This window comes from Streptomyces sp. NPDC096193 (genome assembly GCF_040302905.1).
Taxonomy (GTDB): Bacteria; Actinomycetota; Actinomycetes; order Streptomycetales; family Streptomycetaceae; genus Streptomyces.
This window is the reverse complement of sequence record NZ_JBEOSJ010000009.1, coordinates 201,072-250,046: the sequence shown is the minus strand read 5'-3', so window position 1 is coordinate 250,046 and position 48,975 is coordinate 201,072. Positions and strand designations below refer to the sequence as shown.

Sequence of the window (48,975 nt, the reverse complement as noted above, 5' to 3'; positions counted from 1 at the left end):
TCGTTGTAGCGCGGCTCTCGCATCCGGGAGCCACCTGGGTCGGGCCGCGCAAGGACCAGGAGACTTTCGCCAGGCCGTGCGTACATCGCGTACGGTCCCTCCCCGTGCGCCCGCCCTCTCGCCCCTTTCCCTGGCTGCTACGGGCCGGTGTTCCGTTAGGTCCTAGCCGGCCGGCCAGGGCACCTGCGGCGAGCGGTAGTAGTCGATCCCGAGCGCCGTGAACCGCGGCCCCTGCGCCGCGAGGCGCACCTTGTACGTCTCCCAGTCGTGCGTGGACGCCGGTGACCACCCGAGTTCGGCGACGCCGGGCAGCCGCGGGAACGCCATGTACTCGAGGTGGTCGCTGGTGGAGAGCGTCTCCGTCCAGAGCGGCGCCTCGACACCGAGCAGCGCCTGCTGCGGCACTCCGTCCAGGTACGTGGCCGGGTCCCAGTCGTAGGAGCGCCGTACCTCCACGAGTCCCGCCCAGGCCAGGCCGAGCGGCGTGTCCTTGGTGTACTTCATGTCGAGGTAGACCCGGTCCGCGGGCGACAGGATCAGCCGGGTGCCGTTCTTCGCCGCGTCCGCGACCTGCTTGCGTTCGGCGGCGCCCGTCGCGTCGTAGCCCCAGTACTGCGCGACGGCCCCGGCGACCGGCTTCGCTCCGGTCAGCTGGTGCCAGCCGACCACGGTCTTGCCGTACCTCCCCACCACGGCCTGGGCCTTGTCCATGAACGTCACATAGTCCGCGTGGCTCGTGGAGTGCGCCTCGTCACCGCCGATGTGAAGGTAGCGGCCGGGGGTGAGCGCGGCCAGCTCGCGCACCACGTCGTCGACGAAGTCGTACGTCACCGCCTTCGGCGCGCACAGCGAGCTGAAGCCGACGGCCGTGCCGGTGTAGAGCGGGGGCGCGACGCCGTCGCAGTTGAGTTCGGCGTACGAGGCGAGCGCGGAGTTCGTGTGCCCGGGCATGTCGATCTCGGGGACGACCTCGAGGTGGCGGGAGGCGGCGTACGCGACGATCTCGCGGTACTGCGCCTTCGTGTAGTACCCGCCCGGTCCGCCGCCGACCTCGGTGGATCCGCCGTAGGTGGCGAGGCGGGGCCAGGAGTCGACGGCGATGCGCCAGCCCTGGTCGTCCGAGAGGTGCAGATGCAGCTTGTTGATCTTGTAGAGCGCCATCCGGTCGATATAGAGCTTGACCTCATCGACGCTGAAGAAGTGCCGGGCGACATCGAGCATCGCGCCCCGGTAGGCGAATCGCGGGGTGTCGGTGACGGTGCCGCCGGCGACCCGCCAGGGCCCCCGCTGGCGGGTGTCCTTCTCCACGGCGGCGGGCAGGAGCTGACGCAGCGTCTGGACGGCGTGGAAGAGGCCCGCGGGCCTGCGGGCGGTCAGGGTGATCCCGCCGCGCGCGGACTCCAGCCGGTAGCCCTCGTCGCCGAGCGCCCGCTCCGAGGCGCGCAGCCGCAGCCGGATGCCGCCGGGGAGGTTGTCGCGGGTGACGGGCAGCGCGTAGCCGGTCGACGGGCGCAGCAGCCCGGCGAGGTAGTCCCCGATCAGGCGGGCGTCACGGGAGCCGTCGACACGGATGCGGGTGAGGGGGGTGAGCGTGTACGGCGCCCCCGCGGGCCGCACCGACGCGGGCGCCGGGACGATCTGGCCGAGCGGGCGGGCGTCGGGTGCGTGGCCGGCGTGAGCCGGTGCGGGACGGGCGCCGATGCAGCCGAGGCCGGCCGCGCCGACGAGGAGCAGTGCACCGAACAGGCGGGGTAACGTTCCGGGCAGTCTCACGGGCTGGATCCCTTCTCCGGGCGTCGCAACTGTGGTGCCGCACCTCAACTGCACCGAGGTGTAGACCACTTACTACCCGTCGTCGCGGTGACTTCACCCCGCACCGCCGAGGCCGGATGGAACAATCCGGGTATGAGCATGGCGGAAATCATCCAGAAGGACGGCACCTGGACCTTCGACGGGGACACGGTGCGGATCGTGCCCGGCTCCGACAAGAGTGTGAGCCTGCTGCGCAAGACCCTCGGAGAGATCGCCGTCCCGCTGGAGGCGCTCGCCGGGATCTCCTTCGAACCGGGCAAGAAGTCCGGCCGGCTGCGACTGCGGCTGCGGGACGGGGCGGACCCGCTGCTCCAGATCACCCGCGGCACGCTGGACGACGGGTCCGACCCCTACCGGCTGACCGTGGAGAGCGACCGCGGCGGCGTCGCCGAGTACTTCGTGGACGAGGTGCGCAACGCCCTGCTGCTGGACCAGGTCGCCTCCGGGCCGGTGCGGCGCTATCTGCTCGCCGGCCCCGCGCTGCCGCTCACCGTCGGCGCGGGCGACGGCACCGCCACCTTCGACGGTGAGGCGGTCCGCCTCACATGGAACTGGAAGACGGAGGAGTCGAAGTCCTCAGGCGGCACCCGGACCATCCCGCTGGACGACGTCGAGTCGGTGGAGTGGCTGCCGTCCGCCGGGCTGGAGAACGGCTACCTCCGCTTCTCCGTGGCGAAGGCTCCGACCAAGGCCCCGCCGAAGTACGACCCGCACGCCGTCGAGCTGTGGGGCTTTCGCAAGGATCCGCTGATGGCCCTGGTCGCCGCGGCCGTGGTGGCTCGTCTGCCACACCCCTACGCCCCCGCACCCGCCCGTCCGGCGCTCGTGGAGGCCGCCCCCGCTCCCGGCGGCGACGATCATGACGCGCTGCTGAGGCGACTGCGGGAGCTGGCCGATCTGCATCAGGCCGGAATACTGACGGATGACGAGTTCACGACCGCCAAACAGGCCGTTCTGAAGCGTCTGTAACCCTCACCTGCCCGGAATCGGGCAGGATTCTTGCAATAACGGGGAGCGACCCCCCAATATCTACGGGTGCTCGAACCTCGCCAGCCCGGCCGTCTGTCCCACGACGACCTCATCGACCACCTGGTGCGCAGCACCGCGCTCCAGCGCGGTGAGGCGGCCCGGGTGATCCTCGACGTGCTGGCGTACTTCGACGAGAAGACGGAGGAGTTCGTCCGCCGCCGCCACCGTGAGCTGCAGTCGGGTGGCATGGCGAACACGGAGATCTTCGAGCGGATCGCGGCCGAACTGCCGCACCGCGCCGTGGCGCCGCCGGAGCTCTCGCTCCGCCAGCTGCGCCGCATCGTCTATGGCTGACCGCCGGGCACACGGATCTATGGAGGGGCAAGAAGTCTATGTGCGGAATTGTCGGATACATCGGCAAGCGTGATGTGGCACCACTGCTGCTGGAAGGCCTGCAGCGGCTGGAGTACCGGGGTTACGACTCCGCGGGCATCGTGATCACGAGCCCCAAGGCGACCGGCCTGAAGATGGTCAAGGCCAAGGGCCGGGTCCGCGACCTGGAGGCCCGCGTCCCCAAGCGCTTCGCCGGCACCACCGGCATCGCCCACACCCGCTGGGCGACCCACGGCGCCCCCAGCGACATCAACTCGCACCCGCACCTGGACCCCGAGAACAAGGTCGCGGTCGTCCACAACGGCATCGTCGACAACGCCGCCGAGCTGCGCGCGAAGCTGGAGGCTGACGGTGTCGTCTTCGCCTCCGAGACCGACACCGAGGTGCTCACCCACCTGATCGCCCGCTCCCAGGCCGAGACGCTGGAGGAGAAGGTCCGCGAGGCGCTCAAGGTCGTCGAGGGCACATACGGCATCGCCGTCATGCACGCCGACTTCAACGACCGCATCGTGGTGGCCCGCAACGGCTCGCCGGTCGTCCTCGGCATCGGCGAGAAGGAGATGTTCGTCGCCTCCGACGTCGCCGCGCTGATCTCCCACACCCGCCAGATCGTCACCCTCGACGACGGCGAGATGGCCACGCTCAAGGCCGACGACTTCCGCACCTACACGACCTCGGGCACCCGCACGACCGCCACCCCCGAGACCGTCGAGTGGGAGGCCGCCTCCTACGACATGGGCGGCCACGACACGTACATGCACAAGGAGATCTCGGAGCAGTCCGACGCGGTGGACCGTGTCCTGCGCGGCCGCATCGACGAGAAGTTCTCCACCGTGCACCTCGGCGGACTGAACCTGGACGCCCGCGAGGCCCGCGGCATCCGCCGGGTGAAGATCCTCGGCTGCGGCACCTCGTACCACGCGGGCATGATCGGCGCCTCGCTGATCGAGGGCCTCGCCCGGATCCCCGCGGACGCCGAGCCGGCCTCCGAGTTCCGCTACCGCAACCCGGTCGTGGACCCCGACACCCTCTACATCGCCGTCTCCCAGTCCGGCGAGACGTACGACGTGCTGGCGGCCGTGCAGGAGCTCAAGCGCAAGGGCGCCCGCGTCCTCGGCGTGGTCAACGTGGTCGGCTCCGCGATCGCCCGCGAGGCCGACGGCGGCGTGTACGTGCACGCGGGCCCCGAGGTCTGCGTCGTCTCCACCAAGTGCTTCACCAACACCGTGGTCGCCTTCGGGCTGCTCGCCCTGCACCTGGGCCGCATCCGCGACCTGTCCGTCTCCGAGGGCAAGCGGATCATCGAGGGCCTGCGCCGGCTGCCCGAGCAGATCAGCGAGATCCTGGAGAGCGAGGCGGAGATCAAGAAGCTCGCCGAGGAGTACGCGGGCGCCCAGTCGATGATGTTCATCGGCCGGGTGCGCGGCTACCCGGTGGCGCTCGAGGCCTCGCTGAAGCTCAAGGAGATCTCCTACATCCACGCCGAGGCCTACCCGGCCTCCGAGCTCAAGCACGGCCCGCTGGCGCTCATCGAGCCCGCGCTGCCGACGGTCGCGATCGTCCCCGACGACGAACTGCTGGAGAAGAACCGCGCGGCCCTGGAGGAGATCAAGGCCCGCAGCGGCAGGATCCTCGCCGTGGCCCACCGCGAGCAGGAGAAGGCCGACCACACGATCATCGTGCCGAAGAACGAAAACGAGCTGGACCCGATCCTGATGGGCATCCCGCTCCAGCTCTTCGCGTACCACACGGCGCTGGCCATGGGCCGGGACATCGACAAGCCGCGCAACCTGGCGAAGTCCGTCACGGTCGAGTAGTCGGGCAGTCGGGAGCGGCCCCGCCCGGCTCCCCCTGCCCCGGCGCCGTCCGGCCCCGGACACAGGCGGTCCCCCCGCGCAGTCACTGCGCGGGGGGACCGCTCTTTCGTCAGCCGGCGCTGCCCTGACGCCGGCCTGCGCGGCCTCAGCCGGTGGCCGTCACTCCCCGGCCGGCAGCGCGTCCCGAGAAGGCCGGCCACTTGGCGAGCGCGGCCGTCGCGCCGTACCAGGCCGCGAGGCCCGCCACCGCGCCGACCCAGCCGCCCGCCTTGGCGAGCCCGCCGCTCTCGGCAAACGACGCGATGCCGAGCAGCAGCAGCGTGACCGTGAGCAGCCCGTAGACACCCTGGACGAGGAGTCCGCTGCTCGCGGACGCGACGGTGAGGGTCAGCGCCAACAGCGCCCACAACAGCAGGAACAGGCCCGCCGCCTGCGCCGACACCTCGGTGCCGACGCCGGTGCCCCAGGTGAACCAGAAGGCGCCGAGTCCGGCGAACGCGGTGCCGGTACCGGCGCTCCCCGCGCGGAACTCCAGCAGTCCGGCGATGAAGAGGGCGACACCGCCCACCCAGGTCGCGACGGCCGAGGCGTCGGCCGCCGTCACATTGTCGATCACGCCGGTGTGGCCGACGCCGAAAGCCAACAGGGTCAGTCCGAGGGCGAGATGACCGAGAGTCGAGGTCGAGGTCGAGGAGGTGGCAGTGCTTCCCGCGGGAACGACGTTGTCCACGGCGGGCTCCCTTCGTGTCCATGTGCAGTTGTGCTGCTACCCAGCGACCGAGAGATACCCTTCACAAGCGCACAATCCACCTCTACGCACGGGTAGTTTCCGTACAGGCAGGGCGAATTGACCCGGCGTCACCGGTAGAAGGAAGGCGCGGGGCGGACGTTCGTTACGGGATGACGATGACGGGGCGCTGCGCACGCCGTGCGAGCCGTCCGGCCACCGAACCGAAGATGCGGCCGACGATCCCGTGGGTGGAACCGACGACGATGGCGTCGGCCGAGTACTCCCGGCCGACCTCCTCCAGTTCATGGCAGATGTCGCCGCCGCGCTCGACGAGGATCCACGGAACCTCGGTGAGGTAGTCGGCGCAGGCCAGCTCCAGACCGAGGACCTCGGTGCGGTGATCGGGGACGTCCACGAAGACCGGGGGCTCGCAGCCGGCCCAGACGGTGGTCGGCAGGCGGTTCGCCACATGGACGATGATCAGCCCGGAGCCCGAGCGCCGGGCCATGCCGATCGCATAGGCGAGCGCGCGCTCACTGGAGGTCGATCCGTCGAAGCCGACGACGACTCCGTGCCGGAAGGCCGGATCGCAGGCATGGCGTGACTGTTCCGCCGCTTGCAGATCCGACGAGGGGTCGGCTACCTGCTTGCGGTCCGCGGGTTCGGGGATTTCGTGACCGGCCATCGGTGTCTCGGCGAAGAAGGTCCTCATCGGGAGGGAACGACATGGCAACGGAGCTGTGTCCGGGAATCATCTTCCCTGGCCCATACCCCCAAGGGTACGGCGACACTCCTCTCCTGCCCAGGCCCTGCCGCCCCAATCGGGCGTTCCAGGGAGCATGCCCGAGGCCGCCGCGTATGGCAATGCCGCTTGGTGTCTACAGCCGTCCGGACGGGCCGGCGCCGCCGGGCGGTCAAACAGGTCCGCCGACAGGTCCCCGGTGCCGGATCCGGGGCCGCGGTCGCCGCTCGGCCGACGGCCGGGCACCGGGTGCCACAGTGACCGGAATGGTTCGTTCCTCGTTGGCACCGCGGTCACCCCCCGCAGCCTCGAGGGAGCTTCCGTGCCCACACGCCCGTCCGCCCCGTCCGCCCGCGCTCCGCACCCCTCGTCCGAGTCGGCGAGCGACGTGGTCCGCTGGGCCGCCTTCAGCTGCCTTATCGTCCCCGTCGTCCTCGTCGTCTACGGAACGTCCGTCGGCGGGGCCGCCGCGGCCGCCCTCGGCCTCGCCGCCGTCACCGCGGCCTGCCGGATCCTCCTGCGGCACTCCGAGCGGAGCGCGGCACGGGCCCGCGCCGAGAGCCCGGCGCCGGCCCCTCCGCGGCGCGGCCGGCCGGCTGCGGGGGCGCACCGGGGCGCTCGTCACGGCGGAGGTTGTGCGCCCGAAGACTGACCCGTTCGCACGCTCACACCCGTATGATTTCAGCCAACTTCACGCCAGTGGCCCTTCCTTGGGGAAATGGCCTGCCAACCCCCTTGCCACCAGGCAAGAAAGGACCATTCGCGGCGCTTGCACCCTACGGGGACGGGCCATGCGCGTGAGGCGCACTTCCCTGGACGGCCGTCGAGTGGAACGCTTCGTGATCGAATGCTTCGCGCCAAGTTGCCATGTCGACATAGCGGGGCATGGGGAACTTGTCACGTCGGCGCCACGGGACACAGTAGATTCGATCATGAGTATCGAAGGCTCGGGACTCGTGCAAAACCGAGGGGAAACGTGCAGGAGCGAAAGGCCCGAAAAGAACGGGGAGACGCGAACACCGAGGGGGGCTTAGCGTCATGAGTCAGGACTCCGCCGCGCCGGAGGCAGCACGAAAGCTCTCCGGGCGCCGGCGCCGGGAGGTCGTCGCGGTACTGCTGTTCAGCGGTGGCCCCATCTTTGAAAGTTCCATCCCACTCTCGGTGTTCGGAATTGACCGTCAGGACGCCGGAGTTCCTCGCTATCGACTGCTCGTCTGCGCAGGCGAGGAGGGCCCGCTGCGGACCACCGGCGGGCTCGAACTGACCGCACCGTACGGCTTGGAAGCCATCGGCAGAGCAGGAACCGTCGTCGTACCGGCCTGGCGGTCGATCACCTCACCGCCGCCGCCGGAGGCGCTCGACGCGCTGCGCCGCGCGCATGAGGAGGGAGCCCGCATCGTCGGACTGTGCACCGGTGCGTTCGTCCTGGCCGCGGCCGGTCTGCTCGACGGCCGTCCGGCGACCACGCACTGGATGTACGCGCCGACGCTGGCGAAACGGTATCCGTCCGTCCATGTGGATCCGCGCGAGCTCTTCGTCGACGACGGCGATGTGCTCACCTCCGCGGGCACGGCGGCCGGAATCGATCTCTGCCTGCACATCGTGCGCACCGACCACGGCACCGAGGCGGCCGGAGCCCTGGCCCGCCGCCTGGTGGTGCCACCACGGCGCAGCGGCGGGCAGGAACGCTATCTGGACAGGTCTTTACCTGAGGAAATCGGGTCGGACCCGCTGGCCGAGGTCGTCTCGTGGGCGCTGGAGCATCTCCATGAGCAGTTCGACGTGGAGACACTGGCAGCCCGGGCGTACATGAGCAGGCGCACGTTCGACCGGCGATTCCGTTCACTGACCGGCAGCGCGCCGCTGCAGTGGCTGATCACCCAGCGGGTGCTCCAGGCGCAGCGGCTGCTGGAGACGTCCGACTACTCGGTCGACGAGGTGGCGGGCCGCTGCGGCTTCCGCTCCCCCGTCGCACTGCGCGGCCACTTCCGGCGGCAGCTGGGTTCGTCCCCGGCCGCGTACCGGGCCGCCTACCGGGTGCGCCGGCCGCAGAGCGAGCCCCCGCCACCGCCGTCGATGGTGGAGTCGGTCGTTCCCGCCCAGGCCAGGCGTGCGGCAGCGGCGACGGGGCCCTCCGGTCCCAGCGCCACCTCGCCCGCGCCCCCGGAGCTGGGCAAGCCGCCGTCGGAGGCGTACGCGGGGGGCCACGGCCGCCCGAGCCTGCCCGGCCAGCGGAGCGCGCCATAAGGTAGGACGCATGAACGATCGCATGGTGTGGATCGACTGCGAGATGACCGGGCTCTCGTTGACGGATGACGCACTCATCGAGGTGGCCGCACTGGTCACCGACTCGGAACTGAACGTGCTCGGCGACGGGGTGGACATCGTGATCCGCCCTCCGGACGCCGCGCTGGAGACGATGCCCGAGGTGGTGCGCCAGATGCACACCGCCTCGGGTCTCCTCGACGAGCTCGCGGGCGGCACCACGCTCGCAGACGCCGAGGAGCAGGTCCTGGCGTATGTCCGGGGGCATGTGAAGGAGCCCGGCAAGGCCCCTCTGTGCGGCAACTCGGTCGGTACGGACCGCGGCTTCCTGCTGCGCGACATGCCGGCGGTGGAGCAGTACCTGCACTACCGGATCGTCGATGTGTCCTCGGTCAAGGAGCTGGCGCGCCGCTGGTACCCGAGGGCGTACTTCAACAGTCCGGAGAAGAACGGCAACCACCGGGCACTGGCCGACATCCGTGAATCCATCGCGGAGCTGCGCTACTACCGGGAGGCGGTCTTCGTGCCGCAGCCCGGACCGGACTCCGACACGGCGAAGACGATCGCCGCGAAGTACGTCCTGCCTGCGGAGTAGAAGGGAAGCGAGCCCCGGGTGAGCGCCGCCACACGGCGCAACAACCCGGGCGCGAGCACCCTGCCGGACCCTGTACACTTTTTCTCGGCCGGTCGGAAAGACCGGTCGTGGTGGGTATAGCTCAGATGGTAGAGCACCTGGTTGTGGTCCAGGATGTCGCGGGTTCGAGTCCCGTTACTCACCCTTCTCGATCAAGGCCCCGGTCCTCGGACCGGGGCCTTGATCGTTTCCGCGTCCACCGCCGGGTCCCCGGCCGCTCCCGGACCGCGCCTACGACGAGTCGCGCACGATCAGCTCCGTGGGAAGCACGACCTGCGGACACTGGCCCGTCCTGCCGGTGATCTCCTGGAGCAGCAGCTCGGCCATCGTGCGGCCCATCTCCTCGATCGGCTGGCGCACGCTGGTCAGCGGCGGGTCCATGTGGCGCGCCACGGCCGAGTCGTCGAAGCCCACCAGCGCCACGTCGTCGGGTACGCGGCGGCCCGCCTCCCGCAGCACCTGCCGAGCGCCCGCCGCCATCACGTCGGAGGCCGCGAAGACCGCGTCCAGGCCGGGGCAGCGCCGCAGCAGCTCCGCCATGGCACGGCGGCCGCCCTCCTCGGTGAAGTCGGCCGGTGCCGTCAGACCCGGATCCGGCGCCAGGCCGGCCGCCTCCAGTGCCGCGCGGTAGCCCGCCTGGCGGCACTGGGCTCCGTACACGTCCAGGCGGCCGGTGATCGTCGCGATCCGGCGGCGGCCGCGGCCGGCCAGATGCGTCACGGCGGTGTGGGCGCCGCCGAAGTTGTCGGAGTCCACCGCGGCCAGCGTCTCCTCGGCCGACCGCCGGCCGCTGATCACGGCCGGCATGGAGAGCTGCGCCAGCATGTCGGGGATCGGGTCGTCGGCGTGCACGGAGACCAGCAGGACGCCGTCGACCCGGTGGGCGGCCAGATACTGCGCGAGCCGGCGGCGTTCGCGGTCGCCCGCGGCGAGCGTCAGCAGCAGCTGCATCTCGGTCTCGGCGAGCGCCGCCCCCACCCCGCGCACCATGTCGGAGAAGTACGGCTCGGCGAAGAACCGGGCCTCGGGCTCGGGGACGACCAGGGCGATGGAGTCGGTGCGATTGGCGGCCAGGGCGCGGGCCGCGCGGTTGGGCACATAGCCCAGCTCGGCGACGGCGGCCTCGACGGCGGCCCGGGTGGTCTCGCTGACCCGGGGCGAACCGTTGATCACCCGGGAGACCGTGCCCCGTCCCACTCCGGCACGAGCCGCGACCTCTTCGAGCGTGGGCCGGCCGGTGCCCCGCCCGCCGTTCCGCGTACGGATCATCCGAGACACCATGTCCGCCTCCCCAGGGCTTCCTGGTCCGAAAACATAACGGGTCGGGTGTCTTGACACCCCCTCAGGGAGCCGCGACCCTTCAACACATCACGCATGGGAGCGCTCCCACCGTACCGGACTCATACACAACCCGCACCTTCCCCGCCCGGGCCGCTCGGCATCAACGGGTCTGCTTCGCAGGCCCGTTGGCCGGCGGGCCCGGCGCCTCGGGGCACAAGGAGGACGCAATGCGCAGGGCAGTCATCCTCGCGGTCGTCGCCGCGCTCGGGGCCGGTCTGTTGGCCGGCTGTGCCGAGGACAGCGACGATCCCGCCGGCAGCTCGTCCGACGACGGCGGTGGGGGCAAGGGCAGGACGACACTGACGGTCGGGGTCTTCGGCGCCTTCGGTCTCAAGGAGGCCGGGCTCTACGACGAGTACATGAAGCTCAACAAGAACATCGTCATCAAGCAGACGTCGATCGAGCGGAACGAGAACTACTACCCACAGCTGCTCACCCACCTCGGCAGCGGCAGCGGACTGGCCGACATCCAGGCGGTCGAGGTCAACAACATCGCCGAGATCACCGCGACGCAGTCCGGCAAGCTGGTCGACCTGGGCAAGACGGCGGGCGTGCAGAAGGACGCCTTCCTGCCCTGGAAGTGGGAGCAGGCGACCAAGGACGGCAAGACGATCGGCCTCGGCACCGACATAGGCCCGCAGGGCATCTGCTACCGCAAGGACCTCTTCGCCAAGGCCGGACTGCCCAGCGACCGTGAGGCGGTCGGCAAGCTGTGGGCGGGCGACTGGAACAAGTACCTGGCCGCAGGCAAGCAGTTCAAAGCCAAGGCGCCCAAGGGCACCTCCTTCGTCGACTCCGCCTCCGGGGTGATGGCGGCGATCACCGGCAGCAACGAGAACCGTTTCTACGACCAGGACGGCAAGATCGTCTACAAGACGAACCCGGCCGTGAAGGAGGCCTGGGACATCGCGGCGGAGTTCGCCTCCGCCGGACTGACCGGCAAACTCCAGCAGTTCACCCCCGCCTGGGACCAGGGCTACGCGAACGGCACCTTCGCGACCGTGTCCTGCCCGGCCTGGATGCTCGGCTACATCCAGGACAAGGCGGGAGCCGCGGGCAAGGACAAGTGGGACGTGGCCGCGGCGCCGAGGCCCAGCAACTGGGGCGGCTCCTTCCTCACCGTCCCCTCGGCGGGGAAGAACACCGAGGAGGCCGCCGAGCTCGCGGCCTGGCTGACCGCCCCGGCGCAGCAGGCGAAGCTGTTCGCCAAGCGCGGCAGCTTCCCGAGCGCCCAGGCGGCGTACTCCCTGCCGGAGGTCGCGGGCGCCGAGCACGCCTACTTCGGCAACGCGCCCATCGGGCAGATCTTCTCGAAGGCCGCCAAGGGTGTGCCGGTCCAGATCCTCGGACCGAAGGACCTGATCATCGCGCAGAACCTGGCCGACATCGGGATGCTCCAGGTCGACCAGAAGGGCCGTTCCTCGCAGCAGGGCTGGGACGCGGCCGTCAAGGCGATCGACAACGCGCTGGACCAGTGACCGGTATGGCAAGTGACGCACCGGCCGCCGCGCCCTCCCTGGGGGAGGAGGGCGCGGCCCGGCGCCCGCCCGGGAAGGCGGGGCACGACGAGCGACGGCGGGCACGGCGCAGCCGCCGTTACCGGCAGGACGTGCGGTGGAGCCCGTACGCCTTCGTCGCGCCGTTCTTCCTCTTCTTCCTGGCCTTCGGGCTCTTCCCGCTCCTCTACACCGGCTGGGCCTCGCTGCACCGGGTCGAGCTGACGGCGCCCACCGACATGGAGTGGGTGGGGCTGCGGAACTTCTCGCGGCTGCTGGAGGACGAGTTCTTCTGGAACGCGCTCCAGAACACCGTCACGATCGGGCTGATCTCCACGGTTCCCCAGCTGCTGATCGCTCTCGGCATCGCGCATCTGCTCAACTACCGGCTGCGCGGATCGATGTTCTTCCGGGTGGCGGCGCTGACGCCGTACGCGACCTCGGTCGCCGCGGCCACCCTCGTCTTCGTGCTGCTCTTCGGGCGCGACTACGGAATGATCAACTGGGCGCTGGGGATGGTGGGTTTCGACCACATCGACTGGCAGAACGGCCGGTGGACCTCGCAGCTCGCCGTGTCCACCATCGTGATCTGGCGCTGGACCGGGTACAACGCACTGATCTATCTGGCCGCGATGCAGGCCATCCCGAACGACCTGTACGAGTCGGCGGCACTGGACGGGGCCTCGCGCTGGCAGCAGTTCCTCCATGTCACGGTCCCCTCGCTGCGGCCGACGATCCTGTTCACCTGTGTGGTCTCGACGATCGGCGCGACGCAGCTGTTCGGCGAGCCGTTGCTGTTCAACGGCGGTGCGGGCGCGACCGGCGGCGCCGACCACCAGTTCCAGACCCTCGGCCTGTATCTGTACGAGCAGGGCTGGGTGAACCTTCATCTGGGCCGCGCCTCGGCGATCGCCTGGGCGATGTTCCTGATCCTGCTGGTGATCGGCGCGGTCAACTGGCTGCTCGCCCGGCGTCTGAGCAAGAGTGCGTGAGGGGACGGCCATGACGAATCCGCTGAGCGCCAAGCGTGCCGGACGCCAGTTCCACGGCGGCCGGATCACCCATGCCGTCCTGATCGTCTTCACCATCGGTTCGCTGTTCCCACTGGTGTGGACGGCGGTGGCGGCGTCCAGGAACAACTCCCGTCTCGCGCAGACTCCCCCGCCCTTCTGGTTCGGCGGCAATCTCTTCAAGAACCTGGAGATCGCCTGGACCGACGCCAACATGGGCGCGGCTCTGCTCAACACCACCATCGTCGCGGGCTCGATCGCCGCGGGGACGGTGCTCTTCTCCACCCTCGCCGGCTTCGCCTTCGCCAAACTGCGGTTCCGGTTCAAGAACTTCCTGCTGCTGCTGGTGATCGGCACGATGATGGTGCCGCCGCAGCTCAGCGTCGTACCGCTGTACATGCTCATCGCCGAACTGTCCTGGACCGACCAGTTGCAGTCCGTCATCCTGCCCACGCTGGTGAGCGCCTTCGGGGTGTTCTTCATGCGCCAGTACCTCGTGGAGGCGCTGCCCACCGAGCTGATCGAGGCGGCCCGGGTGGACGGTGCGAACAGCTGGCGTGTGGTGTGGCACATCGTCTTCCCGGCGGCGCGGCCGGCGATGGCGGTGCTGGGGATGCTCACCTTCGTGATGGCCTGGAACGACTTCTTCTGGCCGATCATCGCGCTGACCCAGAACGGCAGTCCGACCGTGCAGGTCGCCCTGACCGGGCTCGGCCGCGGCTACATCCCCGACCAGTCGGTGATCATGGCGGGCGCGCTGCTGGGCACGCTGCCGCTGCTCATCGCCTTCGTCGTCTTCGGCAAGCACATCGTCGGCGGCATCATGCAGGGCGCCGTCAAGGGCTGAGCCAGGCCTGAAGCGTCAGGGGCTGAAGCGTCACGGGCTGAAGCCGGGCAGGGCCCCGCCGTTCCCCTTCTGCCGTCCTCCCGTTCCTCCATCCATGTTGGGAGCTCATCCATGTCCGTCAGCTTTCCGCCCGGATTCCTGTGGGGCACCGCGACCGCCGCGTACCAGATCGAGGGCGCCGTGCGTGAGGGCGGCCGTACGGCGTCGATCTGGGACACCTTCAGTCACACGCCGGGCCGGACCGAGAACGGGGACACCGGCGACATCGCCACGGACCACTTCCACCGCCGTGCCGAGGACGTGCGGCTGATGGCGGACCTGGGGGTGGGCGCCTACCGCTTCTCGGTCTCCTGGCCGCGTGTGCAGCCCACCGGCCGCGGCCCCGCCGTCCAGCGGGGCCTCGACTTCTACCGCGCTCTCGTCGACGATCTGCTCGACCACGGCATCCGTCCGGTGCTCACGCTCTACCACTGGGATCTTCCCCAGGAGCTGGAGTCGGCGGGCGGCTGGCCCGAGCGGGAGACGGCGTACCGGTTCGCCGATTACGCCGGGATCGTGGCCGGGGCGCTCGGTGACCGGGTGGATCTGTGGACCACCCTCAACGAGCCCTGGTGCAGCGCCTTTCTGGGTTACGGCTCCGGTGTGCACGCCCCCGGCCGCACCGATCCGGTGGCCGCCCTGCGGGCCGCGCACCATCTCAACCTGGGCCATGGCCTCGCCGCCCAGGCGCTGCGCTCCTCTCTGCCCGCCGACGCGCAGCTCTCCATCAGCCTCAATCCGAGCGTCGTCCGGCCGCTGAGCCGGCGCCCCGAGGACCTGGACGCGGCGCGCCGCATCGACGCGCTGGCGAACCGGGTGTTCGCCGATCCGCTGCTCCGGGGCTCCTACCCGGAGGACCTTGTCGCGGACACGGCGCGGCTCACCGACTGGTCCTTCGTCCACGACGGCGACACCACGGCGATCCGGCAGCCCCTGGACTGGCTGGGACTGAACTACTACGCCCCGGCGCTGGTGTCGGCCACCGACGGCGGCACCGCCGAGCGCAACGACGGCCACGGTGCGAGCGAGCACTCCCCCTGGCCGGGCGCCGACGCCGTCGCCTTCCACCAACCGCCCGGCGAACGCACCGAGATGGGCTGGTCCATCGACCCGACGGGACTGTACGACCTGCTGATGACCTATACGCACAAGGCGTCGGGCGTGCCGTTGATGATCACCGAGAACGGAGCCGCCTGCGACGACAAGCCGGCCGCCGACGGCACGGTCCACGACCCCGAACGTATCGCCTATCTGCACGGCCACCTCGCGGCGGTGCACCGGGCGATCGCCGACGGAGCCGATGTGCGCGGCTACTTCCTCTGGTCCCTGCTGGACAACTTCGAGTGGTCCTACGGCTACAGCAAGCGCTTCGGCGCGGTGTACGTGGACTACGAGACCCAGGTCCGTACGCCCAAGTCGAGCGCGCGCTGGTACGCGGAGGTGGCGCGGACGGGGGCGCTGCCGGGGGCGTCCCCGGCCTGACCGTACGCGGCGGGCATCCCGCCGCGTCTCGCCGAACCCGTCTTCACCGAGGCGGAGTTCACCCGGGGTCGAGGACCCCGGCCTTCGAGCGCGCCGTCGCCGTCCTCGGCCGCCGCGCCGACCTCCTGCCCCGGAGACAAGGCACGTCCCGGCCGGGTGGGGGGTGTCCGGCCGGGACGTGGGCGGGGGGAAGGGCGGCTCACTTGTAGGCGGCGAACGCCTTCGTGAAGGCCAGCGGCTGCTGGAGGATCGAGCTGCAGGTCGCGTCGGCGGCCGGCTTCTCACCGCCGGGGCACTGCTTGTCACGGGTCGAGGACCACATCGACAGCCAGCCCATGTCCTTGGACTTCGCGAACTCGACCAGCTGCGTCGCGTCCTCGACCGTGAAGATCTCGGTCACGACGTCGTTGACACCGATCATCGGGGTCACGGCGACGGCCTTCCAGGCAGCCGCGTCGGAGAGCCCGAGGACACCCTTGATCTGAGCCTGGGTCGCGGTCGCGGCCTGGATCGCGTACTCGCCCATGTCACCGCTGTAGGCCGGTCCGTAGTCCATTGCCATGATGTTCACGGCCGAGATCTTCACGCCGTTCTTCTTGGCGTCGGCGAGCAGGTCCACGCCCGGCTGGGTCAGACCCTCGGGCATGACCGGCAGGGTGAAGGAGACGTCCAGTCCCGGGTGCGCCTTCTGGAGCTGGGTGATCGCCTGCGAGCGGCGGGTGTTGGCCGCGCTGTCCGGCAGGGCCGCGCCCTCGATGTCGAAGTCGACCTTGGTGAGCTTGTAGGCGTCGACGACCTTGCCGTACGCCTTCGCCAGCTCGTCCGCCGAGGAGCAGTTCAGGCCCAGTTCGGAGCCCGCGGCGCCGCCGAAGGAGACCCGTACGTCACCGCCCTTGGCGCGCAGGGCGCCTATCTGGTTCGCGACGGCGTTGCTGGTGAGGTCGGTGACTCCGCCCCACAGTGGGGCGCAGCCGCCGCCGGAGGTGATGAAGGCGAGGTTGAACTCCTTGACTCCGGTCCGGGTGACCGTGTCGAGCATGTCGTACGACGGGAAGAGCGAGGTGTCGATGTACGGGGCGTAGCCCGCGCTCGCCCTGGTGCCGCCGTCGGAGGTCTCGCTGGGCGTCGGGGTGGGCGTCGCCGTCTTGGTGGGGGTCGGGGTCGCCGGCTCGGTGGCCGTGGGGGTGGGCTTCGGCTGCTCGGTGGGCCGGCCGCTCGGCTGGGGGGTGGCGCCGGTGTCGAGGGAGCAGGGGGCATTGTTGATGCGACAGGCCGTCGGGTCGGCGGCCGTGGACGTGCCGCTCGCGGAGGTGACGAAGCCGACGGTCACCGTCTTGCCGGGGGCGAGTTCCTTGTTCCAGGCGGAGGGCTTCACGGTGACGTGCCGCCCGTCGACGCTGTGCTCGCCGTTCCACAGGGAGCTCACCGTGGTCCCGGCGGGGAGGTCGAATTCGAGCGTCCAGCCGGACTGGGCCTTGTCGGTGTCATTGGTGATGACGTACTGACCGGTGTAGCCGCCCGTCCAGGAGCTGGTCTTGGTGTACGCGGCGCCGACCGCGGCGGCCTGGGCCGTGCCCGTCAGAGCGAACGCGGCGCCGCCGGCGACCGCGGCCGCGACGAGCGCGCCGGCTGCCTTGGTCCTGCCGCTCGCCGTGCGCCGGTGCGTACTACTGCCCATTGCGTGCCTGCCTCTGTCTTACGGAAGTGGGGGGTGTGGCAGCACGCTAGCGATACCGGAACGGACAATTGACCGGTTCTGGGCGGGGTCCGACCTTCTTATGGCGCCGTTAAGGAAGGCATCGGAACCGATTAATGGTCGGGGCCGCCGACCCGGGAGTGCGAGCGGGAAAGGCCCCGCCTGCGCCGCCGTTCGGTGCCGCGGTGGCCCCTGCGGCGCTCGCCCTGGGCGCCCTGGCGGGGGCCGAGCCCGAGCCACAGCCGCACCTCCGTGCCGCCGAGCACCGAGCTGCCTATCCGTACGTCCCCGCCTGTCGACTCGGCGACCCTGCGCACGATGTCGAGGCCGAGGCCCGTCGAGCCGTCCCGGCCGCCGCTGTTGCCCCGGGCCATCGCGGCCTCCGGGTCGGTGATGCCCGCCCCGGCGTCGGAGACGAGCACGATGACGGCGTCGTCGCCGTTGTGCACATCGACGGAGAAGGCCGTGCCCTCGGGGGTGTGCCGGAAGACGTTGCCGAGCAACGCGTCGAGGGCGGCGGCCAGTTCGGGACGGGCGACCGGGATGCGTACGGGACGGTCGACGCCCGCGACCCGCACCTTGCGGCCCTCGTCCTCCGCCAGCGCCGACCAGAAGTCCATGCGTTCGCGGACGACTTCGGAGACGTCGCAGCCGGCTCCCGGCCCGTTGGCGACGGTCTGCGGTTTGGCCTCGCGCGCGGTGCGGATGATCGTGTCGACCTCCCGCTCCAGCTGCTCGACGGCGGTCCTGGTCTGCTCGGCCGCCGGGCCCTCGCCCAGCGAGGCCGCGTTGAGGCGCAGCACCGTCAGCGGGGTGCGCAGCCGGTGCGAGAGATCGGCCGCGAGCTCCCGCTCGTTGGCGAGGAGCTGGACGACCTGGTCGGCCATGGCGTTGAACGCGATCGCGGCCGACCGCAGTTCGGTCGGGCCCTCCTCGGGGACCCTGGCCCCCAGCCTCCCCTCGCCGAGGTCGTGGGCCGCGCCCGCGAGCCGCTGCGCGGGCGTCACCATACGGCTGCCGAGCCGGTCGGCGACCGCGACCGAACCGATGATCAGGGCGATGCCGACGCCGCCGAGGACCAGCCAGGCGGTGCCGACGCCGTTGGAGACCTCGTCCTCGGGCACGAACACCTCGACGACCGCGATCTGGCCGGTGCCGATGGCGGTGGGCTGCAACAGGGCGGAGCCGCCGCGTACTTCGGTGACGGAGGCGCGGCCGAGCCGCTGGGTGGTGGCGAGATCGGCCGTCGCGGCCCGGCGGATGCCGATGTCGACGGGCACGCTGCCGGGTTCACCGGAGGCCGGGACGTGCACGGCCATCCGGCCCGCCGCGCCGGCCTGGGTCGACATCACGGCCCGCTCCAGCGGGTCACGCTCGGCGGTGATGGAGAGGGTGGGGCCGATGGCGGCGGCCTGGCGCTCGGCGTTGGAGAAGGCGCGGTCGCTGGCCATCTCCTTGATGACGAGCCCGAGCGGTACGGCGAAGGCCACCACGACCATCGCCGTGACGGCCAGCGAGACCTTGACGAGTGCCCATCTCATCGCTCATGTCCGTTCGGCGGTTCCAGCTTCACTCCGACACCCCGCAGCGTGTGCAGATAGCGGGGCCGTGCCGCGGTCTCACCGAGCTTGCGCCGCAGCCAGCTCAGATGGACGTCGATGGTCTGGTCGTCGCCGTAGCTCTGTTGCCAGACCTCGGCCAGGAGTTCCTTGCGCGGGACGACGACTCCGGGGCGGCCGGCCAGAAAGGCCAGCAGGTCGAACTCCCGGCGGGTCAGGTCCAGTGCGGCGCCGTCCAGCTCGGCCTGGCGGCGCAGCGGGTCGATGGACAGCCCGCCGACCTGGATCACGCGCGAAGGCGGTACGTCCCCGGCGGCGACCCGCGAGCGGCGCAGCACGGCGGCCATCCGCGCGGACAGGTGCTCCACGGAGAAAGGCTTGATGAGGTAGTCGTCGGCGCCGTCGTTGAGCAGCCGGACGATCTCGGTCTCGTCGTCCCGCGCGGTCGCGATGATCACCGGTACGTCGGTGATGCCGCGCAGCATCTTCAGCGCCTCGGCCCCGTCCAGGTCGGGCAGACCGAGGTCGAGAATGACCACGTCGAAGCGGAAATGGGCCACCTCGCGCAGCGCCTCCAGGGCCGTGCCGACGCTCCGTACGGTGTGGGAGGCCTCGGTCAAGTGCCGGATGAGGGCGGAGCGCACGAACTGGTCGTCCTCGACCACGAGCACACTTGCCATGGGCGGCACCGTACGCCATACGGAGTACCGCGGTCGCCATCCGGAGCAGCTCGCTCACGATCCGGAACGGCTCGGTCCTCTCCGGGACACGGGTGGGGCGCGTGGTGCAGTATGGGCAACGATGCGTAGAGGACTTGTACATGCCATGGCGTGGTCGCTGTCCACCGGGGCGGCGGTCACGCTGTCGTGGTGGGGCGTCCACACGGTGATGTCCGGGACCGCGTACGACCGGCCGCTCGCGCTGCCGATCAGCGCGGACACCGCGACCACGCAGGGCTCGAAGCCGCAGGCCTCGCCGACGGAGCAGCCGCCCGCACGGACCACGAGTCCCAGCCCGCCGAAGGAGCGGAAGCGGAGTCCGTCGACCACGCCGTCGGCGGAAAAGCCCGAGAAGTCCGAAGCGCCCCCGTCCGCTTCACCGCCGCAGCAGTCCGCCCCGGCGGGCAGCGTGAAGGGCTACACGGTCGACGGCGGCCGGGTGGTGTTCGACATCCGCGACACCTACGCGGAGCTGGCGTCGGCGACGCCCGACGCGGGCTGGCAGATGCAGGTGTGGAAGCAACCGGAATGGATCCGGGTGACGTTCACCAAGGACGGGCGGGAGTCGTCGGTGTTCTGCACCTGGAACGGCCATCCGCCGATGGTGGAGTTCGACAAGCGCTGAGCGCGGTGCGATGGTTGCCGCGGTCGACCGGTTCGCCCGCGCCCGCTTCGCCGCGGATCGCGCCGCCACCCGCCTCGCGCTCAGCGGAAGACGGCGGGCGGAGGCGCCGGGGAGGGCTTCGCGCTCGCGTCGGTGACCGCGGCCGCGCCTCCCGTGAAGTCCACGAGTTCCTTGCCGTGGGCGACCCGGCCGGGATGCGGGTCGCTCGCGACGCGGCGGGTGAACTCGGCGACGGGCAAGGGGACGTCCGAGGCCAGCAGTACGGCGTTGCCGAACCGGCGGCCGCGGAAGACCGTCGGGTCGGCGGCGAGCGCCAGTTCGGGGAACAGGCCCGCGGCGGTGGCGACCTGGGCTCGCAGGTGCGCGAGGGGTGGACCGTCGGCGAGGTTCGCCGCGTAGTGCCCGCCGGGCCGCAGGACACGGCGGACATCGGCGAGGAACTCCGTACTGGTCAGATGCGCGGGGGTGCGGGCGCCGCCGAACACATCCGCGATGACCAGATCCGCCCAGCCGTCCGGCACCTTGGCGAGCCCGGCGCGGGCGTCGCCGGACCGTACGCGTATCCGGGCGCTGGGCTCCAACGGCAGGTGTGAGCGCACCAGTTGCACCAGGGGTCCGTCGAGCTCCACCACCTGCTGGGTGGAACGGGGGCGGGTCGCCGCGACATAGCGGGCGAGCGTGAAGGCCCCGCCGCCCAGGTGGACGACCTGAAGGGGCCGGCCCGGGGGCGCCACGAGATCGACGACATGGCCGAGGCGGCGCTGGTACTCGAAGGACAGGTGCGCCGGATCGTCGAGGTCCACGTGCGACTGGGGCGCGCCGTCGATGAGCAGCGACCAGGCACGCGGACGCTCGCGGTCTGGTATCAGCTCCGCGAGTCCGCCGTCGACCTGCGCGACGACGGGCTCGGGGCTGCCGGCACCGCCCCCGCCCCTGTTCCGCCTGCTCTTCGCCATCCCTCCATTATCGGGGCCCGCCGGGAGGTCGGCGCCTGCGGTCGCGGTGGCGCCTGGGGTGGTGATGCCTGCTGTGCAGTGGCGCTTGCGATGCGGCTTGCGGTGCGGTGCGGTGCGGTGCGGCTTGCGGTCGGTTGTCGGCGAGGGCGTGCGGGGTGCGGGGTGCGGAGGGCTTCCGCGGGGCCCGCTACCGGCGACTGTCCGCCGCTTCGATCAGCCGGGCCGCCTCGCCCAGCGCCTCGCGCAGCACCTCCGGGTCCGTGACCTCGTCCGCGTCACCCGGCGGCAGCAGCCAGCCGCTGCCGCGCACCGGAGGTTCGGCGGGGATTCGCAGCCCCCGGCCGGCCGTCTGCGTGCACGCGCTGCCCGGCATGTCCCAGCCGTCGGCCGTGCCCGGCGGAACCAGAAAGCCGAGCGTGCCGCACTCACCGTCGTGGAGCACCGGCCCGACGGCCGGGGCCGCGGTGCGGCGCAGGATGTCGACCGCCTCCAGGCCCTGGCGTGCCGGGACCGTCACCAGGTCGCAGCCGCCGTCCGGGCCGTCGCCGCCCGCCGGGGGGCTGGCGTCCGGGCTGGGCAGGTGCCGAGCCGTCGTCGCAGATGTCGCAGGCGCCCGGACGCCGCCGTTGGCGCTGGTCTCCATGCCGACCTCCAACAAGGGGATCGCCTCCTCGCTCGAGTGGAAGCACGTACCGAGCCTCCATGGAGTTCAACGCCCGTACGCGTCAAGGGCTACGGCGGCACGCCGCCGCAAAGGGTGGCACTTCATGGCAGATCGCGGGTGAGTTATCCCTTTTGTAGGCAAACCCTGTGTGTACGGGTCGTCACAGCAGGTACGTTCTTGCTCCGCCGGAACACGGCTGCACCAAGAGAGGGCTCGGCCATGCCGTCGTCGTCACAGGCATCACGGGCAGTTCCCAACCTCGCCTTCCGACGATTGCGTGGGCAGCGATCGCCGGGGGAGTTCGCCGCGGCCGTACGCAAGGCGGCGCGGGAGATCGGCGAGCAGGTCTCCTGCGACGCCCGCTACATCGGGCGCGTGGAGGCGGGCGAGATCCGTTGCCCCAACTACGCGTACGAGCGGGTTTTCCTCCATATGTTTCCCGGTCTCGCCCTGGGGGACCTGGGGTTCGCGGCACGGGAGCAGGTGCGGGGCGGGGCCCGGTGCCGGCCGCGCGAACAGGCTCTGGACACAAGGGCCTTCGGCTTCGCCGCCACGACTTACACCGACACCGACACCGACGAGGAGAGCGACGTGCTGCGTCGCGCATTCATGACGAGCGGCACCGCCACGGCGGCGGCCGCGTCCCTGGGGCTGAGCTCCATGGCCGTGCCCTCGCAGGGCCGCCGCAGAGTCGGCGAGCCGGAGGTCAAAGCCGTCGAGGAGGCGGTACGGCACATCCGGCTGCTCGACGACCGGCACGGCGCGGACGGCCTGTACCGGCGTGCCGCGCAGCCGCTGCGGGCGGCCTACGCGTTGCTCGACGCGGGGATCGCCGCCCGGCGCTCGACCACGGACCGGCTCCACTCCGGCGCCGGTGAACTGGCCATCTCCGTGGGGTGGCTGGCCCACGACTCGGGCCGGTTCGACGACGCGCGGTCGCACTACGCGGAGGCGCTGGCGACGGCGCGGGTGGCCGGGGACGCGGCGCTGGAGGCGCACGCGTTCTGCAACACGTCGTTCCTGGCGAGGGATACGGGCCGGCCCCGTGAAGCCGTCCGCTCCGCACAGGCAGGCCTGCGCGCGGCCGGGCACCTGGCGTCGCCGCGGCTGCTGGCGCTGCTCTCGCTGCGGGAGGCGGGGGGCTGGGCGGGGCTGGGGGACCGTGCGGGTTGCGAGCAGGCACTGACTCGGGCGCACACGTACTTCGACCGGGGGGCGGAAGCGGGAGCGGGAGCGGCGGATCCGGAGTGGATGTCGTTCTTCGGCGAACCGGAGCTGGAGTCGCTGCAGGCGCAGTGCTGGGCGACGCTGGGCGACTGGCCGCGCGCGATCCGCCACGCACGCCGTGCGGCGACGCTCCAGGACCGCCGCTTCACCCGCAACCTCGCGCTGTACCGCGCGGAACTGGCGACGGACCTGGCCCACGGGGGCAACCCGGACGAGTCGGCGGCGGCGGCGGAGGAGGCGCTTGATGTCCTGGACGGGGTGCAGTCGGCGCGCGTCCAGGCGCTGCTGTCCGCGACGGCGAGGACGCTGAGGGGGCATCGGGGGGTACGGGGGGTGGGGGCGTTTTTGCGGCGGTACGAGGGGGTGCGGGTGTAGGGGCGGGCGGGGCGGTTGAGCCTCGGGGGGTTGTTGGCGTGGGCCGGGTGCGGGTGCGGGTGCCGGTGCTTGAGCCTCGGGGCCTTGTTCGGCGTCGGGTCCGGGTGCCGGTGCTTGAGCCTCGGGGCCTTGTTCGGCGTCGGGTGCGGGTGCCGGTGCCTGAGCCTCGGGGCCTTGTTCGGCGTCGGGTCCGGGGGCCCTCCGGGCTCGACTCCTCGGGGTCGGCGGCCTACAGCCCCGTTGCATTGATCACCCGGGTCCTGCCGCCGATCCCCTGCGGGGCCGACCCTGCACGCCCCCTCCCAGAGGCGGGGGTCACGGGCCTCGCGCCCCTGTCCGGCGTCGGTTCCGGGGGCGGGGTTATGGGCCTCGGGGCCTTGTTCGGCGTCGGGTCCGGGGGCCCTCCGGGCTCGACTCCTCGGGGTCGGCGGCCTACAGCCCCGTTGCATTGATCACCCGGGTCCTGCCGCCGATCCCCTGCGGGGCCGACCCTGCACGCCCCCTCCCAGAGGCGGGGGTCACGGGCCTCGCGCCCCTGTCCGGCGTCGGTTCCGGGGGCGGGGTTATGGGCCTCGGGGCCCTGTCCGACGTCGGGTCCGGGGGCCCTCCGGGCTCGACTCCTCGGGGTCGGCGGCCTACAGCCACGTTGCATTGATCACCCGGGTCCTACCGCCGATCCCCTGCGGGGCCGACCCTGCACGCCCCCTCCGGGGGGAGGCGTGTCCCGTTGGGGTGCGGGCACAGGGGAAGAGGCGCCGGTTCGGGGCGGCCCGCAGGTGCGGTGAGGCAGGGCCTGTGGCGCAGCCCGCATGAACCTTTCGGCCCGCACAGAGCACCCAGTGCGAAAACGTCGCAGGGCCACCGGGCGCCCGTCAGGACTCCAGGTGTGCCGTGTCGTTCCAGTGGTCCAGCGCCGGCGCGCCGTACGCCCAGCCCAGGATCGACAGGGACGCCGGGTCCAGGCGGATGCGGGCCGCGAAGGACGGGTCCAGGTCCAGCCAGCGTGCCGCCAGGACGCGCAGGATGTGGCCGTGGGCGAAGACCAGGACGTCGCGATCCTCCGACTGCGCCCATTCCACCACCTCGTCCGCCCGCGCACCCACCTGCGCCAGCGTCTCCCCGTCCCGGACACCGTCGCGCCAGATGAACCAGTCCGGCTTGCTGACCGCCCTGATCTCCGGCGGGGTGAGGCCCTCGTACGCCCCGTAGTCCCACTCCATCAGCGCGTCCCACTCCGTGGCCCTGACCCCGAAGCCCGCCAGCGTGCATGTCTCCGACGCCCGGGACAGCGGGCTCGTGCGGACCTCGACGTCCGGCAGGGAGGACCACGGTGAACGCTGGAGCCGTTCGCCGAGCAGTTTCGCCCCGCGGCGGCCCTCCTCGATCAGCGGGATGTCCGTCCTGCCGGTGTGCTTGCCCAGCAGGGACCATTCGGTCTGACCGTGCCGGGCGAGCAGTATGCGCGGTGCCATGAAGCGCTCTCCCTGAAGTTCACGTGCGGGTGGATTCCCATCATCGCCCACCTGAACCCGGGGCAACCTCCAAGACGATCTCGGCGTCCTCACCTAGGTCGGACCCGCCGACAAGGCGTCGCCCTTTACACCGTACGGTTGAACCGTGGTCGTCGGCCACCGGAACTCACGATGGAGAAACGTTCGGATGCCGTACACCGTGCCGCGACCGAGGCCACGCTGGTGGACCGAACTGCTCCTGCTGCTCGTGGTGTACGTCGCGTACTCGGCCGGCCGTCTTCTCGCCCGCGGTGATGTGACCACCGCCGTGGACCACGGCCTCGCGATACTCCGGGCCGAGAAGGCCTTCCTGCTGAACGCCGAGCATCCGCTCAACCGGCTGTTCAGCCAGACGCCCGCGATCGGCATACCCGCCGACTTCATGTACGCGTCCCTGCACTACCTGGTGACCCCCGCCCTCCTGGTGTGGCTCTTCCGCCGCCGTCCGCTCCGTTACCGCGCGGCCCGCACCTGGCTGATGCTCTCCACCCTCCTCGGTCTCGTCGGCTTCACGCTGACGCCGACCTGCCCGCCGCGGCTGCTGGACGCGAGTCACGGCTTCGTCGACACCATGGCCCAGTACAGCTCGTACGGCTGGTGGGGCGGCGAGGCGAGTGCTCCGCGCGGCATGGGCGGTATGACCAACCAGTACGCGGCGATGCCGAGTCTGCACGTCGGCTGGGCGCTCTGGTGCGGTGTGATGATGTGGCGGCACGGACGTACTCCCCTGGTGAAGGCGCTCGGCGTCGCCTATCCCCTGCTCACCACGCTCGTGGTGATGGGAACCGCCAACCACTACTTCCTCGACGCGGTCGCCGGAGCCGCGGTGATGGGTCTCGGCGCGCTGGCGACCCGGCCCGCGCTGCGGCTCGCAGATCGCCTGCGAGCCCGCTACGCACCCGCCCCTTCCGGCCCGAAGTCCCCGATTGTCGGTGCCGGATGCCAGACTTCCGCGGGTGAGCGAATCCCTGGACAGCGGACCTCGTCCGCAGGAGCCGACGACAGCACTCCGGCAGCGGCTCGCTGAGCTGCGCGGTCCCGCCGCCCAGCCACGTCCGCTCGACGCCCGGGCTCTCGCCGCCCTCGCGGCCAACCCGGGTTGTCAGCGGCGCGCACTGCTGGACGGCGCCGGGGTGGACAAGGCGGCGCTCGCCACCGCGCTGGGATCGCCGGCGCCGTTCGGGCAGTCGCAGTTCGCGTTCATGCGGGGCAATGCCTTCGAGGCGAAGGTGAAGTCCGACGGCGGCGCGGAGCTGCTGCGGCTGATGGGTGTCGAGAGCGGTGCGGACGTCCGGGTGCCCGATCTGTCGGCGGCGGGCCCCGAGGGCCGTGCCGCGCGGACGGCGCTCGCCCTGCGCGAGGCGACCGCCGAGACGGCGTGGACGCTGCTCGACCATCCGATGCTGGCGCTGGAGGTCGCGGGCTCCCCCGCCTATCTGGAGCCGGACGCGGTGGTCATCGCTCCCGACGGCCGGTGGACCGTGGTCGAGATCAAGTCGTTCCCGATGATCGACGCCTCCGCGGACGCGGCGAAGGTGGGCGCGGCCGCCCGTCAGGCCGCGGTGTACGTGCTGGCGCTGGAGCGGGTCGCCGCGCTGACCGCGGGCGCGCAGGTCGCCCACGACATCCTGCTCGTCTGCCCCAAGGACTTCTCCAACCTCCCGACGGCGTCCGTCGTCGACGTGCGCAAGCAGGTGTCCGTCACCCGCCGGCAGCTCACCCGGCTCACCCGCGTCGAGGACATCGCGGCCGCTCTGCCCGAGGGCACCACGTTCGATCCGCAGTGCACGCCGGAGCAGCTCACGGCCGCCGTCGAGTCGGTGGACGCGGCGTACGCACCCGAGTGCCTGGCCGCCTGTGAGCTGGCGTTCCACTGCCGCGAGCGGGCCCGGACGGCCGGGGTGGTCGGCGCCCTGGGCCGCGGGCTGCGCGGTGAACTGGGCGGTCTCACGACGATCGGGGACGTGCTGGCGGCTGCCCGCGGCTCCGCGGGCGACGCGGACGATCCGGCCGTCGCCGCCCTGCGCCGGGCCGCCGCGCTGCGGGCCGAGGCCCTGGAGGCCGCCGGATGTCACTGATCGCCACGCTGGCCCGGTTGGAGGCCGTGGAGTCCGGGCGCGCCCAGCCGCTCGCGACCGTGCGGCACCGGCATCTTTCCGAACGCCCGCTGGTCCTCGTCCCGCTGACCACCGCCGGAGAGGCGGGCGCCCCGCTGGGCGCGCTCGTGGGGACGGACCGGGAGGAACCACGTCTGATGGTGGTGGCCCAGCCGCGCGACCGGGAGCTGCGGTTCGCGTTCCTCGCCGAGCTGGCCGACGCGGTGCTGCCGCATCTGGACACGTACGCCGACGACATCGAGCTGGTCGAGCAGAACCAGACCGACCCGGAGACCGGCAGGCGCACCAAGGTCGAGGCCGAACTGTGCGCGGACGCACCGCAGCTCGTGGTGCCGGGACGGGCCGGGATCGACTTCGTCCGGCTGCTGGGCCGGTCGATGCGCTTCCGCCGTACCGCCGAGCAGGACCCCGACACGCCCTACCCCGCCCCGCCCCGCGTCCCGTTGCTCGGGCGATGGCTCACCCACTACGGCGAGCGGGCCCGCGTACCGGGCTCGTCGCTGCTGCTGGCGGCGACCGATCTGCTGGGCCGGCACTGGGCGACCGGCCAGTCGTCCCTGGAGGACCAGCATCTGGGCGCCCTGCTGGCCTGGATCGACGTGCCCGAGGGGCAGTCGGGCGCCGAGGCGGCGCTGCGGGCCGAGCTGGCGCGCGACGACCGGGGCCAGCTGGTGTGCCCGCCGGCCGGGCCGGCCACCGATCCGGCGTTCGACAACCGCCTCCTGGCGCCGGCCGTCGAGCGCTACGACAAGGCCCGGCAGGCCCTCGGGGCCGCGGAGGACGGCGCCGCGGCCGACGCCCGGCTGGGTGAACTGACCCTCGCCGAACGGGAGATCCGGCGTCTGGTGCTCAGCCAGTTGCGGCCCACATGGGACGCGGTCTGGCGGAGCCTGGAGCTGCTGCGGGAGCTGCCCGAGGGGCGGCGGGCCGCGGACCGCTGGACGCGCGACCGCTGGTCGTTCACCGCGCACCGCGACCGGGTGCGGGCCGGTGAGCCGCCGCAACCGCGACGTGACGACGCCGTGACCGCGGCCCGGAAGCTCGCCTCGCGGGAGACGGCCCAGGCGCAGCTGGACGCGCAGGAGGCCCTGGACGACCCGCTGGTGATGGCGGGGCGCAGGCTCGCGGGCGAGGCGTTCCTGGGCGAGGTCACCGAGGTGGTGATGGCCTGGTCCGAGTCGAAGCGCCCGAGTCCGCGCCCGCTGGTGACGGTACGCACGGACGACCGGCCGCATCTGGGCGAGCGGGCGAAGGTCTACCGGTCGCTGGACGGCAAGCCGCAGTCGGCCGAGTTCACCGGGTTCGCCGGGCCGCCGGCGGACGGGCTGCTGGTGCTGCGGCTGACCGACCGCATGGGCCGCGGCAAGGAACCGGCCGAGGGGACGGTGCCGCGGAAGGGCGACCGCATCGCCTGGACCCTGTTCGAGCACGACCAGCGCGGCGGGCCGAAGCTGCCGGACCCGGAGGAGACGCCGTGGACCCACGGCGGCCCGCCGGGCACGGCCGCCGAGAACGCCGACCCCGTGACCGCGGAGGACATCCTGTGAGCGCCCCCTTCGACCCGTCCGCCGCGGCGGCCCGGGCCACTGAGGCGATCCTCGCCGACACGCTGCACGGGACGCACCGCGGCGTCGTCGTGGACTCGCCGCCCGGCGCGGGCAAGTCGACGCTCGTGGTGAACGCCGCCCGCGAACTGGCCGCGGCGGGCCGCCCGCTGATGGTGATCGCGCAGACCAATGCCCAGGTCGACGATCTGGTGCTGCGGCTCGCGGCGAAGGACCCGCAGCTGCCGGTGGGCCGACTGCACAGCAGTGACCCCGACCCGTACGACAAAGCCCTCGACGAGCTGGACAACGTCCGCACCTCGGCGAAGGCGGGCGACCTCGCGGGCCTGGACATCGTGATCTCGACGGCCGCGAAGTGGGCCCATGTCCAGGGCGTCGAGCCCTGGCCGCACGCCATCGTGGACGAGGCGTACCAGATGCGCTCGGACGCCCTCCTCGCCGTCGCCGGCCTCTTCGACCGCGCGCTGTTCGTGGGGGACCCGGGGCAGCTGGACCCGTTCTCCATCGTCGGCGCGGACCAGTGGGCCGGGCTCTCCTACGATCCGTCCGCGAGCGCCGTCTCGACGCTGCTGGCGCACAATCCGGAGCTGCCGCAGCACCGGCTGCCGGTGTCCTGGCGGCTGCCCGCGTCGGCCGCGCCGCTGGTGTCGGCCGCGTTCTATCCGTACACACCGTTCCGCAGCGGCACGGGCCCCGGCGAACGGCGGCTGGCCTTCGGGGTCGCGTCGGACGGCTCCGCCCACGACCGGGTGATCGACGAGGCGGCGGAGTCGGGCTGGGGCCTGCTGGAACTGCCCGCCCGTCACACGCCCCGCACCGACCCGGAGGCCGTACGGGCGGTGGCGCAGGTGGTGCGCCGGCTGCTGGACCGCGGCGGTGAGGCGAGCAGCGGCCCCTCGGAGCCCGCCCCGGTGACGGCCGAGCGCATCGCGGTCGGCACGGCCCACCGGGACCAGGCCGCGGCCGTGCGGGCGGCACTTGCGGAACTGGGCGTCGCCGATGTCACCGTGGACACGGCGAACCGGCTCCAGGGACGCGAGTTCGACGTCACGGTGGTGCTGCACCCGCTGTCGGGACGGCCGGACGCGACGGCGTTCCATCTGGAGACGGGCCGGCTGTGCGTCCTCGCGTCCCGCCACCGGCATGCCTGCATCGTCGTGTGCCGTGCGGGCGTGGCCGAGCTGCTGGACGAGCACCCCTCCACGGAGCCGGTGCAGCTGGGGGTGACGGTCAAGTTCCCGGACGGCTGGGACGCGATGATGACGACCTGGGACCACCTGGCCGACCACCGCGTCTCCTGGACGCCGTGACCCGGCCGGCCGCGCGACACCCGTACAGGCCCGCGCCCGGACGCCACCGTGCGCCCCTTTCGCGCTTCGAGTCGCCCTCTTGCGGCGCGCGAGACAATGGATGGCGGTCCGGATCACCCGGCCGTACCCGTGCAAGGAGGAACACCCCATGGCGGAACCCCAGCGGAGCGAGCGACGGCTGCGACCGGCGCCGCTGCTCTTCGAGCCGTCGGAGGCTGCCGCCGACCCCGAGCACTTCTTCGACCTGGAGTCGATCGAGGACCCGAGGGACCTGCTCTCCCGTGCGACCGAGCTGGCGCTCGCCTTCCGTGCGGCGACCGACCGGGCCGTGGAGTTCCAGGCGCTCGCGGCCGCGCAGCTCGCCGATCCGCGCCGGTTCGACCGGCTGACGCCCGCGGACATCGCCGAGCGCGCGGAGTGGACCGAGGACTATGCCAGGAAGATGATCGAGTTCGGCCGGGGGCTTCTGCGGGACGGAAGTCCCCAGTAGAACGCCGCTTCGAATCTGCCGGACAAACATCACGTTTGGCATATGCCGGGGCGCACGATACTCCTCCCCCGCCCGCGCTGTCCTCGCTTTGGCCAACTGTCGGGAGCCGTCCGGTCACTCCCGGTAGACATTGCTCCATGAGTGCATGGCTGCGAGAAGACTCCCTGCTCAACCCCGGCACCGCCGAGACCGAGCGCAGGCGCGACATCTTCGCCCTCCTGCGCGACGACGGGCGCGATCACGTCGCGCAGGTCACCGCCTCGGGTGCGGCCTGGCTCGCCTCGTCCGGGACGTACCCGCGCTCCATGCTCGCCCTCTGGCGTACCCGGCCGACCGCCCCCGCGGTACTGCCCTGCGGCACGGCCTTCGACGTGGTGAACGTCCCCGCGCTCTTCGGCCGGCAGATGCTCGACCGGCTGTGGGCGGAGGGGCCCGGCTCCGGTCCGGTGGCCATGCACCGCGGCAGGATGCTGATGTTCACCGTCCCGGGCACGGCGCACCGGTTGCCCGCCCTGCTGGACTGGGAGGAGTGGGGCGACTCGGTGCCTCCGCTGCTGTGCCACGGGACCGGCGACGCGGTGACCGTCCCGCCGCTGGCCCAGACCGAGCGGAACGGCCCCGGCCCACGCTGGGTGGTGGCGCCGGACACCCGCCACCCCTGGCTCCCGGGACCCGAGGTACTGCTGTGGGCATGCGTCCGGGCGGCCCGCGCGGCCTCCTCCCCGAGCGTCCGCATATCGATTTTTCCTCGCGCCGACCAGGGTGCTAAGGTCTACGACGTCAGCAGGCGCCGCTAGCTCAGTTGGTTAGAGCAGCTGACTCTTAATCAGCGGGTCCGGGGTTCGAGTCCCTGGCGGCGCACAGACGGAAAAGGCCCCTCGCGCGAGTGGGGGGCCTTTTCGTATGCCCGTGGGTCACCGCTACGCGGTGGAGATCCTGACCGTGAAGGCGCCCCCGGGCGTACGGTCCGCGACCTCCACCCGGGTCCGCTCCCCCGGCGTCCCCGGCATCGTGAACGTCTCCCCGACCCGCAGCGGCGCGTCCGCCAGCTCCGGGTACACCGACTGGTCCCAGCACGCCTCGCTGCGCGGATGGGTGTCGATGACCTCGACGGGACCGCCGCCCGACGCCGTGTCCGACTGGACGCGGTAGAGCAGCACCCCCTCGGTGCAGGTCGACACGTCGTTGCCGGTGGCGGCGCGTGCCTCGATGGCGAGCGCCGTGTCCGGACCGGTCCGTACGACCGCGAGCCGGGTGCCGAGGCCGCCGCCCGGCGCAGGAGCCGCGGCGATCGGCTCCAGGGTGATCAGCTCTTCCCTGGTGACGCACCGGACGGCCCGCTCGTCGAGCCAGCCGAGCTTCCACTTGTGCCAGCCGAACAGATCGGGCGCCATGCCGAACTGGCTGCCCATCACGTCCCAGTCGCCGACATAGGTGTCCCAGTCGCCCTTGCCGTCCACGGGCCGGTGGTAGAGGTCCGGCAGGTCGAAGACGTGCCCGGTCTCATGGGCCAGCACATTGCGGTCCGGCGGATGGCGTTCGAAGACGGTGACGACACGCCGGATGTCGACATCGTCGGCTCTGAGCGGGTGCTGGAAGTTCACGACCTTGGTGGCGTCGGAATCGACACCGGGCGCGTCCGGGTCGGCGACCAGATAGACGATGTCGTAGCGGGAGAAGTCCACGGTCGGGTCGGCGGCGTCGATCGCGTCGCGCATGTAGGCGCTGCGCTTCTCGGCCTCCCAGTCACGGCTTATCCCGTAGGCGGTGGAGGCCTTCGGCATGACCACCCAGGCGGGCTGCGGGTCGGCGCGGAGCTTGAATCTGCCGTACGAGGCGCGGTCGAAGAAGGTGCTGGTGGCGGGGAAGTGGTCGGTGGCGAGTTCGCCCGGATCGTGGTTCGGCACGGAGTCCGGGAACGACAGGAAGACCATGACCGCGTCGAGCCGGGACGCCGGGCGGGGATAGCCGGCGTTCCAGGTGTCGAGACCCAGGGAGTGGTGGGCGGAGGTGCGGGGCAGCGCGCAGGGGCCCGCCGAGTTCTTGGCCACCGCGGGGCCGGCGACGAGGGAGGTCGCGGCGAGGGCCATGAGGGACGTGAGGGCCGCGGCGGCGGCGCGCAGCCGTCCGCGTTCCACTCCCCCGGGTGTTCCCGCGGGTGACTGCTGACCCTCCACGTAGACCTCCGGCTGCGGAATGGGAGACACCGCACCCACCTTGTGCCGGTTTCTCGGGGTACGTCCTGTTCCGGTGCCCCACTCGGGTGACCGACCTGACATCGGGCCGACATCGACCCGAGACCCGACGACACTCCGATGGCTCACGGAACGTCACATTCGGTCAGGGCGGAATCGGCACCCGTGCAGACCCGTGCAGAAACGATCGTCCGGAGACCACGGACGGGCGGCACCCGAGCGGCGGAGCTGGAACGGCCCAGGGGGCAGCCTCTATGATCGGCACACTTTCCCCCGGACCCTTCCCCCGACCTTCGCCGACGTAGGACCGGCCCCCTGCCGGCCACATCAGTACGACCCTGTACGACACAACTGCACTGCGGGAGTGAGCGGTGAGCGGAACCTCCGAAGGAACAGGGCCGACGGGAGTCGCGGTGCCCGGCAGGGCGCGGCCGAAGATCACGGAGCGTCACCAGGTCGGCCGGTCCGCCGCCGAACTGCGCGACTACAGGGCGGCATTCAACGCCGCACACCTCGCGATGGCGGTCGTCGACCAGGACGGGCTCGTCGTGACGGCCAACGCGGCGCTCGCGGCGCTCTTCGGCGCCGAGCCCGTGGACCTCCTGGAACGCACCGCGGCCGACCTGGTCGACCTCGCCTCCGACCGGCGCACCTGGCACGCGTACCGCGAGGTGCTGCGCGGCCGGCGCTCCCGCTTCCGGTGCACCCGCAGACTCAAGCACCCCGACGGGCGGACGCTGTGGGCGGAGGTCACGGTCGCGCCGGTGCCCGACAGCCGCAATGTGCTGCTGTCCGTCGCGGACATCAGCGACCGGCGCGAACTGCACGCGCGGCTGCGCCATCTCCAGATGCACGACGCGGTGACCCGGCTGCCCAACCGCACGCTGTTCTTCGAACGGCTCGCCTCGGCCCTCGAATCGTCGGCGTACGACCAGGGGTCCACCGGCCGGGTCGGTCTCTGCTATCTCGACCTCGACGGCTTCAAGGCGGTCAACGACACGCTCGGGCACCGGGTCGGCGACCGGCTGCTCGCGGCCGTCGCCCGTCGGCTCACCGAGTGCGCGGACAGCGACGGTTACACCCGCGGCGGCGGCCATCTGGTGGCCCGGCTCGGCGGCGACGAGTTCGCGATCCTGGTCGAGGACTCCACGGGTACCGACCAGGTCGCCGATCTCGCCCGGTCCGTACTGGTCGCGCTGCAACAGCCGTTCGACCTCGACGGGCAGCGGCTCTCGGTCTCCGCGTCGATCGGAGTGGTGGAGCGCACGGTCGCCGGCACGACCGCGACGGGGCTGATGCAGGCCGCCGACACGACGCTGTACTGGGCGAAGGCGGACGGCAAGGCGCGCTGGACGCTCTTCGATCCCGAGCGCAACGCGCACCGGATGACACGGCAGGCCCTCTCCTCGACGCTGCGGCCCGCGGTGGAACGCGGGGAGTTCGCGCTGGAGTACCAGCCGCTGGTGGGACTGGCGGACGGGATGACGCGCGGCGTCGAGGCGCTGGTGCGGTGGAATCACCCGCAGTTCGGGACGCTTGCGCCGAATCGGTTCATCGGGATCGCGGAGGAGGACGGCTCGATCGTCCAGCTCGGGCGGTGGGTGCTGCGCACCGCGTGCCGCCAGGCGCGCCGGTGGCAGCAGGAGCACCCCGATGTCCCGCCGCTGTTCGTGAGCGTCAACGTCGCCGTACGGCAGGTCTGGGACTCCGACCTGGTGGCGGACGTGGCGGAGATCCTCACCGAGACCGGGCTGGCGCCGCACCTTCTCCAGCTCGAACTGACCGAGTCCGCGGTCATGGGTTCGGCCGGCCGGCCCCTCCAGGCGCTCCAGGCGCTCAGTGACATGGGGGTGCAGATCGCCATCGACGACTTCGGTACGGGCTACTCGAACCTGGCGTATCTGAGCCGGCTGCCGGTGTCGGCGCTGAAGCTGGACGGGTCGTTCGTCCGCGGTTTCCAGGACGAGGCGCACCCGAACCCGGCGGACGAGACGATCGTGGAGGCCCTGGTCCAGCTCGCGCACCGGCTCGGTCTGACGGTGACGGCGGAGTGCGTGGAGACCTCGGGGCAGGCCTCCCGGCTGCGCAGCATCGGCTGCGACACGGGTCAGGGCTGGCTGTACTCACGGGCTGTGGCGCCCGACCGGATCGGGGCGATGATCGGCGTCAGCGCGCTGCCCGGTTGAGGACCGGTACGACTGAGCGACGGTGACGACGGCCCTCGACGACAGGCCCTCGACGACAGGCGCCGCCCCGGCCCCTGAGCGGGGGTCCGGGGCGGCGCCGTGGTGGGGGGCGGAGCACCTGTGATCAGCAGGCACCCTGGTCGCGCCAGACGCCCCACTCACCGGTGGTGCCGGGCTCCTCGTTCTGCGTCCACCACTGGGCCTTCCAGGTGCGGCCCTTGTGGGAGACGAGGCCGCCGCCGGTGTAGACCGCGGAGGCGGACCACGGCGTGGCCGTGCAGCCGGGCGTCGGGTCGGACGGCGACGGGGTCGGGTCGCTCGGCGAGGGCGTCGGGTCGGACGGGGACGGCGTGGGACCGGTCGGGTCCGGGCTCGGCGAGCTGCCGACGGCCGCCACGATGTCGTTGAGCAGCTTGGCGCCGGGGTCCAGGCCGAGCAGGGAGTACATCATCGCGCCACCCAGACCGCGGTTGTGGGCGTAGTCGGCGCGGGCCTGGATCGCGCGCTTGTCGAGGCCGGTGAAGAACTCGCCGTCCTTGTAGAAGTACGACGCCTTCGCCTCGTCGTCCCAGAACGTCGTCGCCGCGTTGTCGACGATGCCGCCGAGCTCCTTGTAGTGCGCGATGCCCGCCTGCTGGCTCAGCGGACGCGCGGCGCTCGCACCGGTGGCGCTGCCGCCGAGACCGTTCCTGGCGCCGGCCGGAACACCCTTCCAGCCGCGGTAGTAGAACTCGTATCCCAGCGTCAGCTTGCCGGCCGGGAAACCGCCCGCGATGCCGTACGCGGGGTTGCCGTCGATCCAGGCGTCCACCGCGTTGTCGATCGAGTACTTCTGGGTGCCCGGCGGGATCGGGTCGGTCGGGTCGGACGCCGGCGAGTACAGCGGCGACTGGTGGTAGGCGGGTCCGTCCGCGTCCCAGGCGCCGTGCATGTCGTAGGTCATGATGTTCGCGTAGTCGAGGTACGCGCCGACCTTGTCCGTCTCGATGTACTTGATCTTGTCCTGACCGGCCGGCATCGCGGCCGTCAGCAGGTACTTCTTGCCACCGTGCGCGGTGCCGTACTCGTTGAGCTGCTTGCGGAACTCGGCCAGCAGCAGGGTGAAGTTGGCCTTGTCCTCGGGACCGTAGTGGTTGCCGAGGTGGCCGCCCGCCGAGCCCGGGTACTCCCAGTCGATGTCGATGCCGTCGAAGATGCCGGCCGCCGTGCCCGCTCCGCCGAAGCCGCCCTCGACGGGGATGTCGCCCTGGATGTACTGCTTGATGCAGGACGCCACGAGCTTCTTGCGGCTCGCGTCCGTCTTCGCCGCGTCGTGGAAGTACTTGGAGTACGTCCAGCCGCCCAGCGAGATGTTGATCTTCAGATGGGGGTTCTTCGCCTTGAGCTTCTTGAACTGGTTGAAGACACCCGCGATCGGCTGGTTCCAGGTGTCGGCGACGCCGTCCACGCTGTCGGCCGCGCCGAAGGTCTTCTGGTAGTCCGCGAAGGCATCGCCCGCACCGTCACCGGCGTTCGGGTTGTTGTCGTCGCCCGCCGCCTTGTTCGCCTCGAAACAGGTCAGATCCGTGGGGTGGATGTTCCCGAACGAGTAGTTGATGATGTCGAGCTTCCCCGCGATGCCCCGGTCCTGGAGGTGCTTGGGGTAGAAGGCGTTGCCGTACACGCTCCACTGGTCGTAGTACGCGATCTTCACCCCGCCCGTGGATGCGGCGGCGAGCTGGGCGTCGTTGCCGGCCGCGCCGACCGGGCCGGTGGCGGCGAAACCGGCCATGACGCCTGCGGCTAGCGCCGCGGTCGTCAGGGCCGCGAGCAAGGGTCTGGGGGAGCGCACGGACAGCCTCCGGGGTTGTGCCGACGTGAGTGGGAGAAGAGATAGCGATCCGGCCACCGGCGCGTCAATGGTCCTGACCACATTAGGACTAGACCAATTTTGAGGTGAAACCGCTTGTCAGGCTGTTGCAACAGGATGCAAAAACCGCCCGGCACCATCGTGACGAGCGGTTTAAGGGTGCGTTAACCGAGCGCGGCGGACCTGGTCAGGAAGGAACCACGGAGGTCGGCAATTCGTAGGCGTCGGCGATCAGTTCGTACGAACGGAGCCGGACGTCACCGCCGTGGGCGTTGGCCGTGAGCATCAACTCGTCGGCTCCCGTGCGCTTCTGGAGGTCGTCCAGACCCGTACGCACCGCGCCGGGCGTGCCGTGGACGATGTTGGTGAGCCAGCTGTCGACGAACTCGCGCTCCATGGGGCTGAATCGGTAGGCCTCCGCCTCCTCGGGCGTCGGCACCAGCCCCGGGCGGCCGGTGCGCAGCCGCAGCATCGAGAGCGCCCCGGTGAGCACCTGACGGCGGGCCTCCTTCTCGTCGTCGGCGGCGAGCGCCGCCACGCCGATGAGCGCGTAGGGGGCGTCCAGCACCGCCGAGGGCCGGAAGGACTCGCGATAGAGGTCGAGGGCCGGGATGGTGTTCTGGGCCGAGAAGTGGTGGGCGAAGGCGAAGGGCAGTCCCAGCACGCCGGCCAGCCGGGCGCTGAAGCCGGAGGAGCCGAGGAGCCAGATGGGCGGACGGCCGGTGGGTCCCTGCACCGGGCCCGGGACCGCGTGGATACGGCTGTAGGGGTGCCCGTCGGGGAAGTCGTCGTCCAGGAACCGTGTCAGCTCGGCGAGTTGCTGCGGGAAGTCGTCCGCGCCCTCGCCCAGCCGCTCGGTGCGCCGCAGTGCGGCGGCGGTCGCGCCGTCCGTGCCGGGGGCGCGGCCGAGGCCGAGGTCGACACGGCCGGGGGCGAGCGCCTCCAGGGTGCCGAACTGCTCGGCGATGACCAGGGGCGCGTGGTTGGGGAGCATCACGCCGCCGGAGCCGAGGCGGATGTGCTCGGTGTGCGCGGCGAGGTGCGCGAGGATCACGGCGGGCGAGGAGGAGGCGACGCCGGGCATCGAGTGGTGTTCGGCCACCCAGTGGCGGCCGTAGCCGCGGCTCTCGGCGAGCCGGGCGATCTGCACACTGGTGCGCAGGGCGTCGCTCGCGGTACGTCCCTCGCCGACCGTGACCAGATCCAGCACGGACAGCGGCACCGGCGCCGTACCCCGCGTCGTGCCTCGTATCGGGTCGCCCTGTATCGCGTCGTCCACCGGTTCAGCCCTCCTGCGCATGAAAAACGTACAACACACGAGAACAGGAGGGCGTCTCCGTTTTATTCCGGAGCGGGCGGGGGCCAAGGCTCCGCCCAGGTCCGCGAGGCGGAGGCCCGGCCCCGGCGGGATCCGGTCCGGGCCGTCAGCCCGGGTCAGCGTCCCGGCACGCCGGCCGGGATCGGGTACGGATCCCGGCCGCGCGGATCGGGCGCGCGGATCAGGCACCGGCCGCGCGGATCGGAGCCGGACCCGGATCGGGCGCTCGGATCAGGCCCCGGCCGCGCGGACCGGAGCCGGACCCGCACCGGGCGCGCGGATCAGGGTCCGGGCGGGCGCGCGGATCAGGCCCCGGGCGGGCGCTCGGATCAGGCCCCCGCACGGCCCGCCACTCAGATGCGGATCTGGTCCCGCTTGGCGAACAGCGTGCCCAGCTTCGGCGCCCACGCCCGGCGCTCCGCCAGCCGCAGGCCCTCCCAGACGGTCACCTGGTTCGCCGTGAGGACCGGCTTGCCGAGCGTCTCCTCCAGTTCGGGCAGAAACGCCGCCGTGTGCAGGGCCGTGTCCGGCAGCAGCACGATCTCGGCGTCCGGATGGTCTCCCGCGCGCGCCAGGTCCAGCACCTCGTCCCGGCCCCAGGTGCCGACCTCGGCCGCCGTGATGACGCCGCTCGCCCGGTCCGCGACCACCTCGGTCCCCGCCGCCTTGAGGAACGCCGTGAAATGGGCGGTGACGTCCTCCGGATAGGTCGCCGCGACCGCCACCCGTTCCGCGCCTAGCGCCCGTACGGCGTGGGCGAAGGCGAACGACGTGCTGGACGCCGGGAGCCCGGCCGCCAGCGCGAGCGCCCGCGTCTGCTCGTGGGCGCCGTCCCACCCATACACGAAGCTTCCGCTCGTGCACGCCCAGACGACCGACTCGGCGCCCGCGAGGCGGAGTTCCTCCACACCCGCGGCAAGCCGCTCGGGCGACCCCATGTTCAGCAGCGCGTCCACACGGTGGGCGTCCTCACCGATGTCGGTGTGCACGACCGGCAGCCTGATGTCGCTGTCGAGCAGCACCTCGAAGCGCGGGTAGTCGTCCTCGGCGGAGTGCCCGGGGTACAGAAGTCCGACCGTCGTCATGTCCAGCCTTCCTGATCTTCGGGCTGGGCCGGCTGAGCCTGGGGCTGCGGTGCCTGGGGAGGGAGCGGGATCTCGGGCTGGGCCTCCGGCTGCAGCAGCAGCCCTTGGTACGGCCCGACCGCGTGCACGCCGATCCGGCGCAGCGCCGCCCACATCGTCACCTGGTTCGCGGAGAGCACCGGCATCCTCAGTTCGGCCTCCAGCTGGGGGATCGCGTCGTACGTCGGCAGATTCGTGCAGCTGATGAAGAGCGCGTCGGCCGCGCCCACCACCGCCTGCCGCGCCATGTCCACCACCGACCGGTACGGCACCTTCCAGATGTGCCGGGTCAGTCCGAGAAAAGCGCGGCCCGTGACGGTTGCCCCGGCTTCCGCCAAGTAGTCCTCCAGCGAACGCGTGACCGATTCCGTATAGGGGGTCACGAGGGCGATACGGCGGGCGCCCAGCTCGTCGAGTGCTTCGAGCAGGGCACCGGACGTGGTCAGCGAGGCGACGTCCCCCGCCGAGGTCATCGCCTCGCACATGGCCCGCTCCCCGGCGATTCCGCCGACGAAGCTGCCGGATGTGCAGGCGTAGGCGATGACTTCGGGCTCGGACGCCCCGAGCGCCTGCACGGCCTTGTGCAGCGTCTCGTGCTCACTGACCAGGCGGGCGAGGTCGAGGGAGACCTCCACGGGGACGTAGGGAGTACGCGTCAGCCGCAGTGAGACGTCGTCGGGGACCCAACGCCACAGTTCGCGATCCAGCGCGAAATCGAACGGGGCGACGATGCCGACACCGCGTTGCGGTTGCGGCCCGCCGAGAAAGGAGACATCCATCGCACGGCCCCCTTTGACGTGTTGTTGACGACGTTAGGTTCGGCTGCGAGCGTGGGTCAATCCGTACATGTCAGACGTTACGAAACGGCTTCCGCTTGATGTCCGAACCCACTCTTCTCGTCCTCCAGGCGGACCCCCCGCCCCGTCTCGGCCGGCTGACCGGACGGGTCCGTGTCAGCTACGCCGACGAGCAGTCGCTCGCCTCCCGACTCCCTTACGCGGACGTGCTGTTGGCCTGGGACTTCACCTCCGACGCGGTACGGCTCGCCTGGCCGGGGGACGGCCCGCGACCGCGCTGGGTGCACACCCCGAGCGCCGGCGTCGACCGGCTGCTCTGCCCGGAACTGGCCGCATCCGACACCGTGGTCACCAACGCCCGCGGCGTCTTCGAGGAACCCATCGCGGAGTACGTCGCGGGCCTGGTGCTCGCCATGGCGAAGGACCTCCCCGGGACCCTCGAACTCCAGCGGCAGCGCCGATGGCGCCACCGCGAAGGACTCCGCGTCGCCGGCACCCGGGCCACGGTCGTCGGCGCCGGACCCATCGGCCGGGCGGTGGCCACGACCCTGGAGGCCCTGGGCGTCACCGTGGCGGTCGTGGGCCGAACCGCACGGGGCGCCATCCACGGCACTGAGGATCTCGATCCGCTGCTGGCGCGGGCGGACTGGGTGGTGTGCGCCGCCCCGCTGACGGACGCGACGCGCGGAATGTTCGACCGGCGGCGCTTCGCCCTGATGCAGCCGTCGGCCCGGTTCATCAACGTGGGACGCGGACCGCTGGTCGTCGAGGACGATCTCGTCGCGGCGCTGAACGACCGGGTGATCACGGGCGCCGCCCTCGATGTCTTCACCTCGGAGCCACTGGAGCCCGACAGCGCGCTGTGGGACGTGCCCGGGCTGATCGTGTCCCCGCACATGAGCGGCGACACGGTGGGCTGGCGTGACCGGCTGGGCGAGCAGTTCGTCGATCTGTACGAGCTGTGGGAGGCCGGAAAGCCGTTCCCGAACGTGGTGGACAAGAAACGTGGGTACGTCCCCATGCATGACTGATCCGCTGACTGACCACACCGCACGCCAACTGCTGGCCGGCTACGAGAAAGGGGACTTCTCGCCCGTCGAGGCGACCCGAGCGGCGCTGGAGAGGATCGAGGCGGTGCAGCCCCTGGTCAACGCCTTCGTCCGGGTCGACGCCGATGCGGCGCTCGCCCAGGCCGAGGCCTCGGCCGACCGCTGGCGACGGAAGGAGCCGCTGGGGCTGCTCGACGGCGTGCCGGTCACCGTGAAGGACCTGCTGCTCCAGCGCGGCGGGCCGACCCTGCGCGGCTCGCACGCCGTCCGCGAAGACGGCGCCTGGGACGAGGACGCGCCGTCGGTGGCCCGGATGCGTGAGCACGGCGCGGTCTTCCTCGGCAAGACGACCACGCCCGAGTTCGGCTGGAAGGGCGTCACGGACTCCCCGCGGCACGGCGTGACCGGCAACCCCTACGACCCGTCGCGGACGGCGGGAGGGTCCAGCGGCGGCAGCGGGGCCGCGGTGGCGCTGGGCGCGGGCGCTCTCTCGCTGGGCACGGACGGCGGCGGTTCGGTCCGCATCCCCGCCTCCTTCTGCGGGATCTTCGGCCTCAAGCCGACGTACGGCCGGGTGCCCCTGTATCCCTCCAGCCCGTTCGGGACGCTGGCGCACGTCGGGCCGATGACCCGCGACGCGGCGGACGCGGCGCTGCTGCTCGATGTGATCAGCGGCCCGGACTGGCGGGACTGGTCGCAACTGTCGCCCGCCGGCGGCACACAGGACACGCTCGCGGACGGCGTCCACGGGCTGCGGATCGCCTACTCACCGTCCTTCGGCGGGCAGGTGGCGGTCCGTCCGGCGATCGCCTCCGCGGTACGCGGGGCGGTGCAGGCGCTGGCCGGGCGCGGCGCGTACATCGAGGAGGCCGACCCCGACATCGCCGACCCGGTGGAGGCCTTCCACACCCTGTGGTTCAGCGGTGCGGCGCGACTGCTCCAGGCGCTGGGGTCCCCGCAGCGGCAGTCGCTGGACCCCGGGTTGCGCGAGATCACCGCGATCGGCGCGCGGCACAGCGCGCTGGAGTATCTGGCGGCCGTGGACACCCGGATGGATCTGGGCCGGCGCATGGGCCGCTTCCACGGCACGTACGACCTGCTGGTGACGCCGACGCTGCCGATCACCGCCTTCGAGGCGGGCGTCGAGGTGCCGGCCGGCTCGGGGCACCGCCGCTGGACGGGCTGGACGCCGTTCACCTATCCCTTCAACCTGACGCAGCAGCCCGCCGCGACCGTGCCGTGCGGGGTGGACGAGGACGGGCTGCCGATCGGCGTCCAGCTGGTCGGGGCGCGGCACGCGGACGCGCTGGTGCTGCGGGCCGCGCACGCGCTCTACGAGTCCGGGGTGGCGTCGATGCCCGCGCCCCGTCCGGCGATGGGGCCTAGGCCCGCCGGAAGCTGAGGGTCTCCCCCAGCGCACCGGCCCGCCACAGGTCCTGACAGGCCTCGGCCATCCGGTCGAGGCCGTCGACCACGGTGCCCCAGACGATGCCGGGGACCCATCCGGTGTCGCCGTTGAGCAGCAGGTTGTTGCGTTCGTAGAACAGCGCGAGGTCGACGACGGTGGCGCGGCCCGCGTGGGCCGCCTTGTCCCCGTAGCCGTACGAGTTCGTACCCAATTGCACGTCGGAGAAGGTGAAGTAGCAGAGATCTCCCGGAATGGGAGTGACGGTCGGATTCTCCAGCGGCGGCTCCTGCGGCGCGAAGGCGGGCAGCAGGGCGTAGATCTCGTTGCGCGCGTACTTGGCGTGGTAGACGTCGCCGCCCAGCGGCAGCGCGTCCCACACGGCCGCGCACGTGAGCGGCGCCTTGTCGGTCAAGAGCCGTGCTGTGCAGCTGATTCCGCGCTTGTCGAGCGAGACCTCGACGAAACGGTCGGCCGGGCCGGTGCTGTGGTCAGCCATGCAATCTCCTCGGGTGGGTGGTGCTTCCCCACTCATGCCCGCCTGTCCCGGGCGCAAATTCATCCGCATACCCGAATGCGAACGGGGTAGCCGCGCCCCCATGGCTCCACCACAGGGGATATCCAGACACAGCACAGGCCCAGGAATCCGGCGCCGTTCACTGCTCGCCGGGGCCGTGGCCCTGGGTGCCGTGGGCGCCGTCGGTGCGACGAGCGCATGCAGCAGGGTGGCCACCGCCGACGCCGGGGACGGGGGGCATCTGCTGGAGCAACTGCGCGCGAAGAAGACCGTGCGGCTGGGACTCGCGGGCGAGCAGCCGTACAGCTACATCGGCAAGGACGGCAAGATGACGGGTTCCGCCCCCGCCATCGCCGAACGCATCTTCAAGGAGCTGGGCGTCGACAACGTCCAGCCGTTCCCCACCGAGTTCGGTTCCCTGATCACCGGCCTCAACTCCCTCCAGTTCGACGTCGTCGCCGCCGGGATGTACATCAACCCCGACCGCTGCGAACAGGTCATCTTCGCCGACCCCGAGTACCAGATGCTCGACGCCTTCATCGTGCGCAAGGGCAACCCGAAGAACCTGCGCAGCTACAAGGACATCGCCGAGACCGGCGCGAAGATGGCCACGGGCGTCGGCTACGCGGAGATCGACTACGCCAAGGAGGCGGGGGTCAAGAACCTGACGACCCTGCCGGACCAGCTCGCGGGCCTGCTCGCGGTGGAACAGGGCCGGGTGGACGTCTTCGTGGGCACCGCCGTCACAGTGCGCAATGTCGTCAAGGAGACCCGGAGCGGCAAGGTCGAGGCGACGGCCGAGGTCACGCCGTACGTCAAGGGCAAGCCCGTCATCGACGTCGGCGGCTTCGCGTTCCGCAGCCCCGAGACCACGCTCCGGGACGCCTTCAACCGTGAGCTGCACAAGCTCAAGAAGAGCGGCGAACTGCTGGAGATCATGCGGCCCTTCGGCTTCACGAAGGACCAGATGACCACCATCACCGCCAAGGAGAAGTGCAAGCCATGAGCGAGATATCCGCGGGTTTGTGGGAACTCCTCCTCAAAGGCGTGTGGATCACGGTCCAGCTGACCGTCCTCAGCGCGGCGCTGGCCGCGGTCGTCGCCTTCGTCGTCGGCCTCGCACGCGCGCACCGGCTGTGGATCGTGCGTTTCGTCGCCGGCGCCTACTTCGAGATCTTCCGCGGCACCTCGGCGCTGATCCTGATGTTCTGGATCTTCTTCGTCCTGCCCCTCGGCTTCGGATGGCAGCTCGTCCCCCTGTGGGCGGCGGTCCTCTCCCTCGGCCTCACCTACGGCGCCTACGGCTCCGAAGTCGTACGGGGCGCGGTGGGCGCGGTCTCCCCCGCCCAGCGCGAGGCGGGCATCGCCCTCAGCTTCACCCCCGCCCAGCAACTGCGGAAGATCATCCTTCCGCAGGCCTGGCCGGAGATGATCCCGCCCTTCAACAACCTGCTGATCGAGCTGCTGAAGGGCACCGCCCTCGTCTCGATCATGGGCGTGGCGGACATCGCGTTCGGCGCCTCGCTGGTGCGCAACGCCACGGGCCAGAGCGCGCCCGTCTACACGATCATCCTGGTGATGTACTTCGTCCTCGCCTTCGTCCTGACCCGGGGCATGCGCGTCCTGGAACGCCAGGCCAAGGCCGGCGTCGGGCAGGCTCCGCCACCGCGGTCGCCCGGTGTGGCGCGCAAGCTCGACATCCCCCGCCAGAACCGGGTCTCGGCGAGCGCCGGGGGTGAGCGCTGATGCAGTGGGACTGGTCCGCAGTCGACGAGTTCATGCCGCGCTTCTGGGACGGCCTGCTGGTCACCCTTCAGGCCCTGGTGCTGGGCGCGCTGGTCGCCTTCGCGCTCGGCCTCGTCTGGGCGCTGGCCCAGCGCTCACACCTGGCCGTGGTGCGCCTGCCGGTGACCGCAGTCACCGAGTTCGTCCGCAACACCCCGCTGCTGGTGCAGCTGTTCTTCCTGTACTACGTCCTGCCGGAGTGGGGCATCACGCTCTCGGCCATGGTCACCGGCGTCGTCGGGCTCGGCCTGCACTACTCGACGTACACCGCCGAGGTCTACCGCGCCGGCATCGACGGCGTCCCGCAGGGTCAGTGGGAGGCGGCCACCGCGCTGAGCCTGCCGCGCACCCGTACCTGGGGTGCGGTGATCCTTCCGCAGGCGATCCGCCGGGTCGCCCCGGCGCTCGGCAACTACGTCATCGCGATGCTCAAGGACACTCCGATGATCTTCGTCATCGGTGTGATGGACATGCTCGGTGAGGCACGGCAGTTCGCGTCCGAGACCTTCCTGACGGTCGAGGCGTTCACGGTCGTCGGCATCGCCTTCATCCTCATCTCCTATCCGGCATCCCTTCTCATGCGAGCACTGGAGCGACGCCTTGTCCGCTGACAGCAACCCCCCGAACACCGCGAAGGAAGCGGCGGCCGGCGCCACAGCGGCCACCGCCGCACCGGCCGGCACCGCACCGGCGACCGGCGAGCTGATCCGCTTCGACGGGGTCACCAAGCGCTTCGGCGCCAACACCGTCCTGGACTCGCTGGACTTCACCGTCGACCCGGGCAAGCACGTGACGCTGATCGGGCCGTCCGGGTCCGGCAAGACCACGATCCTGCGGCTGCTGATGACGCTGACCAGGCCGGACGAGGGCACGATCACCGTCGACGGGCAGTATCTGTGCCACGAGGAGAAGAACGGCAGACTCGTCCCGGCCGGCGAGAAGCACGTGCGCGAGGTGCGGAAGAACATCGGCATGGTGTTCCAGCAGTTCAACCTCTTCCCGAACATGAAGGTCCTGCGGAACATCACCGAGGCCCCGGTCCATGTGCTGGGGATGTCCCAGGACGAGGCGGACGAGCGGGCCCGCGGGCTGCTCGACCTGGTCGGGCTCGGCGACCGCTGCGACGCCTACCCCAGCCAGCTGTCCGGCGGCCAGCAGCAGCGCGTCGCCATCGCGCGCGCGCTGGCGATGCGCCCCAAGGTGCTGCTGCTCGACGAGGTCACCTCGGCGCTCGACCCCGAGCTCGTCGCGGGTGTCCTCGACGTCCTGCGGGACATCGCGCACACCACCGACATCACGATGCTGTGCGTGACCCACGAGATGAATTTCGCCCGGGACATCTCGGACTGCGTGCTGATGTTCGACGAGGGCAAGGTGATCGAATCCGGCCACCCGGACAAGATCTTCACCGAGCCGGAGAACGAGCGGACACGGGAGTTCCTGAGCGCCGTGCTCTGAGCATTCCGGGGCCCGCGAGCCACGATCGTGACAACGGCATATGCCAGACGGATGCGCCCCTGGGCAGAGCCCCGGGGCGCTCCGTCATTCTCGCCAACAGCCGCCCCTCCAGCGGCTCTTGACCGCTATCGTGGTAGAGAAGCTTGCGGTGACGACCTGCTAGGGGGAGACCGTGGCGCTGAAGCCGGAGCCGACCGCGCCGTTCCATTCGGTGCAGTACGTCCTGCGTGTCCTGGAGACGATCTCGAAGCACGGCGGTGGCGTCACCGACGTCCAGATCGCCCGGGAGACAGGGCTGCCCACCGGGCATCTGGCTCCCATGCTGGCCATGCTCCGCCGCGAGGGTTACGTGGAGCAGGTCGCGGACGGCGCCTACGTGATAGGCGACTCCCTGGTCCTTCTCGGTTCGGGCATCACGCGCCAGGAGGCGCTGGAGGCCAAGCTCCAGGAGACGCTGACCGCGCTGCGCGACTCGGTGGGAGCCGCGGTCTACATCAGCCGGTACATCGACGGCGAAGTCAAGATCACGCAGTACGCCGACGGTCCGCGCGCCCCCAAGGTCAACGAGTGGGTGGACTTCCGCTCGGCGGCGCACGCGAGCGCCGTCGGCAAGTGCCTGCTGACCCAGCTCGACCAGAACGGCCGCCGGGACCATCTGGCCCGCCACCGGATCACGCGACTGACGTCGAGGACGATCACCAGCGAGAAGCTGCTCTTCTCCAAGCTGGACAGCCAGCCGCCGACGGTCCCGATCCTGGATCTCCAGGAGTACGCGGTGGGCACGGTCTGCGCGGCCGTCCCGCTGACGGCGGGCTCCGCGGTCGGCTGCCTGGCCCTGTCCATGCCGATCGAGCACGCCCACCGGCTGCGCTCGGCCGCGGACACGCTGAACCGCAGAGCGGCGCCGGTGGTGCTGTCGCTCGCGATCTAGGGGCAGGCGCCGGGCCGGGTCGTCGCCGGGGCCTGCCCCGCGCGCGAGTCGGTCCGCAGCACCTCCGGGGACCGGGTATTATTTCCGAGTCAGCAGGCGCCGCTAGCTCAGTTGGTTAGAGCAGCTGACTCTTAATCAGCGGGTCCGGGGTTCGAGTCCCTGGCGGCGCACATCTGATCATCTGGGGCTTCTCGGCCGACCGAGAAGCCCCAGATGTGTTTCCGCCCTTCTGCGCCGCGCGACCTCCTTTGCGCCGCAGCGACGCCCGACGGGCCCGCAGAGAGCGGGTCGCCACCCGTGCTCGCGCCTCAGGCCCGGCGTCACCGGTTCAGCCGCAGCAGCCCTCGCGATGCATCACCTCACTCGCCGCCGCCCACAGCGAACGGCCGACGTCCGCCCGCTCCGGCGCCGGCCGGGCGTAGACGTCCTCCAGCGCGCCGCGCTCGTGGCTGCGGCCCGCGATGAGGACGCGGGCGGTGCTCATCAGGGTGTCGAAGTCCGTGAACGGGTCGCCGTCCACGACCGTCAGATCCGCCAGCCGGCCCGGCTCGACCGTGCCGAGATCCCGCTGCGCGCCGAAGACCTTCGCCGCGTTCGCCGTCGCCGTCAGCAGTGCCTCGGCGGGGGTGAAGCCGTGGGCGACCATGGCCCGCAGACCGAGGTGGAGGTGGAGGCCGACGGGGGTGAGCGGGGTGTCCGTGCCGAGAGCGACCAGACCGCCCGCCGCGATCACCTTGCGGCAGGTCGCGAACTCCCGGCGCAGGGAGAGCCGTTCGGCGTCGGTGACGGGCATGGCGGCCCGCTCGCGCAGGGCGAGCACGTCCCACGGGGGCATCATCGCGGTGACCCGGGGGTCGTCCAGCAGGCCCGGATGGTCCGAGAGGACGGTGATCGCGGTGAAGGGGGTCTCGATCAGATGGAAGCCGTTGGCGTAGTTCTCGACGGTGTCCTGGTGGGTGAACCCCTCGGCGGTCGCGCCGTGGCCGTACTCCGCGCGTTCGGTCGCCACCAGGTGCGAGGTGAGGTCCTGGCCGGTCTGGAAGCCCTGGGAGCACAGATGCGAGCCGGACCGTACCCCCAGCAGCTCATGACCGAAGCGGGCCGCCTCCGACATCAGCCAGGCGGGTGCGCGGACGTAGGTCTTGACGAAGTCCCAGTCCAGGGCCGCCCCGCGGGCCAGTGAGCGCTGGAGCCCCTCGGGCGTGCGGTGGGCGCGGCCCATGCTGTACGCGACCCGGGAGCCGTCGAGCAGTTCACCGGTGGTCAGCAGCCTCGGCCCGGCGAGGCGGCCCGCGGTGATGTCCTCGCGCAGTCGGGCCTGTTCGTAGGAGAAGCCCGCGAGGGAGACCGTGGTGGTGATGCCGTAGGCGAGGGACACGGCGGTCTGACGGGCACCGTAGGTGTACTGCCACGGGTGGGTGTGGGTGTCCCACAGTCCCGGCAGGACGGTCTGCCGGGAGGCGTCGATCTTCCGCGCGGCGCGGCGGGAGGCGCGATGCGCCTCGACAGCGGCGACACGGCCGTCCCGGATCAGGATGTCCACGTCCTCGCGGGGCGCGGACCCCGTGCCGTCCCAGAGCCGGCCCGCGTGGACGACGGTCTCGACCGGGGCCGGCCCGCGGTAGGAGAGCGGGACGGGAACGGTACTGGGACGGCCGCCCGGCTCCAGCAGCCGCAGCCGCCCGTTCGACAGATACAGCAGGGTGCGCGAGTCCCCGGACCAGCTCGGGTGGTCGGCCGCCTCGTCGGTGATCCGGCGCGGGGCGCCGTCCGGTGTGCCGTCGGCGCGCACCGGCAGCAGCCACAGCGCGGACTCGCTGACGCAGGCGAGGTGGCGGCCGTCCGGCGACCAGACGGGTCCGCTCGCATAGCGGTCGGAGAGCGAGACGTGCGGCGCGAGCGGGTGGAGGGCCGAGCTGCCGGTGGTGGTGTCGACGACGCGGATGAGGTTGTAGCCCTCGCGGAAGCGG

General features: G+C 71.4%; 43 protein-coding genes and 3 tRNA genes (1 of these 46 cut by a window edge). 29 read left to right on the top strand and 17 right to left on the bottom strand.

The genetic code is table 11. The annotated features are described in order from the left end of the window. Nucleotides 1-162: 162 nt before the first annotated feature. Nucleotides 163-1,773 (bottom strand): beta-N-acetylhexosaminidase, encoded by a 1,611-nt coding sequence (locus ABTX78_RS16520; RefSeq protein WP_502993887.1) that lies wholly within the window; start codon nt 1,771-1,773, stop codon nt 163-165. A 138-nt stretch (nt 1,774-1,911) separates the two neighbouring features. Here ABTX78_RS16520 and ABTX78_RS16515 point away from each other — a divergent pair, with 138 nt between their 5' ends. From ABTX78_RS16515 to glmS, 3 genes are all read left to right on the top strand, one after another. Beyond that, nucleotides 1,912-2,781 carry a DUF4429 domain-containing protein gene (locus ABTX78_RS16515; protein WP_352207493.1) on the top strand — a complete coding sequence of 290 codons (870 nt, stop codon included), beginning with the start codon at nt 1,912-1,914 and terminating at the stop codon, nt 2,779-2,781. 66 nt (nt 2,782-2,847) lie between these two features. Continuing rightward, a complete protein-coding gene (locus ABTX78_RS16510) occupies nt 2,848-3,135 on the top strand; it encodes a hypothetical protein (protein ID WP_313946196.1) in 288 nt (95 codons plus the stop codon). A 38-nt stretch (nt 3,136-3,173) separates the two neighbouring features. After that, complete coding sequence (gene glmS / locus ABTX78_RS16505; RefSeq protein WP_352207475.1) at nt 3,174-4,991, top strand: glutamine--fructose-6-phosphate transaminase (isomerizing); 1,818 nt, start codon at nt 3,174-3,176, stop codon at nt 4,989-4,991. A 145-nt stretch (nt 4,992-5,136) separates the two neighbouring features. Here glmS and ABTX78_RS16500 read toward each other — a convergent pair whose 3' ends face one another. After that, nucleotides 5,137-5,721, bottom strand: coding sequence for an acetate uptake transporter (locus tag ABTX78_RS16500; RefSeq protein WP_352207474.1), 585 nt, complete (start codon nt 5,719-5,721; stop codon nt 5,137-5,139). Nucleotides 5,722-5,884: 163 nt separating this feature from the next. After that, nucleotides 5,885-6,406 (bottom strand): universal stress protein, encoded by a 522-nt coding sequence (locus ABTX78_RS16495; RefSeq protein ID WP_313949001.1) that lies wholly within the window; start codon nt 6,404-6,406, stop codon nt 5,885-5,887. A 379-nt stretch (nt 6,407-6,785) separates the two neighbouring features. Here ABTX78_RS16495 and ABTX78_RS16490 point away from each other — a divergent pair, with 379 nt between their 5' ends. The 4 genes from ABTX78_RS16490 (at nt 6,786) to ABTX78_RS16475 (ending at nt 9,506) form a co-directional block, all read left to right on the top strand. Next, nucleotides 6,786-7,115 carry a hypothetical protein gene (locus ABTX78_RS16490; protein ID WP_352207473.1) on the top strand — a complete coding sequence of 110 codons (330 nt, stop codon included), beginning with the start codon at nt 6,786-6,788 and terminating at the stop codon, nt 7,113-7,115. A gap of 386 nt (nt 7,116-7,501) precedes the next feature. Then, nucleotides 7,502-8,710: a GlxA family transcriptional regulator gene (locus tag ABTX78_RS16485; RefSeq protein ID WP_352207472.1), complete on the top strand. Its 1,209-nt coding sequence runs from the start codon at nt 7,502-7,504 to the stop codon at nt 8,708-8,710. 10 nt (nt 8,711-8,720) lie between these two features. Next, nucleotides 8,721-9,323 (top strand): oligoribonuclease, encoded by a 603-nt coding sequence (gene orn, locus ABTX78_RS16480; protein WP_352207471.1) that lies wholly within the window; start codon nt 8,721-8,723, stop codon nt 9,321-9,323. Between the two features lie 110 nt (nt 9,324-9,433). After that, a tRNA-His gene (locus ABTX78_RS16475) sits at nt 9,434-9,506 on the top strand. Between the two features lie 87 nt (nt 9,507-9,593). Here the strand turns inward: ABTX78_RS16475 and ABTX78_RS16470 are convergent. Further along, the gene (locus ABTX78_RS16470; RefSeq protein ID WP_352207470.1) at nt 9,594-10,631 is read right to left on the bottom strand and encodes a LacI family DNA-binding transcriptional regulator; all 1,038 of its coding nucleotides are present in this window, start codon (nt 10,629-10,631) and stop codon (nt 9,594-9,596) included. Nucleotides 10,632-10,870: 239 nt separating this feature from the next. Here ABTX78_RS16470 and ABTX78_RS16465 point away from each other — a divergent pair, with 239 nt between their 5' ends. The 4 genes from ABTX78_RS16465 (at nt 10,871) to ABTX78_RS16450 (ending at nt 15,577) form a co-directional block, all read left to right on the top strand. Continuing rightward, the gene (locus ABTX78_RS16465; RefSeq protein WP_352207469.1) at nt 10,871-12,181 is read left to right on the top strand and encodes an ABC transporter substrate-binding protein; all 1,311 of its coding nucleotides are present in this window, start codon (nt 10,871-10,873) and stop codon (nt 12,179-12,181) included. Nucleotides 12,182-12,186: 5 nt separating this feature from the next. Then, nucleotides 12,187-13,191 carry a carbohydrate ABC transporter permease gene (locus tag ABTX78_RS16460; RefSeq protein ID WP_352207468.1) on the top strand — a complete coding sequence of 335 codons (1,005 nt, stop codon included), beginning with the start codon at nt 12,187-12,189 and terminating at the stop codon, nt 13,189-13,191. 10 nt (nt 13,192-13,201) lie between these two features. Then, on the top strand, nt 13,202-14,056 hold the full coding sequence (locus tag ABTX78_RS16455) for a carbohydrate ABC transporter permease (RefSeq protein ID WP_352207467.1): 855 nt from the start codon (nt 13,202-13,204) through the stop codon (nt 14,054-14,056). 111 nt (nt 14,057-14,167) lie between these two features. After that, on the top strand, nt 14,168-15,577 hold the full coding sequence (locus ABTX78_RS16450) for a GH1 family beta-glucosidase (RefSeq protein WP_352207466.1): 1,410 nt from the start codon (nt 14,168-14,170) through the stop codon (nt 15,575-15,577). 199 nt (nt 15,578-15,776) lie between these two features. Here the strand turns inward: ABTX78_RS16450 and ABTX78_RS16445 are convergent, their stop codons facing one another. The 3 genes from ABTX78_RS16445 to ABTX78_RS16435 all read right to left on the bottom strand — a co-directional run bounded on the left by ABTX78_RS16445 (nt 15,777) and on the right by ABTX78_RS16435 (nt 19,512). Continuing rightward, entirely contained in the window at nt 15,777-17,255 is a 1,479-nt protein-coding gene (locus tag ABTX78_RS16445) for a glycoside hydrolase family 18 protein (protein ID WP_352207465.1), read from the bottom strand. 131 nt (nt 17,256-17,386) lie between these two features. Beyond that, a complete protein-coding gene (locus ABTX78_RS16440; protein ID WP_352207464.1) occupies nt 17,387-18,814 on the bottom strand; it encodes a HAMP domain-containing sensor histidine kinase in 1,428 nt (475 codons plus the stop codon). Next, nucleotides 18,811-19,512 (bottom strand): response regulator transcription factor, encoded by a 702-nt coding sequence (locus ABTX78_RS16435; protein ID WP_352207463.1) that lies wholly within the window; start codon nt 19,510-19,512, stop codon nt 18,811-18,813. Before ABTX78_RS16435 ends, ABTX78_RS16440 begins: the two co-directional genes overlap by 4 nt. 121 nt (nt 19,513-19,633) lie before the next feature. On the opposite strand from ABTX78_RS16435, the gene ABTX78_RS16430 reads away from it, so the two are divergent. Continuing rightward, nucleotides 19,634-20,176, top strand: coding sequence for a hypothetical protein (locus ABTX78_RS16430; RefSeq protein WP_352207462.1), 543 nt, complete (start codon nt 19,634-19,636; stop codon nt 20,174-20,176). Between the two features lie 80 nt (nt 20,177-20,256). On the opposite strand, the gene ABTX78_RS16425 is transcribed toward ABTX78_RS16430, so the two are convergent. Beyond that, nucleotides 20,257-21,132 carry a spermidine synthase gene (locus tag ABTX78_RS16425; RefSeq protein WP_352207461.1) on the bottom strand — a complete coding sequence of 292 codons (876 nt, stop codon included), beginning with the start codon at nt 21,130-21,132 and terminating at the stop codon, nt 20,257-20,259. 187 nt (nt 21,133-21,319) lie between these two features. Further along, nucleotides 21,320-21,775, bottom strand: a complete 456-nt coding sequence (locus ABTX78_RS16420) for a hypothetical protein (RefSeq protein WP_352207460.1) — start codon at nt 21,773-21,775, stop codon at nt 21,320-21,322. Between the two features lie 240 nt (nt 21,776-22,015). On the opposite strand from ABTX78_RS16420, the gene ABTX78_RS16415 reads away from it, so the two are divergent. Continuing rightward, on the top strand, nt 22,016-23,398 hold the full coding sequence (locus ABTX78_RS16415) for an NsdA family TPR-like regulatory protein (protein ID WP_352207459.1): 1,383 nt from the start codon (nt 22,016-22,018) through the stop codon (nt 23,396-23,398). Between the two features lie 872 nt (nt 23,399-24,270). Here ABTX78_RS16415 and ABTX78_RS16410 read toward each other — a convergent pair. After that, nucleotides 24,271-24,870, bottom strand: a complete 600-nt coding sequence (locus tag ABTX78_RS16410) for a histidine phosphatase family protein (protein ID WP_352207458.1) — start codon at nt 24,868-24,870, stop codon at nt 24,271-24,273. Nucleotides 24,871-25,057: 187 nt separating this feature from the next. On the opposite strand from ABTX78_RS16410, the gene ABTX78_RS16405 reads away from it, so the two are divergent. The 7 genes from ABTX78_RS16405 (at nt 25,058) to ABTX78_RS16375 (ending at nt 31,252) form a co-directional block, all read left to right on the top strand. Then, a complete protein-coding gene (locus tag ABTX78_RS16405; RefSeq protein ID WP_352207457.1) occupies nt 25,058-25,936 on the top strand; it encodes a phosphatase PAP2 family protein in 879 nt (292 codons plus the stop codon). Next, nucleotides 25,866-26,987: a hypothetical protein gene (locus tag ABTX78_RS16400; protein WP_352207456.1), complete on the top strand. Its 1,122-nt coding sequence runs from the start codon at nt 25,866-25,868 to the stop codon at nt 26,985-26,987. Before ABTX78_RS16405 ends, ABTX78_RS16400 begins: the two co-directional genes overlap by 71 nt. Next, nucleotides 26,978-28,573 carry an amino acid adenylation domain-containing protein gene (locus ABTX78_RS16395; protein WP_352207455.1) on the top strand — a complete coding sequence of 532 codons (1,596 nt, stop codon included), beginning with the start codon at nt 26,978-26,980 and terminating at the stop codon, nt 28,571-28,573. The genes ABTX78_RS16400 and ABTX78_RS16395 overlap by 10 nt, the downstream gene beginning before the upstream one ends. Further along, nucleotides 28,570-29,901, top strand: coding sequence for an AAA domain-containing protein (locus ABTX78_RS16390; protein ID WP_352207454.1), 1,332 nt, complete (start codon nt 28,570-28,572; stop codon nt 29,899-29,901). Before ABTX78_RS16395 ends, ABTX78_RS16390 begins: the two co-directional genes overlap by 4 nt. A gap of 148 nt (nt 29,902-30,049) precedes the next feature. Next, nucleotides 30,050-30,391, top strand: a complete 342-nt coding sequence (locus ABTX78_RS16385; RefSeq protein ID WP_352207453.1) for a DUF8844 domain-containing protein — start codon at nt 30,050-30,052, stop codon at nt 30,389-30,391. Nucleotides 30,392-30,528: 137 nt separating this feature from the next. After that, complete coding sequence (locus ABTX78_RS16380) at nt 30,529-31,188, top strand: bifunctional DNA primase/polymerase (RefSeq protein WP_352207452.1); 660 nt, start codon at nt 30,529-30,531, stop codon at nt 31,186-31,188. Continuing rightward, nucleotides 31,179-31,252: transfer RNA gene (locus ABTX78_RS16375), tRNA-Lys, on the top strand. Before ABTX78_RS16380 ends, ABTX78_RS16375 begins: the two co-directional genes overlap by 10 nt. A 59-nt stretch (nt 31,253-31,311) precedes the next feature. Here the strand turns inward: ABTX78_RS16375 and ABTX78_RS16370 are convergent. Then, a complete protein-coding gene (locus tag ABTX78_RS16370) occupies nt 31,312-32,598 on the bottom strand; it encodes a M6 family metalloprotease domain-containing protein (protein ID WP_352207451.1) in 1,287 nt (428 codons plus the stop codon). 359 nt (nt 32,599-32,957) lie between these two features. Here ABTX78_RS16370 and ABTX78_RS16365 point away from each other — a divergent pair, with 359 nt between their 5' ends. Beyond that, nucleotides 32,958-34,772: a putative bifunctional diguanylate cyclase/phosphodiesterase gene (locus ABTX78_RS16365; protein WP_352207450.1), complete on the top strand. Its 1,815-nt coding sequence runs from the start codon at nt 32,958-32,960 to the stop codon at nt 34,770-34,772. A gap of 124 nt (nt 34,773-34,896) precedes the next feature. Here the strand turns inward: ABTX78_RS16365 and ABTX78_RS16360 are convergent, their stop codons facing one another. From ABTX78_RS16360 to ABTX78_RS16345, 4 genes are all read right to left on the bottom strand, one after another. Next, nucleotides 34,897-36,603 (bottom strand): glycosyl hydrolase family 18 protein, encoded by a 1,707-nt coding sequence (locus ABTX78_RS16360; RefSeq protein WP_352207449.1) that lies wholly within the window; start codon nt 36,601-36,603, stop codon nt 34,897-34,899. Nucleotides 36,604-36,808: 205 nt separating this feature from the next. Then, nucleotides 36,809-37,900 carry an LLM class flavin-dependent oxidoreductase gene (locus ABTX78_RS16355; protein WP_352207448.1) on the bottom strand — a complete coding sequence of 364 codons (1,092 nt, stop codon included), beginning with the start codon at nt 37,898-37,900 and terminating at the stop codon, nt 36,809-36,811. Between the two features lie 392 nt (nt 37,901-38,292). Next, nucleotides 38,293-39,024 carry a maleate cis-trans isomerase family protein gene (locus tag ABTX78_RS16350; RefSeq protein ID WP_352207447.1) on the bottom strand — a complete coding sequence of 244 codons (732 nt, stop codon included), beginning with the start codon at nt 39,022-39,024 and terminating at the stop codon, nt 38,293-38,295. Next, nucleotides 39,021-39,842, bottom strand: a complete 822-nt coding sequence (locus ABTX78_RS16345) for a maleate cis-trans isomerase family protein (RefSeq protein ID WP_352207446.1) — start codon at nt 39,840-39,842, stop codon at nt 39,021-39,023. Before ABTX78_RS16345 ends, ABTX78_RS16350 begins: the two co-directional genes overlap by 4 nt. A gap of 98 nt (nt 39,843-39,940) precedes the next feature. On the opposite strand from ABTX78_RS16345, the gene ABTX78_RS16340 reads away from it, so the two are divergent. Together ABTX78_RS16340 and ABTX78_RS16335 are read left to right on the top strand one after the other, a co-directional pair. Next, nucleotides 39,941-40,891: a D-2-hydroxyacid dehydrogenase gene (locus ABTX78_RS16340; RefSeq protein WP_352207445.1), complete on the top strand. Its 951-nt coding sequence runs from the start codon at nt 39,941-39,943 to the stop codon at nt 40,889-40,891. Beyond that, on the top strand, nt 40,884-42,311 hold the full coding sequence (locus ABTX78_RS16335) for an amidase (protein ID WP_352207444.1): 1,428 nt from the start codon (nt 40,884-40,886) through the stop codon (nt 42,309-42,311). The genes ABTX78_RS16340 and ABTX78_RS16335 overlap by 8 nt, the downstream gene beginning before the upstream one ends. On the opposite strand, the gene ABTX78_RS16330 is transcribed toward ABTX78_RS16335, so the two are convergent. Next, nucleotides 42,292-42,813, bottom strand: a complete 522-nt coding sequence (locus ABTX78_RS16330; RefSeq protein WP_352207443.1) for a DUF3830 family protein — start codon at nt 42,811-42,813, stop codon at nt 42,292-42,294. The two genes, ABTX78_RS16335 and ABTX78_RS16330, sit on opposite strands and share 20 nt — an antisense overlap. Nucleotides 42,814-42,913: 100 nt before the next feature. On the opposite strand from ABTX78_RS16330, the gene ehuB reads away from it, so the two are divergent. The 6 genes from ehuB to ABTX78_RS16300 all read left to right on the top strand — a co-directional run bounded on the left by ehuB (nt 42,914) and on the right by ABTX78_RS16300 (nt 47,175). After that, nucleotides 42,914-43,837, top strand: a complete 924-nt coding sequence (ehuB, locus tag ABTX78_RS16325; protein WP_352207442.1) for an ectoine/hydroxyectoine ABC transporter substrate-binding protein EhuB — start codon at nt 42,914-42,916, stop codon at nt 43,835-43,837. After that, nucleotides 43,834-44,577, top strand: a complete 744-nt coding sequence (gene ehuC, locus ABTX78_RS16320) for an ectoine/hydroxyectoine ABC transporter permease subunit EhuC (RefSeq protein ID WP_352207441.1) — start codon at nt 43,834-43,836, stop codon at nt 44,575-44,577. The genes ehuB and ehuC overlap by 4 nt, the downstream gene beginning before the upstream one ends. Further along, nucleotides 44,577-45,227: an ectoine/hydroxyectoine ABC transporter permease subunit EhuD gene (gene ehuD, locus ABTX78_RS16315; RefSeq protein ID WP_352207440.1), complete on the top strand. Its 651-nt coding sequence runs from the start codon at nt 44,577-44,579 to the stop codon at nt 45,225-45,227. Before ehuC ends, ehuD begins: the two co-directional genes overlap by 1 nt. After that, nucleotides 45,217-46,074 (top strand): ectoine/hydroxyectoine ABC transporter ATP-binding protein EhuA, encoded by an 858-nt coding sequence (ehuA, locus tag ABTX78_RS16310; protein ID WP_502993886.1) that lies wholly within the window; start codon nt 45,217-45,219, stop codon nt 46,072-46,074. The genes ehuD and ehuA overlap by 11 nt, the downstream gene beginning before the upstream one ends. Before the next feature lie 172 nt (nt 46,075-46,246). Continuing rightward, nucleotides 46,247-47,005 carry an IclR family transcriptional regulator gene (locus ABTX78_RS16305; RefSeq protein WP_352207439.1) on the top strand — a complete coding sequence of 253 codons (759 nt, stop codon included), beginning with the start codon at nt 46,247-46,249 and terminating at the stop codon, nt 47,003-47,005. 96 nt (nt 47,006-47,101) lie between these two features. After that, nucleotides 47,102-47,175, top strand: a tRNA-Lys gene (locus tag ABTX78_RS16300). A gap of 158 nt (nt 47,176-47,333) precedes the next feature. Here ABTX78_RS16300 and ABTX78_RS16295 read toward each other — a convergent pair. Then, on the bottom strand, nt 47,334-48,975 hold the 3' portion of the coding sequence (locus ABTX78_RS16295) for an amidohydrolase family protein (protein ID WP_352207491.1). Its footprint extends 1,508 nt past the window's final position; only the last 1,642 of its 3,150 coding nucleotides appear in the window; its start codon lies off the right edge, out of view; it ends in the stop codon at nt 47,334-47,336.

What these genes read in the sequence shown, in the direction of transcription:
- ABTX78_RS16445 (WP_352207465.1), bottom strand. Translation starts at nt 17,255, where the DNA reads ATGGGCAGTAGTACGCACCGGCGCACGGCGAGCGGCAGGACCAAGGCA.
- ABTX78_RS16410 (WP_352207458.1), bottom strand. Translation starts at nt 24,870, where the DNA reads ATGGCACCGCGCATACTGCTCGCCCGGCACGGTCAGACCGAATGGTCC.
- ABTX78_RS16440 (WP_352207464.1), bottom strand. Translation starts at nt 18,814, where the DNA reads ATGAGATGGGCACTCGTCAAGGTCTCGCTGGCCGTCACGGCGATGGTC.
- orn (WP_352207471.1), top strand. Translation starts at nt 8,721, where the DNA reads ATGAACGATCGCATGGTGTGGATCGACTGCGAGATGACCGGGCTCTCG.
- ABTX78_RS16425 (WP_352207461.1), bottom strand. Translation starts at nt 21,132, where the DNA reads ATGGCGAAGAGCAGGCGGAACAGGGGCGGGGGCGGTGCCGGCAGCCCC.
- glmS (WP_352207475.1), top strand. Translation starts at nt 3,174, where the DNA reads ATGTGCGGAATTGTCGGATACATCGGCAAGCGTGATGTGGCACCACTG.
- ehuC (WP_352207441.1), top strand. Translation starts at nt 43,834, where the DNA reads ATGAGCGAGATATCCGCGGGTTTGTGGGAACTCCTCCTCAAAGGCGTG.
- ABTX78_RS16335 (WP_352207444.1), top strand. Translation starts at nt 40,884, where the DNA reads ATGACTGATCCGCTGACTGACCACACCGCACGCCAACTGCTGGCCGGC.
- ABTX78_RS16415 (WP_352207459.1), top strand. Translation starts at nt 22,016, where the DNA reads ATGCCGTCGTCGTCACAGGCATCACGGGCAGTTCCCAACCTCGCCTTC.
- ehuB (WP_352207442.1), top strand. Translation starts at nt 42,914, where the DNA reads ATGGCTCCACCACAGGGGATATCCAGACACAGCACAGGCCCAGGAATC.
- ABTX78_RS16420 (WP_352207460.1), bottom strand. Translation starts at nt 21,775, where the DNA reads ATGGAGACCAGCGCCAACGGCGGCGTCCGGGCGCCTGCGACATCTGCG.
- ABTX78_RS16430 (WP_352207462.1), top strand. Translation starts at nt 19,634, where the DNA reads ATGCGTAGAGGACTTGTACATGCCATGGCGTGGTCGCTGTCCACCGGG.
- ABTX78_RS16405 (WP_352207457.1), top strand. Translation starts at nt 25,058, where the DNA reads ATGCCGTACACCGTGCCGCGACCGAGGCCACGCTGGTGGACCGAACTG.
- ABTX78_RS16395 (WP_352207455.1), top strand. Translation starts at nt 26,978, where the DNA reads ATGTCACTGATCGCCACGCTGGCCCGGTTGGAGGCCGTGGAGTCCGGG.
- ABTX78_RS16455 (WP_352207467.1), top strand. Translation starts at nt 13,202, where the DNA reads ATGACGAATCCGCTGAGCGCCAAGCGTGCCGGACGCCAGTTCCACGGC.
- ABTX78_RS16495 (WP_313949001.1), bottom strand. Translation starts at nt 6,406, where the DNA reads ATGGCCGGTCACGAAATCCCCGAACCCGCGGACCGCAAGCAGGTAGCC.
- ehuD (WP_352207440.1), top strand. Translation starts at nt 44,577, where the DNA reads ATGCAGTGGGACTGGTCCGCAGTCGACGAGTTCATGCCGCGCTTCTGG.
- ABTX78_RS16460 (WP_352207468.1), top strand. Translation starts at nt 12,187, where the DNA reads ATGGCAAGTGACGCACCGGCCGCCGCGCCCTCCCTGGGGGAGGAGGGC.
- ABTX78_RS16435 (WP_352207463.1), bottom strand. Translation starts at nt 19,512, where the DNA reads ATGGCAAGTGTGCTCGTGGTCGAGGACGACCAGTTCGTGCGCTCCGCC.
- ABTX78_RS16515 (WP_352207493.1), top strand. Translation starts at nt 1,912, where the DNA reads ATGGCGGAAATCATCCAGAAGGACGGCACCTGGACCTTCGACGGGGAC.
- ABTX78_RS16380 (WP_352207452.1), top strand. Translation starts at nt 30,529, where the DNA reads ATGAGTGCATGGCTGCGAGAAGACTCCCTGCTCAACCCCGGCACCGCC.
- ABTX78_RS16340 (WP_352207445.1), top strand. Translation starts at nt 39,941, where the DNA reads ATGTCCGAACCCACTCTTCTCGTCCTCCAGGCGGACCCCCCGCCCCGT.
- ABTX78_RS16450 (WP_352207466.1), top strand. Translation starts at nt 14,168, where the DNA reads ATGTCCGTCAGCTTTCCGCCCGGATTCCTGTGGGGCACCGCGACCGCC.
- ABTX78_RS16485 (WP_352207472.1), top strand. Translation starts at nt 7,502, where the DNA reads ATGAGTCAGGACTCCGCCGCGCCGGAGGCAGCACGAAAGCTCTCCGGG.
- ABTX78_RS16385 (WP_352207453.1), top strand. Translation starts at nt 30,050, where the DNA reads ATGGCGGAACCCCAGCGGAGCGAGCGACGGCTGCGACCGGCGCCGCTG.
- ABTX78_RS16330 (WP_352207443.1), bottom strand. Translation starts at nt 42,813, where the DNA reads ATGGCTGACCACAGCACCGGCCCGGCCGACCGTTTCGTCGAGGTCTCG.
- ABTX78_RS16465 (WP_352207469.1), top strand. Translation starts at nt 10,871, where the DNA reads ATGCGCAGGGCAGTCATCCTCGCGGTCGTCGCCGCGCTCGGGGCCGGT.
- ABTX78_RS16345 (WP_352207446.1), bottom strand. Translation starts at nt 39,842, where the DNA reads ATGGATGTCTCCTTTCTCGGCGGGCCGCAACCGCAACGCGGTGTCGGC.
- ABTX78_RS16470 (WP_352207470.1), bottom strand. Translation starts at nt 10,631, where the DNA reads ATGATCCGTACGCGGAACGGCGGGCGGGGCACCGGCCGGCCCACGCTC.
- ABTX78_RS16350 (WP_352207447.1), bottom strand. Translation starts at nt 39,024, where the DNA reads ATGACGACGGTCGGACTTCTGTACCCCGGGCACTCCGCCGAGGACGAC.